General features: G+C 59.0%; 47 protein-coding genes (2 of these 47 running past the window's edge). 24 read left to right on the forward strand and 23 right to left on the reverse strand.

Annotated features, from left to right (window positions below):
• Positions 1–531: the 3' portion of a metallophosphoesterase gene (locus FHW68_RS04820; RefSeq protein ID WP_095634254.1), read on the forward strand. It extends 486 nt beyond the left edge of the window; the window shows 531 of its 1,017 coding nt (coding positions 487–1,017); its start codon lies off the left edge, out of view; its stop codon occupies positions 529–531.
• A gap of 71 nt (positions 532–602) precedes the next feature.
• On the opposite strand, the gene ccoP (FHW68_RS04825) is transcribed toward FHW68_RS04820, so the two are convergent.
• The 8 genes from ccoP (FHW68_RS04825) to ccoN (FHW68_RS04860) all read right to left on the reverse strand — a co-directional run bounded on the left by ccoP (FHW68_RS04825) (position 603) and on the right by ccoN (FHW68_RS04860) (position 7,544).
• Positions 603–1,586 carry a cytochrome-c oxidase, cbb3-type subunit III gene (gene ccoP / locus FHW68_RS04825; protein ID WP_095634253.1) on the reverse strand — a complete coding sequence of 328 codons (984 nt, stop codon included), beginning with the start codon at positions 1,584–1,586 and terminating at the stop codon, positions 603–605.
• Entirely contained in the window at positions 1,583–1,768 is a 186-nt protein-coding gene (locus FHW68_RS04830) for a CcoQ/FixQ family Cbb3-type cytochrome c oxidase assembly chaperone (protein ID WP_003175465.1), read from the reverse strand. Before FHW68_RS04830 ends, ccoP (FHW68_RS04825) begins: the two co-directional genes overlap by 4 nt.
• 5 nt (positions 1,769–1,773) lie before the next feature.
• Positions 1,774–2,382: a cytochrome-c oxidase, cbb3-type subunit II gene (gene ccoO, locus FHW68_RS04835; RefSeq protein ID WP_009042961.1), complete on the reverse strand. Its 609-nt coding sequence runs from the start codon at positions 2,380–2,382 to the stop codon at positions 1,774–1,776.
• Positions 2,382–3,824: a cytochrome-c oxidase, cbb3-type subunit I gene (gene ccoN, locus FHW68_RS04840; RefSeq protein ID WP_095634252.1), complete on the reverse strand. Its 1,443-nt coding sequence runs from the start codon at positions 3,822–3,824 to the stop codon at positions 2,382–2,384. The genes ccoO (FHW68_RS04835) and ccoN (FHW68_RS04840) overlap by 1 nt, the downstream gene beginning before the upstream one ends.
• 495 nt (positions 3,825–4,319) lie before the next feature.
• On the reverse strand, positions 4,320–5,276 hold the full coding sequence (gene ccoP / locus FHW68_RS04845; protein ID WP_095634251.1) for a cytochrome-c oxidase, cbb3-type subunit III: 957 nt from the start codon (positions 5,274–5,276) through the stop codon (positions 4,320–4,322).
• Positions 5,273–5,479: a cbb3-type cytochrome c oxidase subunit 3 gene (locus FHW68_RS04850; protein ID WP_095634311.1), complete on the reverse strand. Its 207-nt coding sequence runs from the start codon at positions 5,477–5,479 to the stop codon at positions 5,273–5,275. Before FHW68_RS04850 ends, ccoP (FHW68_RS04845) begins: the two co-directional genes overlap by 4 nt.
• 21 nt (positions 5,480–5,500) lie before the next feature.
• Positions 5,501–6,109 carry a cytochrome-c oxidase, cbb3-type subunit II gene (gene ccoO, locus FHW68_RS04855; RefSeq protein WP_095634250.1) on the reverse strand — a complete coding sequence of 203 codons (609 nt, stop codon included), beginning with the start codon at positions 6,107–6,109 and terminating at the stop codon, positions 5,501–5,503.
• A gap of 10 nt (positions 6,110–6,119) precedes the next feature.
• Entirely contained in the window at positions 6,120–7,544 is a 1,425-nt protein-coding gene (gene ccoN / locus FHW68_RS04860; RefSeq protein ID WP_095634249.1) for a cytochrome-c oxidase, cbb3-type subunit I, read from the reverse strand.
• Positions 7,545–7,653: 109 nt separating this feature from the next.
• Between ccoN (FHW68_RS04860) and FHW68_RS04865 the strand changes: the two genes are divergently transcribed.
• Complete coding sequence (locus FHW68_RS04865; RefSeq protein WP_260296361.1) at positions 7,654–8,331, forward strand: alpha/beta family hydrolase; 678 nt, start codon at positions 7,654–7,656, stop codon at positions 8,329–8,331.
• Between the two features lie 173 nt (positions 8,332–8,504).
• Here the strand turns inward: FHW68_RS04865 and FHW68_RS04870 are convergent, their stop codons facing one another.
• From FHW68_RS04870 to acnA, 3 genes are all read right to left on the reverse strand, one after another.
• The gene (locus FHW68_RS04870; protein WP_183679114.1) at positions 8,505–10,070 is read right to left on the reverse strand and encodes a PAS domain-containing methyl-accepting chemotaxis protein; all 1,566 of its coding nucleotides are present in this window, start codon (positions 10,068–10,070) and stop codon (positions 8,505–8,507) included.
• 104 nt (positions 10,071–10,174) lie between these two features.
• Positions 10,175–10,966 carry a CPBP family intramembrane glutamic endopeptidase gene (locus tag FHW68_RS04875; protein WP_183679117.1) on the reverse strand — a complete coding sequence of 264 codons (792 nt, stop codon included), beginning with the start codon at positions 10,964–10,966 and terminating at the stop codon, positions 10,175–10,177.
• 423 nt (positions 10,967–11,389) lie between these two features.
• The gene (gene acnA / locus FHW68_RS04880; protein ID WP_095634245.1) at positions 11,390–14,131 is read right to left on the reverse strand and encodes an aconitate hydratase AcnA; all 2,742 of its coding nucleotides are present in this window, start codon (positions 14,129–14,131) and stop codon (positions 11,390–11,392) included.
• Positions 14,132–14,352: 221 nt separating this feature from the next.
• Here acnA and rlmM point away from each other — a divergent pair, with 221 nt between their 5' ends.
• The gene (gene rlmM, locus FHW68_RS04885) at positions 14,353–15,426 is read left to right on the forward strand and encodes a 23S rRNA (cytidine(2498)-2'-O)-methyltransferase RlmM (RefSeq protein ID WP_183679118.1); all 1,074 of its coding nucleotides are present in this window, start codon (positions 14,353–14,355) and stop codon (positions 15,424–15,426) included.
• 113 nt (positions 15,427–15,539) lie between these two features.
• Complete coding sequence (gene tusA / locus FHW68_RS04890) at positions 15,540–15,791, forward strand: sulfurtransferase TusA (RefSeq protein ID WP_095634243.1); 252 nt, start codon at positions 15,540–15,542, stop codon at positions 15,789–15,791.
• On the opposite strand, the gene FHW68_RS04895 is transcribed toward tusA, so the two are convergent.
• Positions 15,788–17,197, reverse strand: a complete 1,410-nt coding sequence (locus FHW68_RS04895) for an MATE family efflux transporter (protein WP_095634242.1) — start codon at positions 17,195–17,197, stop codon at positions 15,788–15,790. The two genes, tusA and FHW68_RS04895, sit on opposite strands and share 4 nt — an antisense overlap.
• 295 nt (positions 17,198–17,492) lie before the next feature.
• On the opposite strand from FHW68_RS04895, the gene pdxB reads away from it, so the two are divergent.
• Positions 17,493–18,635: a 4-phosphoerythronate dehydrogenase PdxB gene (pdxB, locus tag FHW68_RS04900; protein WP_183679120.1), complete on the forward strand. Its 1,143-nt coding sequence runs from the start codon at positions 17,493–17,495 to the stop codon at positions 18,633–18,635.
• A 174-nt stretch (positions 18,636–18,809) separates the two neighbouring features.
• Here pdxB and FHW68_RS04905 read toward each other — a convergent pair whose 3' ends face one another.
• Entirely contained in the window at positions 18,810–18,989 is a 180-nt protein-coding gene (locus FHW68_RS04905) for a PA1571 family protein (RefSeq protein WP_095634240.1), read from the reverse strand.
• A gap of 257 nt (positions 18,990–19,246) precedes the next feature.
• Here FHW68_RS04905 and FHW68_RS04910 point away from each other — a divergent pair, with 257 nt between their 5' ends.
• The gene (locus tag FHW68_RS04910; protein ID WP_183679122.1) at positions 19,247–21,034 is read left to right on the forward strand and encodes an ABC transporter transmembrane domain-containing protein; all 1,788 of its coding nucleotides are present in this window, start codon (positions 19,247–19,249) and stop codon (positions 21,032–21,034) included.
• A 120-nt stretch (positions 21,035–21,154) separates the two neighbouring features.
• The gene (locus tag FHW68_RS04915) at positions 21,155–22,189 is read left to right on the forward strand and encodes a Fic family protein (protein WP_183679124.1); all 1,035 of its coding nucleotides are present in this window, start codon (positions 21,155–21,157) and stop codon (positions 22,187–22,189) included.
• A 40-nt stretch (positions 22,190–22,229) separates the two neighbouring features.
• Here FHW68_RS04915 and FHW68_RS04920 read toward each other — a convergent pair whose 3' ends face one another.
• Positions 22,230–24,158: a transglycosylase SLT domain-containing protein gene (locus FHW68_RS04920; protein ID WP_095634238.1), complete on the reverse strand. Its 1,929-nt coding sequence runs from the start codon at positions 24,156–24,158 to the stop codon at positions 22,230–22,232.
• Between the two features lie 213 nt (positions 24,159–24,371).
• On the opposite strand from FHW68_RS04920, the gene FHW68_RS04925 reads away from it, so the two are divergent.
• Positions 24,372–26,291 (forward strand): ATP-binding cassette domain-containing protein, encoded by a 1,920-nt coding sequence (locus tag FHW68_RS04925; protein WP_095634236.1) that lies wholly within the window; start codon positions 24,372–24,374, stop codon positions 26,289–26,291.
• 96 nt (positions 26,292–26,387) lie between these two features.
• Here the strand turns inward: FHW68_RS04925 and FHW68_RS04930 are convergent, their stop codons facing one another.
• Positions 26,388–26,825, reverse strand: coding sequence for a universal stress protein (locus tag FHW68_RS04930; protein WP_095634235.1), 438 nt, complete (start codon positions 26,823–26,825; stop codon positions 26,388–26,390).
• Positions 26,826–26,929: 104 nt separating this feature from the next.
• Between FHW68_RS04930 and FHW68_RS04935 the strand changes: the two genes are divergently transcribed.
• The 7 genes from FHW68_RS04935 to FHW68_RS04965 all read left to right on the forward strand — a co-directional run bounded on the left by FHW68_RS04935 (position 26,930) and on the right by FHW68_RS04965 (position 35,488).
• A complete protein-coding gene (locus tag FHW68_RS04935; protein ID WP_183679126.1) occupies positions 26,930–27,367 on the forward strand; it encodes a hypothetical protein in 438 nt (145 codons plus the stop codon).
• Between the two features lie 652 nt (positions 27,368–28,019).
• Positions 28,020–30,167, forward strand: a complete 2,148-nt coding sequence (gene fadB, locus FHW68_RS04940; protein WP_095634233.1) for a fatty acid oxidation complex subunit alpha FadB — start codon at positions 28,020–28,022, stop codon at positions 30,165–30,167.
• A gap of 30 nt (positions 30,168–30,197) precedes the next feature.
• The gene (fadA, locus tag FHW68_RS04945; protein WP_095634232.1) at positions 30,198–31,373 is read left to right on the forward strand and encodes an acetyl-CoA C-acyltransferase FadA; all 1,176 of its coding nucleotides are present in this window, start codon (positions 30,198–30,200) and stop codon (positions 31,371–31,373) included.
• Between the two features lie 98 nt (positions 31,374–31,471).
• A complete protein-coding gene (locus FHW68_RS04950; protein ID WP_095634231.1) occupies positions 31,472–31,708 on the forward strand; it encodes a DUF1653 domain-containing protein in 237 nt (78 codons plus the stop codon).
• A 114-nt stretch (positions 31,709–31,822) separates the two neighbouring features.
• On the forward strand, positions 31,823–34,450 hold the full coding sequence (gene topA, locus FHW68_RS04955) for a type I DNA topoisomerase (protein WP_095634230.1): 2,628 nt from the start codon (positions 31,823–31,825) through the stop codon (positions 34,448–34,450).
• A gap of 138 nt (positions 34,451–34,588) precedes the next feature.
• Positions 34,589–35,113, forward strand: a complete 525-nt coding sequence (locus tag FHW68_RS04960; protein WP_095634229.1) for a DUF6586 family protein — start codon at positions 34,589–34,591, stop codon at positions 35,111–35,113.
• 141 nt (positions 35,114–35,254) lie between these two features.
• On the forward strand, positions 35,255–35,488 hold the full coding sequence (locus FHW68_RS04965) for a hypothetical protein (RefSeq protein ID WP_007907774.1): 234 nt from the start codon (positions 35,255–35,257) through the stop codon (positions 35,486–35,488).
• Positions 35,489–35,579: 91 nt separating this feature from the next.
• On the opposite strand, the gene sulA is transcribed toward FHW68_RS04965, so the two are convergent.
• Together sulA and lexA are read right to left on the reverse strand one after the other, a co-directional pair.
• Complete coding sequence (gene sulA, locus FHW68_RS04970; RefSeq protein ID WP_095634228.1) at positions 35,580–36,053, reverse strand: SOS-induced cell division inhibitor SulA; 474 nt, start codon at positions 36,051–36,053, stop codon at positions 35,580–35,582.
• A gap of 10 nt (positions 36,054–36,063) precedes the next feature.
• Complete coding sequence (gene lexA, locus FHW68_RS04975) at positions 36,064–36,672, reverse strand: transcriptional repressor LexA (RefSeq protein WP_095634227.1); 609 nt, start codon at positions 36,670–36,672, stop codon at positions 36,064–36,066.
• 229 nt (positions 36,673–36,901) lie between these two features.
• On the opposite strand from lexA, the gene FHW68_RS04980 reads away from it, so the two are divergent.
• Positions 36,902–37,609, forward strand: coding sequence for a TetR/AcrR family transcriptional regulator (locus tag FHW68_RS04980; protein WP_095634226.1), 708 nt, complete (start codon positions 36,902–36,904; stop codon positions 37,607–37,609).
• Between the two features lie 157 nt (positions 37,610–37,766).
• Entirely contained in the window at positions 37,767–38,777 is a 1,011-nt protein-coding gene (gene nagZ, locus FHW68_RS04985) for a beta-N-acetylhexosaminidase (protein ID WP_260296362.1), read from the forward strand.
• A gap of 110 nt (positions 38,778–38,887) precedes the next feature.
• On the opposite strand, the gene FHW68_RS04990 is transcribed toward nagZ, so the two are convergent.
• From FHW68_RS04990 to mfd, 3 genes are read right to left on the reverse strand one after another with little or no spacing between them, the layout of a single operon-like run.
• Complete coding sequence (locus tag FHW68_RS04990) at positions 38,888–41,578, reverse strand: DEAD/DEAH box helicase (protein ID WP_183679128.1); 2,691 nt, start codon at positions 41,576–41,578, stop codon at positions 38,888–38,890.
• A gap of 1 nt (position 41,579) precedes the next feature.
• Positions 41,580–42,155: a CsiV family protein gene (locus FHW68_RS04995; protein ID WP_183679131.1), complete on the reverse strand. Its 576-nt coding sequence runs from the start codon at positions 42,153–42,155 to the stop codon at positions 41,580–41,582.
• A 10-nt stretch (positions 42,156–42,165) separates the two neighbouring features.
• Positions 42,166–45,615, reverse strand: a complete 3,450-nt coding sequence (mfd, locus tag FHW68_RS05000) for a transcription-repair coupling factor (protein ID WP_183679133.1) — start codon at positions 45,613–45,615, stop codon at positions 42,166–42,168.
• Between the two features lie 353 nt (positions 45,616–45,968).
• Between mfd and FHW68_RS05005 the strand changes: the two genes are divergently transcribed.
• The 3 genes from FHW68_RS05005 to sthA all read left to right on the forward strand — a co-directional run bounded on the left by FHW68_RS05005 (position 45,969) and on the right by sthA (position 50,169).
• Positions 45,969–47,432: a glyceraldehyde-3-phosphate dehydrogenase gene (locus tag FHW68_RS05005; protein ID WP_095634221.1), complete on the forward strand. Its 1,464-nt coding sequence runs from the start codon at positions 45,969–45,971 to the stop codon at positions 47,430–47,432.
• Between the two features lie 191 nt (positions 47,433–47,623).
• Positions 47,624–48,568, forward strand: coding sequence for an FAD:protein FMN transferase (locus tag FHW68_RS05010; RefSeq protein WP_260296363.1), 945 nt, complete (start codon positions 47,624–47,626; stop codon positions 48,566–48,568).
• 206 nt (positions 48,569–48,774) lie between these two features.
• Positions 48,775–50,169, forward strand: a complete 1,395-nt coding sequence (gene sthA, locus FHW68_RS05015; RefSeq protein WP_030128406.1) for a Si-specific NAD(P)(+) transhydrogenase — start codon at positions 48,775–48,777, stop codon at positions 50,167–50,169.
• Positions 50,170–50,211: 42 nt separating this feature from the next.
• Here sthA and FHW68_RS05020 read toward each other — a convergent pair whose 3' ends face one another.
• Together FHW68_RS05020 and FHW68_RS05025 are read right to left on the reverse strand one after the other, a co-directional pair.
• A complete protein-coding gene (locus FHW68_RS05020; protein WP_183679137.1) occupies positions 50,212–50,934 on the reverse strand; it encodes a glycerophosphodiester phosphodiesterase in 723 nt (240 codons plus the stop codon).
• 14 nt (positions 50,935–50,948) lie between these two features.
• A complete protein-coding gene (locus tag FHW68_RS05025) occupies positions 50,949–51,530 on the reverse strand; it encodes a PilZ domain-containing protein (RefSeq protein WP_095634218.1) in 582 nt (193 codons plus the stop codon).
• Between the two features lie 94 nt (positions 51,531–51,624).
• On the opposite strand from FHW68_RS05025, the gene FHW68_RS05030 reads away from it, so the two are divergent.
• From FHW68_RS05030 to FHW68_RS05040, 3 genes are all read left to right on the forward strand, one after another.
• Entirely contained in the window at positions 51,625–52,875 is a 1,251-nt protein-coding gene (locus tag FHW68_RS05030; RefSeq protein ID WP_095633972.1) for a lipoprotein-releasing ABC transporter permease subunit, read from the forward strand.
• Between the two features lie 7 nt (positions 52,876–52,882).
• A complete protein-coding gene (gene lolD / locus FHW68_RS05035; RefSeq protein WP_168185125.1) occupies positions 52,883–53,566 on the forward strand; it encodes a lipoprotein-releasing ABC transporter ATP-binding protein LolD in 684 nt (227 codons plus the stop codon).
• A gap of 64 nt (positions 53,567–53,630) precedes the next feature.
• The gene (locus FHW68_RS05040) at positions 53,631–54,875 is read left to right on the forward strand and encodes a lipoprotein-releasing ABC transporter permease subunit (RefSeq protein ID WP_183679139.1); all 1,245 of its coding nucleotides are present in this window, start codon (positions 53,631–53,633) and stop codon (positions 54,873–54,875) included.
• A 245-nt stretch (positions 54,876–55,120) separates the two neighbouring features.
• On the opposite strand, the gene yegQ is transcribed toward FHW68_RS05040, so the two are convergent.
• Positions 55,121–56,455 carry a tRNA 5-hydroxyuridine modification protein YegQ gene (yegQ, locus tag FHW68_RS05045; RefSeq protein ID WP_183679141.1) on the reverse strand — a complete coding sequence of 445 codons (1,335 nt, stop codon included), beginning with the start codon at positions 56,453–56,455 and terminating at the stop codon, positions 55,121–55,123.
• 176 nt (positions 56,456–56,631) lie between these two features.
• On the opposite strand from yegQ, the gene FHW68_RS05050 reads away from it, so the two are divergent.
• Positions 56,632–57,671 carry the 5' portion of an AI-2E family transporter gene (locus FHW68_RS05050; protein ID WP_095633969.1) on the forward strand. Its footprint extends 22 nt past the window's final position, so only the first 1,040 of its 1,062 coding nucleotides appear in the window; it begins with the start codon at positions 56,632–56,634; its stop codon lies off the right edge, out of view.

The following is a 57,671-nucleotide window of genomic DNA, read 5'->3' on the forward strand; positions in this document are numbered from 1 at the left end:
GTGTCGGGTGAGGGCGCCATTAAAAAAGGTGTCTTCGGTAGCCTGGCTTATTCCAAGGTGTTTGGGGATGTGCACATCGTTCAATTACACAATGAACCTACCTATACCGCCGCATTTACCGCCTGGGATTGGGGAACACCCACCGGTTATCACATTTTCGAATCTCTGGATTGGCTGGAAGAGAATCTGAAACAGGCACGTGAGAGCGGAAAAATCATTCTTCTGAATATGCACAAGCCGGATCATTGGAAGGGCAGTGCCGAACAGATTGCCCGGTTCAAGGCGATGATCGAGCGTTACAACGTGACGGCAGTGTTTGCCGGGCATTTGCACACCGACCCTGGGCGCTACAGCGGATGGAACAGGCAGGAGTACTTCGGTGATGTGCCGGTATTCTTGAGCGGTGGCGCATCCGGCCAGACTTACCTGATTGCTGATATTGCCGCGGATCGAAAAACGTTGAAGGTGTTTCAGGTCAACCAGAACAACTGGACGAGCCGCAAGGAGATCCAGACGGTTCAGGTTAGATAGTCTGTTTTATCGCGGCTGAAACGAAACGGCCCCGTCAGATGACGAGGCCGTTTTTGCATCACGCGTTTACCTTATTTGGTCTTCGCGGCTGCGGTTTTCTCGCCTTGGGAAAGGCTGTAGACGTAAGCGGCCAGCAGGTGAACCTTGTCGTTGCCTTGCAGCTGTTCCTGCGCAGGCATCTGGCCCTGGCGACCGTAACGGATGGTCTGCTGCAGTTGAGCGAAGCTCGAACCGTAGATGAAGCCGCTCGGGTGCGTCAGGTCAGGGGCGCCCATGGCTGGCGTACCTTTGCCGGCAGGACCGTGGCATGCCACGCAGTTGGCGGCGAACAGCTTCTGCCCGGCAACCGGGTCGGCCTTGGCGCCTTCCGGCAGCTTGCGGCCATCGAGGTTGGTCAGCACGAACGCGGCAACGTCGGCAACGCCTTGCTCGCCGATCACTTCAGCCCAGGCCGGCATCACGGCGTGACGACCGCCCATGATGCTGGTCTTGATGGTTTCCGCTTCACCGCCCCAACGCCAGTCAGTGTCGGTCAGGTTAGGGAAGCCATAGGCACCTTTGGCGTCGGAACCGTGGCAAACCGAGCAGTTGGAGGCGAACAGGCGGCCGCCCATCTTCAGGGCTTGCGGATCCTGGGCGACTTCTTCGATCGGCATGGAAGCGAACTTGGCGAAGATCGGACCGAACTTGGCGTCCGACCTGAGCATTTCCTTTTCCCATTCGTGAACGCCGGTCCAGCCAGTCTGGCCGTTGGCGAACGGGGTCTGCTTCTCGTTATCGAGGTAGTTGTAACCCGGCAACAGGCCTTTCCAGTTCCCCAGGCCCGGGTACAGCACCAGGTAACCGAGGGCGAAGATGATGGTGCCCACGAACAGCATGAACCACCATTTCGGCAGGGGGTTGTCATACTCCTCGATCCCGTCGAAGGAGTGGCCGACCGTTTCATCGGTGGATTCGCTGCGCTGGCCCTTGCGGGTCGACAGCAGCAGCCAGGTCAGGGCGAAAATGGTGCCGAGACTGAGGACTGTGACGTACAGACTCCAGAACGTAGTCATTCTTTGTTACTCCTAGAAGCTTGCTCGACGTGCTTGATGGCTTCGGGATCATCCGCGAAAGGCAGCAAGGTCGCGTCTTCAAACTCCGACTTGCGCTTGGGGCTGAACACCCATAGCGCCAGACCGATGAAGGCCACCATCACAACAACGGTGCCCAGGCCACGAATCATCCCGATATCCATCTAAATCACCGTTTGCTTTTGATGATGGTGCCCAGGCCTTGCAGATAGGCCACCAGCGCGTCCATTTCGGTTTTGCCCTTCACGGCATCCTTGGCACCGGCGATGTCTTCGTCGGTGTAAGGGACGCCGAGCGTGCGCAAGACTTCCATTTTCTTGGCGGTGTCTTTGCCGTCGAGCTTGTTTTCCACGAGGAACGGGTAGGCCGGCATTTTCGACTCAGGCACCACGTTGCGCGGGTTGTACAAGTGCGCACGCTGCCAGTCATCGGAATAACGACCGCCGACACGGGCCAGGTCCGGACCGGTACGCTTGGAACCCCACAGGAACGGGTGGTCCCAAACGCTTTCACCGGCGACCGAGTAGTGGCCGTAACGTTCGGTTTCAGCACGGAACGGGCGGATCATCTGCGAGTGGCAGCCGACACAACCGTTGGCGATGTACACGTCGCGGCCTTCCAGTTCAAGGGCGGTGCGAGGCTTCATGCCCTCGACCGGCTTGTTGGTGACGTCCTGGAAAAACAGCGGAACGATTTGGGTCAGGCCGCCGATGCTGACGGCGATAACCATGAAGAAGGCCAGCAGGCCAATATTCTTCTCGACTGCTTCATGCTTCATCAGTGAGCTCCAACTACAGCAATCTGTTCAGCAGCTTTGGCTTCAGCCGGGTTCGAGGCACGTACGGTACGCCATACGTTGTAGGCCATGAACAGCATGCCGCTGGCGAAGAACGCACCGCCCAGGGCGCGGACGATGAAACCAGGGTGACTGGCTTGCAGCGCTTCGACGAACGAGTAGGTGAGGGTGCCGTCGTCGTTGATTGCACGCCACATCAGGCCCTGGGTGATGCCGTTGACCCACATCGAGGCGATGTACAGAACGGTACCGATGGTCGCGAGCCAGAAGTGCGTGTTGATCAGGCCGACGCTGTGCATCTGCGTGCGACCGAACAGTTTCGGGATCATGTGGTAGATCGCGCCGATCGAAATCATCGCTACCCAGCCAAGCGCGCCGGCGTGTACGTGGCCGATGGTCCAGTCGGTGTAGTGCGACAGCGAGTTGACGGTCTTGATGGCCATCATCGGGCCTTCGAAGGTCGACATGCCGTAGAACGCCAGCGATACCACGAGGAAGCGCAGGATCGGGTCGGTGCGCAGCTTATGCCAGGCGCCCGACAGGGTCATCATGCCGTTGATCATGCCGCCCCAGCTAGGTGCCAGCAAAATGATCGACATGGCCATGCCCAGGGATTGAGCCCAGTCCGGCAGTGCGGTGTAGTGCAGGTGGTGCGGACCGGCCCAGATGTACAGGGTAATCAGCGCCCAGAAGTGCACGATCGACAGACGATAGGAGTAGATCGGACGCTCGGCCTGCTTGGGAACGAAGTAGTACATCATCCCCAGGAAGCCGGTGGTCAGGAAGAAACCGACCGCGTTGTGGCCGTACCACCACTGGATCATCGCATCAGTCGCACCCGAGTAAGCCGAGTAGGATTTGAAGAAACTGACCGGCAGGGAGGCGTGGTTGACGATGTGCAGCATCGCGGTCACGACGATGAAGGCACCGTAGAACCAGTTACCGACGTAGATGTGCTTGGTCTTGCGCTTGACGATGGTGCCGAAGAACACCAAAGCGTAGGTGACCCAGACGATGGCCAGCAGAATAGCCAGAGGCCATTCCAGTTCCGCGTATTCCTTGGTGGTAGTGAAACCCATCGGCAAGGTAATGATCGCGCCGACGATCACCGCTTGCCAACCCCAGAAGGTGAAGGCTGCGAGGCTGTCGGAAATCAGTCGCGTTTGGCAGGTTCGCTGCACGACGTAATAGGAAGTGGCAAACAGGGCACAACCACCGAAGGCGAAAATCACCAGGTTGGTGTGCAGCGGGCGCAGGCGTCCAAAGCTCGTCCATGCCAGACCGAAGTTCAACTCCGGCCAGACCAGTTGCGAGGCGATGAAGACACCGAGCCCCATGCCAAGGATCCCCCAGACCACCGTCATGATGGCGAACTGGCGGACTACCTTATAGTTATAAGCAGTCGGACTGATTGCTGTGCTCATTCTAAGGTTCCACGGTTTGGGTGTTTTATTAGGAGTAAAAATCGGCCGCAAGTATGTAGAAAGCGAGGGGTCATTGCAACGCGCCATGACGTAGGTCAATGCTTTCAAAAGCTGATTCTGCGGCCTTTCCATACGCTGCGTAAGGACAAAATTGCCCTCGGGCAAAATGTCGCAACGGATGAAAGAGGCGAGGGGGTCAGGTCAGTTGTAACCGGGTATGTTCAAACACCACGATCGGGTGACAGCGCGCAACGGGAACGCTAGCCGGTGTCTACCAGCCTTTGCGGCCTGTCATCGAGCAAATTCGTTGAACATATCGGGTTGGGATCGACCTGGAACCGGCGCTAACCAGTACGCGTCGCTGGAAAGCTTAGACCTGAATCCGGCGAACGGGAAGGAAGACCAAGGGAGGGTGCGACAAAAGGAAGCAGTGGGGGCTTCAAGCTGCAAGCTTCAAGAGGGATCTTGTCGCTTGCAGCTTTTTTCGCTTTGCTTCTACTTATTGCTTGTTGCTTGAAACTTCTCGGCCAACTGCGCGTCATTTCTCGAAAGATTGAACACATAAGCGGCGAGCAATTGCACCTTGTCGTTGCCGAGCAGTTCGTTCTGCGCCGGCATATGGCCCTGGCGACCATGACGAATGGTTTGTTCAAGCTGCGCCAGGCTTGTTCCGTAGATAAATCCGGCCGGTTGCGTCAGCTTCGGCGCCCCCATGGCTTCAGTGCCTTGGCCGTTTGCTCCGTGACAGGCTACGCAGGTGGTGCTGAACGCTTGCTGTCCGGCGTGCAGATCCGCTGTGCTGCCTTCCGGCAAAGGCAGGCCGGCCAGTTCATGACGCACATATGCGGCGACGTTTTTCACTCCGGCATCGCCTAGGATTTCTCCCCAGGCCGGCATCGCAGCCATGCGACCGCCCATGATGGTCGTTTTGATCATTTCGGCATCACCGCCCCAGCGCCAGTTGCTGTCGGCCAGGTTCGGGAAGCCGAAGGCGCCCTTGGCATCCGATCCGTGGCACACCGAGCAATTGGACGCAAACAGACGACCACCCATTTTCAGCGCTAGCGGATCCTTGGCTACTTCTTCGATGGGCATGGCCGCGAATTTGGCGAAGATCGGCCCGAACTTCGCGTCGGCCTTGTTCATCTCCTTTTCCCATTCGTGAACACCGGTCCAGCCGTCCTCATAACCGGGCAAGATGCCTTTCCAGTTGCCCAGGCCCGGGTAAAGCACCAGATAACCGACGGCAAACACCAAGGTGCCGGCGAACAGCATGAACCACCACTGCGGCAGCGGGTTGTCGTACTCCTCAATGCCGTCGAAGCTGTGGCCCATGGTCTGGTCGACGCTGCCCTTGGTTTCGCCCTTGCGGGTGCCAATCAGCAGCCAGGTCAGGCCGATCAGGCTGCCGATGGTCAGTACGCAGATCCACGTACTCCAGAAGGTGGTCATGGCCGGGTACTCCTTGTTGTTGCAGGTTCTTGAGTGTTGGTGGTGGCGGATGGCGGCTCATCGGCGAACGGCAGCAGGCGTGCTTCGGCGAATTCCCGATTGCGCTTGCCGCTGAACACCCACAGCGTCAGGCCGACGAAGGCCATGAACACCACGACCGTGCCCAGGCCGCGGATCATTCCACTGCTCATTTCGCTCACTATTTCAAAGGGCATGGCCATGGCTCACCTCTTGCTCTTGATGGCAGTGCCGAGCACTTGCAGGTAGGCGACCAGCGCGTCCATTTCGGTTTTGCCCTGGAGCGAGGCGACCGAGCCTGCGATGTCTTCGTCGGTGTACGGCACGCCAAGGGTGCGCATGGCGCGGATCTTGGTTTCGGTGTGGCTGCTATCGACCTTGTTATCCACCAGCCACGGGTAGGCCGGCATCTTCGATTCAGGCACCACGTTGCGCGGGTTGTACAAGTGGGCGCGGTGCCAGTCTTCGGAGTAACGACCGCCGACGCGCGCCAGGTCCGGCCCGGTGCGCTTGGAGCCCCAGAGGAACGGGTGATCCCACACGCTTTCACCGGCGACCGAGTAGTGGCCATAGCGCTCGGTTTCGGCGCGGAACGGGCGGATCATCTGCGAGTGGCAACCGACGCAGCCTTCGCGGATGTAAATGTCGCGACCTTCCAGTTGCAGCGCGGTGTAGGGCTTCATGCCTTCCACCGGTTTATTGGTCACGTCCTGAAAAAACAGGGGGACGATCTGGGTCAGGCCGCCGATGCTCACGGCGAGCACCATCAGCAACATCAGCAGGCCGACGTTTTTCTCGATTGTTTCGTGTTTCATGGCGGACTCCTCAGGCAATCTGCGCGGCAGCGGCGGCTTCGGCAGGCTGCGAGGCCAGCACGGTGCGCCAGGTGTTGTAAGCCATCAGGAACATGCCACTGAGGAAGATCGCACCGCCCACCAGTCGCACGACGAAGCCTGGGTGGCTGGCCACCAGGGTTTCGACGAAGGAGTAGGTCAGCGTGCCGTCCTCGTTGACTGCGCGCCACATCAGGCCTTGGGCGATGCCGTTGACCCACATCGAGGCGATGTACAGCACGGTGCCGATGGTCGCGAGCCAGAAGTGCGCGTTGATCAGGCCGATGCTGTGCATCTGTGTGCGGCCAAAGATTTTCGGGAGCATGTGGTACAGCGCACCGATGGAAATCATCGCCACCCAGCCGAGCGCCCCGGCATGCACGTGACCGATGGTCCAGTCGGTGTAGTGGGAGAGGGCATTCACGGTTTTGATCGCCATCATCGGCCCTTCGAAGGTCGACATGCCGTAGAACGCCAGCGACACCACGAGGAAGCGCAGGATCGGGTCGCTGCGCAACTTATGCCAGGCGCCCGACAGCGTCATCATGCCGTTGATCATCCCGCCCCAGCTCGGAGCCAACAGGATCAGCGACATCACCATGCCCAGCGACTGCGCCCAGTCCGGCAGCGCGGTGTAGTGCAAGTGGTGCGGGCCGGCCCAGATGTACAGGGTGATCAGCGCCCAGAAGTGCACGATCGACAAGCGATAGGAATACACCGGACGCTCGGCTTGTTTCGGCACGAAGTAGTACATCATCCCGAGGAAACCGGCGGTGAGGAAAAAGCCTACGGCGTTGTGCCCGTACCACCACTGCACCATGGCATCGGTCGCACCGGCGTACAGCGAGTAGGACTTGGTGAAACTCACCGGCAATTCCAGGTTGTTGACGATGTGCAGGATCGCCACGGTGATGATGAAGCCACCGAAGAACCAGTTACCGACATAGATGTGTTTGGTCTTGCGCTGCATGATCGTGCCGAAGAACACGACGGCATAGGCCACCCAGACGATGGTGATCAGGATGTCGATCGGCCATTCCAGTTCGGCGTATTCCTTGGAACTGGTGTAACCCAGGGGCAGGCTGATGGCCGCCAAGAGAATCACCAGCTGCCAGCCCCAGAAGCAGAACGCGGCGATCTTCGGCGCGAACAGGCGGGTCTGGCAGGTGCGTTGTACCGAGTAGAACGAACTGGCGAACAGGGCGCAGCCGCCGAAGGCGAAAATCACCGCGTTGGTATGCAGCGGGCGCAAACGGCCGAAACTGGTCCACGGCAGGTTGAAGTTGAGTTCAGGCCAGACCAATTGGGCGGCGAGAAAAACCCCGAGCCCCATGCCGACGATGCCCCACACCACCGTCATAATGGCGAATTGGCGGACCACCTTGTAGTTGTAGGCGGTACTGATAGAAGTGTTCATGGTTCCCCATCCACGGTTCAGCCGAAGTGAGGGCCTGCCTTTGCGAGTAAGCCGCACGGCAGACGCTCCCTTCGCCTGGAGTTATAGGCAGACTAAAAGCGAGGCAAGCATGGACAAAGAGCACAAGGCCAGTATTGACGGGGATCAATGGGCGCAGTGTGTGCGTGATCATGGATGGTTGTGGAATGCCGCCACGGCGCCAGCCTCGGCAACGCTGATTTTTGCCCACGGTGCCGGGGCGCCGATGGACAGTGGCTGGATGAGCGACATGGCTGAGCGCCTTGCCGCGCATGGGATCAACGTGTTGCGTTTCGAGTTTCCCTACATGGCGCAGCGGCGTCTCGATGGCGGTAAACGTCCGCCCAACCCTGCACCCAAATTGCAGGAATGCTGGCGTGAGGTGTATGCCGTGGTGCGACGCCATGTCGCTGGGCGCCTGGCCATTGGCGGCAAATCCATGGGCGGACGAATGGCGAGTTTGTTGGCCGATGAGTTGGGCGCGGATGCGCTGGTGTGCCTGGGGTATCCGTTTTATGCGGTGGGCAAACCGGAGAAACCGCGGGTCGAGCATCTGGCGGGATTAAAGACGCGCACGTTGATTGTGCAGGGTGAGCGGGATGCGCTGGGTAATCGTGAGGCCGTCGAGGCTTACACGTTGGCGCCGGGTATCGAGGTGTTCTGGCTGGCGGTGGCGGACCATGATTTGAAACCGTTGAAGGCTTCGGGGTTTACGCATGAGCAGCATTTGGCGGCTGCGGCGGGGAAGGTGGCTGCGTTTCTTCAGTGAGATTTTCGCCTGCAGTCAGGGCCTCTTCGCGGGCAAGCCTCGCTCCTACAGGTCTGCGTCGACATTCGGGCACTGATTACCTGTAGGAGCGAGGCTTGCCCGCGAAAGCGATCTGCCAGGCAACAAAAAACCCGGAAGTTTTCACCGTCCGGGTTTTTGTCTTCCAGCATAAATCAGCGATTAAACCGCTCCACCAACGAGTACTGGGTATTCGCGGTCTTGGTCAGTTCTTCGCTCAACAGCGCCGAGTGCTGTGCCTGTTCCGAGGTCTGGTCAGCCAGTTGCGAGATGTTGCTGATGTTGCGGCTGATTTCTTCGGCGACGGCGCTTTGCTCTTCGGTGGCGGCAGCGATTTGCGTGGTCATGTCGGTGATGTTGGCCACCGCTTCGCTGATGCCCACCAGCGCCTGATCCGCTTCCAATACCCGCGCCACACCTTCTTCGGCCTGACGGTGTCCGGCTTCCATGGTTTGCACCGCGGTGCTGGCGGTTTGCTGCAGCTTGGCGATCAGGGCGTGGATCTGCCCGGTGGATTCGCTGGTGCGTTGCGCCAGTTGACGCACTTCGTCGGCCACCACCGCAAAACCACGACCCATCTCGCCGGCACGCGCGGCTTCAATCGCCGCGTTCAAGGCCAGCAGATTGGTCTGGTCGGCGATGCCTTTGATCACATCGACCACGCCGCCGATTTCGTCGCTGTCCTTGGCCAGTTGCGTGACCGTCAGGCCGGTTTCACCGACCACCACCGACAAGCGCTGAATGGCTTCGCGGGTTTCCCCGGCGATGTCGCGACCTCGGCCGGTCAGGCGATTGGCTTGCTGGGTGGCGTCGGCGGTGCGCTGCACATGGCTGGCGACTTCCTGAGTGGTGGCCGCCATCTGGTTGACAGCGGTTGCCACTTGCTCGGTTTCGACGCGTTGACGTTCCAGGCCGGTGGAGCTGTTGTGGGCCAGGGTGTCGGACTGTTTCGCTTGCTCAGTCAAGTGTTCGGCGGTGTCCTGAAGACGAGTCAGGCAAGTTTTCAGGCGTGCTTCCTGGCTGAGGATCGACATCTCCAGGCGTGCCTGGGCGCCACGGCTGTCGGTGTACATCTGCGCGATCAGCGGGTCGGAGGTGGTCTGTTCGGCCAGGCGCAGCAAACGCTTGATACCGCGCTGTTGCCAGCTCAAGCCCATCAAGCCCAGCGGCACCGAAAGGCCAGCCGCGAGGGCGAAGCCCCATTGGGACGTCAGGGTAGCGCCGATCATGAAACTCAACTGGCTGACCAGAATGAACGGCAGCCAGTCCTGAAGCACCGGCAGCCATTTATCGGTTTGAGGAACGGCTGACTTACCCTGGTTGATGCGTTGATAGAGCGCTTCGGCGCGGCGGATCTGTTCGGCGGTGGGTTTGACCCGCACCGACTCGTAACCGATCACCTGATTGCCATCAAACACCGGTGTGACATAGGCGTTAACCCAATAGTGGTCACCGGTCTTGCAGCGATTCTTGACAATGCCCATCCATGGCAAGCCTTGTTTCAGTGTGCCCCACATATGCGCGAACACCGCAGACGGGACGTCGGGGTGACGGACCAGGTTATGCGGCGCACGGATCAATTCCTCACGAGAAAACCCGCTGATTTCGACGAAAGCGTCGTTGCAGTAGGTGATCACGCCCTTGGCATCGGTGGTGGAGATCAACCGTTGCTGAGCCGGGAATGTCCGTTCGCGTTGGGTAATGGGCTGGTTGTTACGCATGGCTTTTTCAATCCGCAAGGCTTTGAGAGGTTGTCGGCATCGCCAGGTATTTATTGAGGTGTTTTTTTCAGTTATCAGTGACGCGTCGCAAAATGACCATTGCGTCAGCCAGCGAGCATCGGATAAGTGAACAGCCCGAAATGCAGCAGATTCAAACCGAAGTGGGTAGCGATTGCCGCGCCCAACCCGCCAAAACGATAGGCCAGGCCATAGCCGATCCCCGCCATGCCTGACAGCAACACCCAGTGCCAGCCAGCGCCCAGATGAACGAGGCCGAACACCAGGGAGGCGAGCAACAAGGCAAGATTTTCGCCATAGGGCAGGTGTTTGAACTGCCGGCTCAGACCGCCCTGGATGTAACCGCGAAACAGCGCTTCTTCCACCAGCGTCACCAGCAACAGATTGTTCAGCACCCATAACCAGGCTTGATCCGGCCACTTTGGTGCCCAACTGATCACGCCCAGCAACAACGCGCCGCCCAAGGCCAGCACGGCGCTTACGGTCAGGGCGAGGGCGGTGGCATAAACGGACAGCCGTAACGAGCGCCGACCGACAATCCATGGGCAAACCAGCAATAGCCAGAAACCGATCAGCGGTTTGTCCTGATTCAGGTACATCGCAAACGGCACGGCATCGTCGGTGAAACGCTGGGGATCAATGGCGCGACCGTTGAAGAAACCGGGAAGCCAGTGCATGGCCAGCGCTACCGCCAGGAAGATGAACAGGCCATGGCCGAGGTAGCGGCCAATGGGAATCTGTTGCTGGCGAACGGCGAAACCGGCGAACAGCAGCAATGCGAAAGAGATCGAGGCCAGCCAGCCGAGATGACCATAGATCAACGCCAGGCCATAGCCCATGCAGAGAAGTGCCAGATAGGTCCATGGCAGTGCGATCATGTTAAGTCCTTGTTTCAGAGATTCTGCGGATTGCCTGAGTCCTGTGGGAGCCCTGTGGCGAGGGGGCTTGCCCCCCGTTGGGCTGCGAAGCAGTCCCCAAATCTCTGATAGGCCAAAGATCTTGTGAGCGCTACGCACTCAAACGGGGGCAAGCCCCCTCGCCACAGCCCGCACATTCGATCTGTGATCGACACGACACTAATGGGCGCGCGGCGATTATAGAGACGTACACCGCATAAACAAAAACACCGTCCGAAGGCCAATGCCAGTCAGTTACGCGAGCAAACCGCTTTTCGTAGGAGCCAGGCTTGCCGGCGAAGGCGTCCTTAAGTGCGCTTTCGCCGGCAAGCCTGGCTCCTACAGGTCCGATTTGTCCTTAACTGATTGGCATTAGCCCGAAGGCGGTGTTTTATCAGCAGCCTGTTACGCGGCAATCAATTGCCGCAACACGTAATGCAGAATCCCCCCGGCCTTGAAGTACTCCACCTCGTTGAGGGTATCGATCCGGCACAACACTTCAATCTTTTCCTTACTGGTGTCTTCTCGGGTGACGACGAGCGTCAGGTTCATCCGCGGAGTCAGTTCGACGCCGGTCAGGCCAAGAATGTCCACGGTTTCCTTGCCGGTGAGGTTCAGGCTCTTGCGGTTCTGATCCAGTTTGAACTGCAGCGGCAATACGCCCATGCCCACCAGGTTGGAACGGTGAATTCGCTCGAAGCTCTCGGCGATGACTGCTTTCACGCCCAGCAGATTGGTGCCCTTGGCCGCCCAGTCACGGCTCGAACCGGTGCCATATTCTTGCCCGGCGATCACCACCAGCGGCGTGCCTGAGGCCTGATAACGCATGGCTGCGTCGTAGATCGGCAGCTTTTCTCCGGTCGGAATATAAATCGTATTGCCGCCTTCTTCGCCACCGAGCATCTCGTTGCGAATCCGGATATTGGCGAAGGTACCGCGCATCATCACTTGATGGTTGCCGCGACGCGAGCCGTAAGAGTTGAAGTCCCGCGGCTCCACCCCTTGCTCGCGCAGGTAATGGCCGGCAGGGCTGTCAGCCTTGATGTTACCGGCCGGGGAGATGTGGTCGGTGGTCACCGAATCGCCGAGCAAGGCGAGGACTTTCGCCCCTTCGATGTCCTTGACCACTGGCGCAGGGCCGCCGATGTCATCGAAGAATGGCGGATGCTGGATATACGTCGAATCGTTGTCCCAGACATACGTCGCCGCCTGCGGTACTTCGATCGCCTGCCACTGCTTGTCGCCTGCAAACACTTCGGCGTACTCCTTGTGGAACATCGCGGTATTCACTTGGGTCACCGCATCGGCGATTTCTTTAGTGCTTGGCCAGATGTCTCGCAGGTAAACCGGGTGGCCGTCCTTGTCGTGACCCAATGGCTCGCTGCTGATATCAATGCGCACCGTACCGGCCAATGCATAGGCGACGACCAAGGGAGGGGAGGCCAGCCAGTTGGTTTTTACCAGCGGATGCACGCGCCCTTCAAAGTTGCGATTGCCCGAGAGTACCGAGGCGACGGTCAGGTCGGCTTTCTGAATGGCTTTTTCGATCGGCTCCGGTAACGGCCCGGAGTTGCCGATGCAGGTGGTGCAGCCATAACCGACCAGCGCAAAACCGAGCTCATCAAGGTAATGGGTCAAGCCTGCTGCCTTGTAGTAGTCGGTGACCACTTTCGAACCGGGAGCCAGTGAGCTCTTGACCCACGGCTTGCGTTTCAGGCCTTTCTCCACGGCTTTCTTTGCCACCAGCCCGGCCGCCATCATCACGCTGGGGTTGGAGGTGTTGGTGCAGGAGGTGATCGCGGCAATCACCACCGCGCCGTTTTTCAACCGATACGTGCGGCCTTCATGGTCGTAGTCCGTTTCGCCGACCAGATCGGCGTTGCCCACCGCGACGCCACCGCCACCCTCACTTTCGAGACGACCTTCTTCCTTGCTGGAGGGTTTGAATTGCAGGCCAAGAAAGTCAGTGAACGCTTGCGCGACATTCGGCAACGAAACGCGGTCCTGTGGGCGTTTCGGCCCGGCGAGGCTGGCCTCGACGCTTTCCATGTCCAGGGCCAGGCTGTCGGTGAACGCAGGCTCTTTGCCGGGCAGGCGCCACAGGCCCTGGATCTTGCTGTACGCCTCCACCAGTTTCACGGTTTCCGGTGTGCGACCGGACAGGCGCAAGTACTCCAGCGTCACTTCATCCACCGGGAAGAAGCCGCAGGTGGCGCCATATTCCGGGGCCATGTTGGCGATGGTCGCGCGGTCGGCCAGCGGCAGGTCGGCGAGGCCGTCGCCGTAGAACTCGACGAATTTCCCCACCACACCTTTCTTGCGCAGCATCTGGGTGACGGTCAGCACCAGGTCGGTGGCGGTAATGCCTTCCTTGAGCTTGCCGGTGAGTTTGAAACCGATCACTTCCGGAATCAGCATCGACACCGGCTGGCCGAGCATTGCTGCTTCCGCTTCGATCCCGCCCACGCCCCAGCCGAGCACGCCAAGACCGTTGATCATGGTCGTGTGGGAGTCGGTGCCGACCAACGTGTCCGGGAAGGCATAGGTGCGTCCATCCTCGTCCTTGGTCCAGACCGTGCGGCCCAGGTACTCGAGGTTGACCTGGTGGCAAATGCCGGTGCCCGGTGGCACCACGCTGAAATTGTTAAAGGCGCTCTGTCCCCAGCGCAGGAAGGCATAACGCTCGTGGTTGCGCTGCATTTCGATGTCGACGTTTTGTCCGAAGGCGCTTGAGCTGGCGAACTTATCGACCATCACCGAATGGTCGATCACCAGGTCCACCGGCGACAGCGGATTGATTCGCTGCGGGTCGCCACCGGCCTTGGCCATCGCCGCGCGCATGGCAGCCAGGTCGACCACGGCGGGAACGCCGGTAAAGTCCTGCATCAATACCCGCGCGGGCCGGTACTGGATTTCGCGATCGGAGCGGCGCTCCTTGAGCCAGGCGGCAATCGCCTTGAGGTCGGCGCTGGTAACGGTTTTCTCGTCCTCCCAGCGCAGCAGGTTTTCCAGCAACACTTTCAGCGACATCGGCAGCTTGTCCAGATCACCCAGGCTCTTGGCGGCTTCGGGCAGGCTGAAATAGTGATAGGTCTTGTCGTCGACTTGTAAGGTTTCAAGGGTTTTCAGGCTATCGAGGGATGGCATTGAAATGACTCCTTTAAATCCGCACGGCTACGGATTGAGGGGCGGGCAGAGCTTTTAACCTAGCCCCGTTTAGACATTAAGGCTAATTACTGGACCCTTAGGACAAGTCCAAGGTTCCGATCTCGGCTATCATGCGCCGGTTTTCGTGACAGGCTTTGCTTCAACGCAAGTCGGGGCATCGCGCAGTGGCCGAATTCTTCGCCAACTGCCCAGGAGTAAGAATGAACACCCTTTTTATGCATTGCCGGCCAGGTTTCGAAAGCGAAGTCTGTTCCGAGATCTCCGAACATGCCGCGCGGCTGAACGTGGCCGGTTATGCCAAGGCCAAGACTGCCAGCGCCTATGCCGAATTCATCTGCACCGAAGAAGACGGCGCCGAGCGCCTGATGCAGGGCCAGCGTTTCGCCGATCTGATCTTCCCTCGCCAGTGGGCTCGCGGGATCTTCATTGATCTGCCGGAAACCGACCGCATCAGCGTGATCCTCGCGCACATGGCGGACTTCCCGCTGTGCGGCAGCCTGTGGCTGGAAATGGTCGACACCAACGATGGCAAAGAGCTGTCGAACTTCTGCAAGAAATTCGAAGGCCACCTGCGCAAGGCGCTGATGGCCGCCGGCAAACTGGTGGAAGACGCCAACAAACCGCGGCTGTTGCTGACCTTCAAGAGCGGCCGCGAAGTGTTCATGGGCCTGGCGGAATCGAACAATTCGGCGATGTGGCAAATGGGCATTCCACGCCTGAAATTCCCCCGTGAAGCGCCGAGCCGTTCGACCCTCAAGCTGGAAGAAGCCTGGCACCATTTCATTCCCCGCGACCAGTGGGACGAGCGTCTGCATAGCGACATGACCGGCGTCGATCTCGGTGCCGCACCCGGTGGCTGGACCTGGCAACTGGTCAATCGCGGCATGCTGGTGACCGCCATCGACAACGGCCCGATGGCCGAAAGTTTGATGGACACCGGTCTGGTGCAGCATTTGATGGCTGACGGTTTCACCTTCAAACCCAAGCAACCGGTCGACTGGATGGTCTGTGACATTGTCGAGAAACCGGCACGCAACGCGGCGATGCTGGAAGAATGGATTGGCGAGGGGCATTGCCGCGAAGCGGTGGTCAATCTCAAGCTGCCGATGAAGCAGCGATATGCTGAAGTGAAGCGCTTGCTCGAGCGTATTGCCGACGGGTTCAAGGCGCGCGGCATTCGGGTCGAGATCGGCTGCAAACAGCTGTATCACGATCGCGAAGAAGTGACCTGCCACCTGCGCCGATTGGACGTGAAGAAACCGAAATCCCGCTGATCTTGAACACTGATCGTCCCCACGCAGAGCGTGGGAACGATCAGCGGTGTTAGCCATAGATGACCGAACACCCGGCAATGCGCGACAATGCCGGCAAGTTTGAGGAGTAAACCATGAGTGAAATGATCGATACGCCGGTCGACGGCACCCTCGACGCCACCGGCCTCAATTGCCCGGAACCGGTGATGATGCTGCACCAGCACATCCGTGACCTGGTGCCTGGCGGCCTGCTGAAGGTGATTGCCACCGACCCGTCGACCCGTCGCGACATTCCCAAGTTTTGCGTGTTTCTCGACCACGAACTGGTCGGGCAGCACGAAGAGGCAGGCACCTACCTCTACTGGATCCGCAAGAAACTCGCTTAACCCGCCGAACGACTGATGCGGATCCGCTTGCGTGCACTGCGCGTCAGGCGGATCGACAGCATCAGCGCTGCGCAACTCAAGCCGACGATCAAACCCTGCCACAGCCCGCTCGGGCCACTCGGCGCGCCGAGCCAGTCGGTCAGGCCCAGGGCGTAACCCACCGGCAAACCAATCCCCCAATACGCGAATAGCGTCAGGATCATCGTCACCCGCGTGTCCTGATAACCGCGCAATGCGCCCGCCGCGGTCACCTGGATCGCATCGGAAAACTGGAACAGCGCCGAATACACGATCAGCATCGCGGCCACCTGAATCACCGTTGGGTCGGCGGTGTAAATCGCAGCGATAGGTTCACGCAGCAACAGCATCAGGCTCGCCGACAAGCATGCATAAGCCAGTGCGGTGGCCATGCCGACGCCGGCGGCGAAGCGGGCTTCCCGTGGTTCCTCACGGCCCAGTGCCTGGCCGACACGCACGGTCACGGCCATGCCCAGGGAGTAGGGAATCATGAACACCAGCGAGCTGAAGTTCAGCGCGATCTGATGCCCGGCGACCACGGTGGCACCGAGGCTGCCAATCAGCAGGGCAATCACGGCGAAGATGCTCGATTCGGCGAACACCGCAATGCCGATCGGCAGGCCGATGCCCAGCAAACGCTTGATCACCGACCACTGCGGCCAGTCGAAACGGCTGAACAACTCACTCGATTGATAGGCCGGCGCCCAGCGTTCCCAGCCGGCCATGCCCAGCGCCATCACCCACATCACGATCGCCGTGGCCCAGCCGCAGCCGACACCGCCCATGGCCGGCACACCGAAGTGGCCGTAGATGAAGATGTAATTGAGTGGAATATTCAGCGCCAACCCACAAAGGCCAAGGACCATGGCTGGGCGAGTACGTCCCAGGCCATCACTGAAACAGCGCAGCACGTGATAGAACGCGACGGCAGGCAAGCCGCTGGCGATGCCGTGCAGGTACTGCATGCACGGGCCGATCAACTCGGGGTCGACCTTCATGATGTGCAGGATCGGTTCGGCGCTGAACAGTATGCCGGTCGCCATCAACCCCACCACCAGCGCCAGCCACAAGGCCTGACGCACGATCGGGCCGATCTCGCTGTGGGTGCCGGCGCCGAAGCGTTGGGCGACTTTTGGGGTGGTGGCCAGCAGTGTGCCGGTCATCAGCAGAAACACCGGCACCCAGATTGAGTTGCCCAGCGCGACGGCCGCCAGGTCTCGTGGCCCGACACGCCCTGCCATCACCGCATCGACGAAGCCCATGGCGGTGGTCGCCAGTTGCGCGATCATGATCGGCAGCGCCAGGCCGAGCAGGTTTTTCAGCTCCAGGCGAACCCGGGCCGGGCGGTTGAGGGGAACAGCGGCGGGGCGGTCAGTCACGGAATTCAAGGCGAAACGTCCAGAAGATTTTGATGCGCAAGGCGGCGCATTCTACGCCTTGACGCAGTGGTCAGGAAAAGTCCTGTGTTGCGGATTTGTAATCTCTCAATACCGCGCCCCCTCTGTGTAGGAGCTGCCGAAGGCTGCGATCTTTTGATCTTGTCTTTAAATAAAGCTAACCAAACCCTTCACGCCAAAAGAGAAGATCAAAAGATCGCAGCCTTCGGCAGCTCCTACGGGGGATCGGTGCTAGTCGTTTGGTGTCATCTACGCCTAAACTGCCGATCCGCCAAAGGAGCCTGCCATGCTGATTGTTGCCGACGAAAATATCCCGCTACTCGATGCCTTCTTCGCAGGTTTCGGTGAAATCCGCCGGGTACCGGGACGTGCTATCGACCGCGCCACTGTCGAGCAGGCCGATGTGCTGTTGGTGCGCTCAGTGACCAACGTCAACCGCGCATTGCTCGAAGGCAGCAAGGTGCGCTTCGTCGGCACCTGCACCATCGGCACCGATCACCTGGATCTGGATTACTTTCAACAGGCCGGCATTAGCTGGTCCAGCGCGCCAGGCTGCAATGCCCGGGGTGTGGTCGATTACGTGCTGGGCAGCCTGCTGACCCTGGCTGAAATCGAAGGTGCCGACCTGGCTCAACGCACCTATGGTGTAGTCGGCGCCGGCGAAGTGGGCGGGCGGCTGGTCAAGGTTCTGCAAGGTCTGGGCTGGAACGTGCGGGTCTGCGATCCACCACGGCAAGCCGCCGAAGGGGGCGATTACGTCAGCCTCGAGCAGGTCATCGAGCAATGCGACGTCATCAGTTTGCATACTCCACTGACCAGGCAAGGTCCTCAATCGACCTGGCATCTGTTTGATAAACACCGTTTGAGCCAGCTCAAGCCGGGCACCTGGCTGATCAACGCCAGCCGTGGCCCGGTCATCGACAACGCCGCTCTGCGTCAGGTGTTGTTGGTGCGTGAAGACCTGCAAGCGGTGCTGGATGTCTGGGAGGCTGAGCCCCAGGTCGATGTGGCTCTGGCCGAGTTGTGTGTGCTGGCGACGCCACACATTGCCGGTTACAGCCTCGACGGCAGACAGCGCGGGACGGCGCAGATCTATCAGGCCCTTTGCGCGTTCCTCGGGCAACCGGAACAGATCCACCTGAGCGACTTGCTGCCAGCGCCGTGGTTGTCGGCCGTGTCGCTGAACGGGGACAGCGATGCGGCCTGGGCGCTGGCAATGTTGTGCCGTGGCGTGTACGACCCGCGCCGTGACGATGCGAATTTCCGTCGCAGCCTGGTCGGTAATGTGAATGAGCAGCGTGCAGCGTTTGATGCACTGCGCAAACATTACCCGCTACGGCGTGAGATCGATGGGTTGAAGGTGCGGATCGAGGGGGATTCGCCGGCGTTGCAGCAGATCGTGGCGGCGTTGGGGGCTTCGGCTGTCTGAGTACCGCGTTGGCCTTATCGCGGGCAAGCCACGCTCCCACAGGTCATGCGTCAATTTTGAAATCACGGTAATCCTGTGGGAGCGGGCTTGCCCGCCATAGGGCGCGCAGCACCCTCAAAAGGCACCCATAAAAAACCCGGCTGAACGAGCCGGGTCAAGAAGACGGTGGCTATATCACTCTTGTTCGGCAGGCTTGACCAATCGCTTCTCCAGTTCGCGACAAGCGTCCTGGATCATGTTTTCAGTGATCGGTACTTCGCGCCCATCCTTATCAATAATCGAGCAACCCAAAGACTGGTCTGGCTGCGTGCGGATCACTGGAATCTTGTCATCGCTGCTGTTTTGCAAGGACATGGCCTGTCTCCTCATCAGGTTTGTGCTTACTGTAAAACCGCCAGGTGACCGGGCTATGACAACTTCCTGCGATCTTTCAGGGCGGCATCTTCAGTCCATCAGAAATACCCGGACCTTTCCACCCGGACTTTAGACCAATAATCTCTAGCCACTAGTCTTGGCGGTCATAATTAACCTGACTCATTATGATTTACAGCGTTCAATCCTATTGCTCGGTGTAGGCTGGTCGGGTCAAAGCCTACTGGTCGCACCTTCGGATGATCCTCATGCTTTCTTCCCGTCACCGCCGCGCCATTCGTCTGGCCAGCCGTTTCCTCGTACCTTATCGCTGGCCGGCCTTGGGCGCTTTGCTGGCGTTGATCGTCACTGCCGGCATCACCTTGTCCATGGGGCAGGGGATTCGCCTGCTGGTGGATCAGGGTTTCATGACCCAGTCGCCGCATTTGCTCAACCGCTCCATCGGCGTGTTCATGCTGCTGGTGGTCGGTCTGGCGATGGGCACGTTTGTACGGTTTTACCTGGTGTCCTGGATCGGCGAACGCGTTGTCGCTGACATCCGCCGACGGGTATTCAATCATCTGGTCTACCTGCATCCGGGATTCTATGAAGACAACCGCAGTTCCGAGATCCAGTCACGGCTGACCGCCGATACCACGCTGCTGCAATCGGTCATTGGCTCTTCGCTGTCGTTATTTCTGCGTAACGGGTTGATGGTGATCGGCGGGATTGTCTTGCTGTTCATCACCAACCCCAAACTCACCAGTATCGTGGTGGTCGCGTTGCCGCTGGTGGTCGCACCGATCCTGATTTTTGGTCGACGGGTGCGCACGCTTTCGCGTCAGAGCCAGGACCGGATTGCCGATATCGGCAGCTATGTTTCCGAAACCCTGAGTCAGATCAAAACTGTGCAGGCCTACAACCATCAGGTTCAGGACGAGCAACGTTTTGCCACAACGGTGGAAGAGGCCTTCAACACCGCCCGCAAGCGTATTTTCCAGCGCGCCTGGTTGATTACCCTGGTGATTCTGCTGGTGTTGGGCGCGGTGGGGGTGATGCTCTGGGTCGGCGGCATGGATGTCATCGCCGGGCGGATTTCCGCGGGTGAGCTGGCAGCGTTTGTCTTTTACAGCCTGATCGTCGGCGGTGCCTTTGGCACGCTGAGTGAAGTGATCGGCGAACTGCAGCGTGCAGCAGGGGCGGCGGAACGGATTTCCGAGTTATTGCGTTCGCAAAACATCATCCAGCCACCGACCCAGGGGCTGGTGACGTTGCCCGAACGGGTGAAGGGCAATCTGGTGCTGCAAGATGTGCGCTTTTCCTACCCCTCGCGTCCGGAAAGTTTTGCTGTTGATGGTTTGAATCTGACGATCAACGCCGGCGAAACCCTGGCATTGGTCGGACCGTCCGGCGCTGGCAAGTCGACCGTGTATGACCTGCTATTACGCTTTTACGACCCCGTCGAAGGACGCATCCTGCTGGACGGTGTGCCTCTGCCCCAGCTTGATCCTCTGGACCTGCGTCGCTGCTTCGCCCTCGTCTCGCAAACCCCGGCGCTGTTCTTCGGCAGCATCGAAGAGAACATCCGCTACGGTCGCCCGACGGCGACTTTGGCCCAAGTTCAGGAGGCCGCGAAAATCGCCTACGCCCACGATTTCATCGAGCAAATGCCCAACGGCTACCAGACTCACCTCGGCGACGCGGGGCTCGGTTTATCCGGCGGGCAACGCCAGCGCCTCGCCATCGCCCGAGCGCTGCTGGTAGATGCGCCGATCCTGCTGCTGGACGAAGCCACCAGCGCCCTCGACGCCCAGAGCGAGCACCTGATCCAGCAAGCCCTGCCCAGCCTGATGAAAAATCGCACCACGCTGGTCATCGCCCACCGGCTGGCCACGGTGAAAAACGCTGACAGGATCGCGGTGATGGATCAGGGGAAAGTGGTGGCGGTGGGGACGCATCAAGAGTTGATTGCGAGTAATGCGCTGTATGCACGGCTGGCGGCGTTGCAGTTCAGTGACGGCAAGGTTGAAACCGATCTGCGAGCTTAGGCGCTGCGGGGCCGGACGATCTTTTCGATTCCATCAAAGATCGAAATGGTCAGGAGGTTTAAATAAATATGGTCGCGTTCGGGCATTATGTCGGCCTCAGTTGCGAGCCTGGATGAGGATATGAGCCGTTATCAACCACCGTTGACCCTGACCACAAGAATATTGGCGTTGATCGCCGAAATCAGTGAGCAGATTGGTCAGCTTTCGGCGATGGATGATCGTCGGCAAACGCCTCAACTACGCCGTAGTAATCGAATTCGTACGATTCAGGCTTCTTTGGCGATCGAGAACAACACCCTGAGCATTGAACAGGTGACTGCCGTTCTGGCCGGGCAGCGTGTGCTTGGTCTGCCACGAGAAATCCAGGAAGTACGTAACGCCTTTGCAGCCTATGAATCGATGCTGCAGTGGCAGCCGAGCAGCCGGTCCAACCTGCTCCAGGCGCATCAGATGTTGATGCAGGGATTGATTGACGACTGTGGACGGTTTCGTCAAACCGGGGTCGGCATCTACCGTGGCGAGAAATTGGTTCATATGGCGCCGCCGCCGAGTCGCGTTGGGCTTTTGATGGATGATTTGCTGGCATGGCTCGCAGCTTCGGACTGGCATCCATTGATCGCTAGCTGTGTTTTTCACTACGAGTTTGAGTTCATCCATCCTTTCGCCGACGGTAATGGGCGTATGGGTCGCCTTTGGCAGACCTTGATACTCAGTCAATGGCGACCGGTGCTGGCTTATCTGCCGGTCGAAGCGGTAATTCGAGAGCAGCAGGACGATTATTACGCCGCATTATCGGCAGCCGACCAATTGGCCGAATCAACACCTTTTGTCGAGTTCATGTTGCAAGCGCTGAGTCTTGCACTTGAAGAGGCAGCCCGGAGCGAACCAGTAACCGACCAAGTAACCGACCAAGTAACCGACCAAGTAGCGAAACTCCTTTCGGCTCTCCATGGAACCGGCCCGTTAAAGGTCAATGAGTTGATGCAAGAGGTCGGATTGGCTCACAAGGCGACCTTCCGGGCTAACTATCTTAAACCGGCGTTAGCTGCTGATTTGATAGAAATGACAAACCCCGAGTCGCCCAATAGTCCGGCTCAACGGTATCGCTTGACCGAACTTGGCAAGCAGATCGCGGCACAATCAAGATCTATGTAGGAGCTAGCTCCTACATATCCGGCATATCCGCCATTACCGCTTATTGATCGTCGAAATACCGCTCATGCCAATCCACCAGCGGTTGCGGTGAGTTGAGCTTCTGGCCATAGATCACCGAGTACGACAGCACGTTTTGCACATACTGGCGGGTTTCGTCGAAGGGGATGCTTTCCACCCATACATCGAAGCTCAGGTGATCGGCACCACGCAACCATTGTCGTACGCGGCCGGGACCGGCATTGTAGGCGGCGGAAGCGAGGACGCGGTTGCCGTTGAACTGGCTGTGGACCTGGCTCAGGTAAGCGGCGCCGAGCTGGATGTTCTTGTCTGGATCGAACACTTGCTGCGGCGATGCGAGGGGAATGCTGAACTTGCGTGCGGTTTCCTTGGCGGTGCCGGGCATCAGTTGCATCAGGCCGCTGGCACCGACGCCGGAGCGCGCGTCAGCCATGAAGGCGCTTTCCTGACGAGTGATGGCGAATACCCAGCTCGAGTGCAGGCCACGGACCTTGGCTTCACGGACCAGGGTTTCGCGGTGGGCCATCGGGAAGCGAATATCCAGGTCGTCCCAGTATTTCGCCTGACTGATGGTGCGGATCGCCGGGAAATACCATTTCAGGTCATAAGCCAGTTTCGCCTGGGCGACCATTTCGTCACGGCTGAAGTGCCGGCTGACGTGATACCACTCGCGACGACCGTCGACGATCTGCCCGCGGGCATGGAATTCCAGGGCGCGTCGTATGCCGGGAGTATTGCGCACCTTGTTGATCAGCGCTTGGCTGAGTACCAGCGGTTTGTTATTCAGCGTATAGGATGATTGCGAGCGATCGGCTGCCAGGAAACCGTAGAAATCGCGCTCGCGAGCCAGGTTCTTGTAAAGCGTCTGTACTTCCGGATTCTGTGGCTGGGCCAGTTCCAGACTGCGAGCCTGCCAGTAACGCCAGCGGTTGGTGGTGGCCAGGTCTTGAGGTAAACGGCGGGTCAACTCATACGCATCGTCCCAACGGGCCAGGCGCAATAGCAGGCGCAAGCGCCATTCGGAAACAGTGTTGTCGCGCAGTTCCGGGTCGTATTTGGTCATTACATCCAGTGCGCGGCTGTCGAAACGCCGAGCCAGAGTCAGGCCGATTTCCCGCGCAATCGCGACTTTTTCGTCACGGGAAAAATGCATGCTGTTGGCGTAACCGTCGAGCAGGGCCATGGCCTTGTCCGGATCCTGACGAGCCAGGCGGCGCAGGCCGAGGCTGACGATGTCGGACATCGGTTCATCGGCTGGGGTGAAGCGCGACGGCTGATTGAGCAGCTCAGGTTTCTGCGCCACATCCACCAGCAGGCGACCGCGTGGGGCGAGGGTCGTCAGGCCATTGATCAGTCTGTTGGCCAGCGCATAATTGCGCGCCTGGGCGGCGAGCTTGGCGCGTTCCCAGCGTTTCTGTTCGGTCAGTTGACCCTCGGCGGCCCACATGCCGAACAAACTGTCGCAAGCTTCGGGCTGGGTTTTGCCGCTCAGCCAGAGCTTTTCGGCGTTGGCATAGCCTTCGACCTTGCGGTTATGGCTGATCTGATACTGCGCGTTAAGGCAGTCCAGCTCGGTGAAATTGAGCTTGGGATCGTAATACTTGACGAAAGTCGCCCAATCGCCGCGTTCGGCCAGCCAGCGCAACCAGCGTAATTTCATCCAGTTGGCCTGGGGCAGGTCGCCGTGTTCGGCGAGGAACTTCTCGATTTCAGCATTGCTTGCGGTTTTTAGCCGCGCGGTCAGTTCGTCATAAGCCAGATAGGGCTCCAGCGGATAATCGCTCAGGGCCTGTCTGTAACGGAAATAAGGACTGGAATCGCCTTTGGCCAAGGCGCGCTTGGCTTCATCGTAATACTGGCGTTGGGTAGACAAGTCCACCGCCTGAGCGGATTGAACGGCAGCGGCTGTAAGAAGCAAACATGAAAAAAAACTGAAAAGGCGACTGCGCATGTGACGTCCGGGCAGAGAAATCATGACAAGTGCAGGTAAATTTCTGCACTAATAATCTCTAGCTTAGCCTTTTGCCAGCAAGGGGTGAAAGCTTTGCCGAGCTGTCGGTGCAAGTTCGCAACAATTGTTGTGCAGAGTGCTTCGACATCGAAATTGCCGGCCTTCTGCGTTCTCAAGTCAGGTAGAATGCGCGCCCGGTTTTTGGAGAAGCTCATGACCCTGCTCAAATTCAGCGATGTGTCCCTTGCTTTCGGCGCTACGCCGTTGTTGGACAAGGTGTCCTGGCAGATCGCCCGTGGTGAGCGGGTGTGCATCATTGGCCGCAACGGCACTGGAAAGTCCAGCATGATGAAGCTCGTCAAGGGCGACCAGAGGCCCGATGACGGCTCTGTTTGGCGCGCACCTGGCCTGAAAATTGGCGAATTGCCGCAAGAATTGCCGGTAGCCGACGAGCGGACCGTGTTCGACGTGGTTGCCGAGGGCCTGGACGGCGTCGGCGAGTTGCTCGCCCAGTATCACCACCTGAGCCAGAACATCGTCACCGACGCCGACCTGGACAAACTGATGCACGTCCAGCATGACCTCGAAGCCCGCGACGGCTGGCGTTTGCAGCAATTGGTCGACAGCACCCTGAGCCGCTTGCAATTGCCGGCCGACAAGACCCTCGCCGAACTGTCCGGCGGCTGGCGTCGCCGCGTCCTGCTGGCTCAGGCTCTGGTTTCCGAGCCGGATCTGCTGCTGCTCGACGAACCGACCAACCACCTGGACATCGGTGCGATCGCCTGGCTCGAGGAAGCGCTGAAGGATTTCCAGGGCGCCGTGTTGTTCATCACGCACGACCGTTCATTCCTGCAGAACCTGGCAACCCGCATTCTGGAACTTGATCGCGGTGGCCTGATCGACTGGAACGGCGACTACGCCAGTTTCCTCGTGCACAAAGAGGCGACCCTGGCCGCTGAAGAAACCGCCAACGCGCTGTTCGACAAGAAGCTGGCCCAGGAAGAAGTCTGGATCCGCCAAGGCATCAAGGCTCGTCGTACCCGTAACGAAGGCCGTGTCCGCGCCCTGAAAGCCTTGCGCGTTGAACGTAGCGAACGTCGTGAACGCACCGGCAAGGCCAACATTCAGCTGGATACCGCCGAAAAATCCGGCAAGCAGGTCATGGTCCTCGAGAACGTGAGTTTCGCTCATCCGGGCGGTCCGTTCCTGATCAAGGATTTCTCGATGGTGCTGCAGCGCGGCGACCGTATCGGTCTGCTCGGCGCCAACGGTACCGGCAAGACCACATTGCTGAAACTGATGCTCAGCGGTCTGCAGCCGACCAGCGGCACGGTGGAAGAGGGAACCCGCATCGACGTGGCCTACTTCGACCAGTTGCGCCATCAGCTGGATCTGGAAAAGACCGTGATCGACAACGTGGCCGAAGGTCGCGATTTCATCGATATCGATGGTCAGAGCCGCCATGTGCTGAGCTATCTCGGCGACTTCCTGTTCAGCCCCCAGCGTGCCCGCACGCCAGTCAAGGCGTTGTCCGGTGGTGAGCGTGCCCGCCTGTTGCTGGCCAAACTGTTCAGCAAACCGGCGAACCTGCTGGTCCTCGACGAACCGACCAACGACCTGGACGTGGAAACCCTCGAATTGCTGGAAGAGGTCTTGTTGACCTTCAACGGCACCGTGCTGATGGTCAGCCACGACCGGGCATTCCTCGACAATGTGGTCACCAGCACCCTGGTCTTCGAAGGCGAGGGTAAGGTTCGCGAGTACGTCGGTGGTTATCAGGACTGGCTGCGTCAGGGCGGTTCGCCGCGCCTGCTGGGCGTGACCGAGAGCAAATCCGGCAAGGCCGACCTGAACTCGGCTGTCGTCACTGCTGAACCAGTGCCTGTCGCTGCGGCAGTAGAGGCGCCAGTGGCAAAGAAGAAGCTCAGCTACAAGTTGCAGCGTGAGCTGGAAATGTTGCCGAGTCAGATCGAAGCCATGGAACAGCAGATCGTGGTGGTTGAAGCGCAGATGGCAGATGCCGGTTTCTACCTGCGTCCTGCTGCCGAGACTGCGGCGGTGATCGCTCAACTGGAGCAGTTGCAGGCTGAACTCGACGCGATGGTCGAGCGCTGGGCCGAGCTGGATGCCTGATTGATCCGGTGTTAAAAAAGCCCGGCGTTCAGTGATGAACGCCGGGCTTTTTTTCGTAGGAGCTGCCGAAGCAGCTCCTACAGGGGTGTTGTGTTATCAGCTTTTGATCAGGCGCACCGCCAGCACATCGCAAGGCGCGCCATGCAGTACGTCATTGGCGGTGGAGCCGAGCAACAGCGCCAGACCGTGTCGGCCATGACTGCCCACCACGATCAGGTCGCACGCTTGCTCCTTGGCGAGGTGGTGAATCTCCTGGCGCGGCTGGCCGTAGGTCAAGTGGCTGTATTCCTTGGAGAGTTCCGGGTATTTCACGATCAGCCGATCAAGACGCTCCTTGGCCTGATCGAACTGTTGCTGTTGCAACTGGGAAAGGTCCATCGGCACGTCGCCGCCAAAGGCCATCGCCATCGGTTCGACAATATGCACCAGCGACAGCTTGGCGCCATTGCTCACCGAGAGCTCGCGGGCTCGATGGATGACAGGATCGCACTCTTCGGTCAGGTCTACAGCGACCAGAATATGGTGGTAGGGCATGAGGTGCTCCTCCTGAGGATTGCAATATTGGTAAGTATGGCTGGTTTCAAGCGCATTGGTTTCAAAGTGACCCAATGGGCTCATCAAGAATCGGGAGTACACATATGACGGTCTGGATAGTGGTGTCAATCCTGCTGGTGGTGCTGAGTCCGCTGGTCTGGTTGCGACCCTCTCGTGCTCAGAGCGGGCGCATGGCCCTGCGCATGGAGGCGCGGCGTATTGGCCTGTCCATGCAGCTGGCGCCCCAGCAATGGCCTCACTGGCTGAGCGAGGAGCCGCCGAGCCCTTGCGCCCAATACCATCGGCCGCGCCGTGGCACGCGGCCGGCGTGCTGGAGTTATTGGCAGAAGGCGCCGGGCGTGTGGGTCAATCAGTGGCAAGAAATCTGTGAGGATGGAAGGCTACTGAATCATTTCGAAAAATTGCCTGCCAATGTCTACAAGATCGAAGCGGACAAGCAAATGATTGCCCTGTATTGGGGCGAGAAGGGCGAAGCCGAAATTCTGCAACAGATTGATACCACGCTCAAAGCTCTCGCCTGAAACTCGATCCGTAGCAGCTGTCGAGCCTGCGAGGCTGCGTCCGGCTGCGAAGCAGTCGTCAATCGGGCACCGTGGGTCCATCAGGCTGATCGTGCGCTCAGGGTTTACGACGACTTCGTCGCCGAACGCAGCCTCGCAAGCTCGACAGCTGCTACGGAGGCAATAAAAAGCCCGACATCATCATCGGGCTGAGGTTGGCCAGGCAGGCCGGTAATTCTTTGTGAACTGATCTTACGCTGGGCATTCGTCTAAAGCGTTCAAATTTTTTTCTTCAGGACCCCGCCAGCGTAGCTTGTTAAACACAGGCTGCGCTAATTAGGGCGAATTTTCTAACGATTGATTCTATGAATGGCCTCACATGCGTAAGCGTGTTGCAGGGCTTCGTGGTACGGAAGTGACCGGAAAGTCGCGTTTCAACCAGTATTTTGGGCGATTGACAATTGCCGGAAATTCCGTGAAGGTGACACACCCAAATCAAACGGGCGTATGAATTGAGCGTTTGTATTACAGAGCGCTCCTACAGAATCCCGACTATCGCGTTGGCGGGTGTGCCGGGTGAGTTGGCGTTAGCATCGACGATAAGCGTCCTTGCCGAGCCAGTCGCCTGCGTCCGACGTGTACTGTTCAGCTTCCATATCGTGGAGATCAGTTGATGATTTACGAAGGTAAAGCCATCACGGTTAAGGCTCTTGAAAGTGGCATCGTCGAATTGAAATTCGATCTCAAGGGTGAGTCCGTCAACAAGTTCAACCGTCTTACCCTGAACGAACTGCGTCAGGCTGTAGACACCATCAAGGCAGATGCTTCGATCAAGGGTGTGATCGTCAGCAGTGGCAAGGACGTATTCATCGTCGGCGCCGACATCACCGAATTCGTCGACAACTTCAAGCTGCCGGATGCAGAGCTTGTTGCTGGTAACCTCGAAGCCAACAAGATTTTCAGCGATTTCGAAGACCTCAACGTCCCGACGGTTGCCGCGATCAATGGCATCGCACTGGGTGGTGGTCTGGAGATGTGCCTGGCGGCAGATTTCCGTGTCATGGCCGATACCGCCAAAATCGGTCTGCCGGAAGTCAAGCTGGGCATCTACCCAGGCTTCGGCGGTACTGTGCGTTTGCCGCGCATTATCGGTGCCGACAACGCTATCGAGTGGATTGCCGCCGGCAAGGAAAACCGCGCTGAAGACGCGTTGAAAGTCGGTGCCGTCGACGCCGTGGTCGCCCCGGAAAAATTGCAGGAAGCGGCTCTGAACCTGCTCAAGGGCGCCATCTGTGGCGAATTTGACTACAAGGCCAAGCGTCAGCCGAAACTCGAAAAACTCAAGCTCAACGCCATCGAACAGATGATGTCGTTCGAAACCGCCAAAGGTTTCGTGGCCGGTCAGGCAGGCCCGAACTACCCGGCACCGGTCGAAGCGATCAAGACCATTCAGAAAGCCGCGAACTTCGGTCGCGACAAGGCGCTGGAAGTCGAAGCCGCCGGTTTCGTCAAACTGGCCAAGACTTCTGCCGCGCAGAGCTTGATCGGTCTGTTCCTGAACGATCAGGAGCTGAAGAAAAAGGCCAAGGCCTACGACGAAATCGCTAAGGACGTGAAACAGGCCGCCGTATTGGGCGCTGGCATCATGGGGGGCGGTATCGCTTATCAGTCGGCCTCCAAAGGTACGCCGATCCTGATGAAAGACATCAACGAGCACGGCATCGAGCAAGGTTTGGCCGAAGCCGCCAAGCTGCTGGTGGGGCGCGTTGATAAAGGTCGCATGACACCGGCGAAAATGGCCGAAGTGCTCAATGGCATTCGTCCGACCTTGTCCTACGGCGATTTCGGCCACGTCGACCTGGTCGTCGAAGCCGTTGTCGAGAACCCGAAGGTCAAGCAAGCCGTTCTGGCCGAAGTTGAAGACAAGGTCAAAGAGGACACCATCCTGGCGTCCAACACCTCGACCATTTCCATCACCTTGCTGGCCAAAGCCCTTAAGCGTCCGGAAAACTTCGTTGGCATGCACTTCTTCAACCCGGTGCACATGATGCCGCTGGTTGAAGTAATCCGTGGCGAGAAGTCCAGCGAAGCGGCCGTTGCCACTACCGTTGCCTACGCCAAGAAAATGGGCAAGAACCCGATCGTCGTCAACGACTGCCCAGGCTTCCTGGTCAACCGCGTGCTGTTCCCCTATTTCGGCGGTTTCGCCAAGCTGGTCAGCGCCGGCGTGGACTTCGTGCGCATCGACAAGATCATGGAAAAATTCGGCTGGCCGATGGGCCCGGCCTACCTGATGGACGTGGTCGGCATCGACACCGGTCACCACGGTCGCGACGTCATGGCGGAAGGCTTCCCGGATCGCATGAAGGACGATCGCCGTTCGGCCGTCGACGTGCTCTACGAAGCCAAGCGCCTGGGCCAGAAGAATGGCAAGGGTTTCTACGCCTACGAGACCGACAAGCGCGGCAAGCAAAAGAAAGTCGCCGATCCTTCGGTGCTGGAAGTGCTCAAGCCAATCGTGTTCGAACAGCGCGAGGTCACTGACGAAGACATCATCAACTGGATGATGATTCCGCTGTGCCTGGAAACCGTGCGTTGCCTGGAAGACGGCATCGTCGAAACTGCCGCCGAAGCCGACATGGGTCTGGTCTACGGTATTGGTTTCCCTCCATTCCGTGGCGGTGCGCTGCGCTACATCGACTCGATCGGTGTTGCAGAGTTCGTTGCCCTGGCTGACCAGTACGCTGATTTGGGCGCGCTGTACCACCCGACCGCGAAGCTGCGTGAAATGGCCAAAAACGGTCAGAGCTTCTTCGGTTAAGCGCCCACACTAGAGCGAGAGTGAACGTATATGAGCTTGAATCCTAGAGACGTCGTGATTGTCGACTTCGGTCGTACGCCGATGGGCCGCTCCAAGGGCGGCATGCACCGCAACACCCGCGCCGAAGACATGTCGGCGCACCTGATCAGCAAATTGCTGGAACGCAACGTCAAGGTCGACCCGAGCGAAGTTGAAGACGTGATCTGGGGCTGTGTGAACCAGACCCTGGAGCAGGGCTGGAACATCGCCCGCATGGCGTCCCTGATGACGCAGATCCCGCACACCGCCGCCGGCCAGACCGTCAGCCGTCTGTGTGGCTCGTCCATGAGTGCTCTGCACACCGCTGCACAAGCGATCATGACCGGTAATGGTGACGTGTTCGTGGTGGGTGGCGTCGAGCATATGGGCCATGTGAGCATGATGCACGGTGTCGATCCTAACCCGCATATGTCACTGTACGCGGCGAAAGCCTCGGGCATGATGGGCCTGACCGCAGAAATGCTGGGCAAAATGCACGGCATTACCCGCGAACAACAGGACGTCTTTGGCGTGCGCTCTCACCAGCTCGCCCACAAGGCGACTCTGGAAGGCAAGTTCAAGGACGAAATCATCCCGATGCAGGGCTACGACGAGAACGGTTTCCTGAAACTGTTCGACTACGACGAAACCATTCGTCCGGAAACCACCCTGGAAAGCCTGGCAGCGCTGAAGCCAGCGTTTAATCCGAAGGGCGGCACCGTGACAGCCGGTACTTCGTCGCAGATCACCGACGGTGCTTCGTGCATGATCGTCATGTCGGCGCAGCGTGCCCAAGACCTGGGTATCCAGCCGATGGCAGTGATTCGTTCGATGGCAGTGGCAGGTGTGGATCCGGCGATCATGGGCTATGGTCCAGTACCGGCAACGCAAAAAGCACTGAAGCGCGCGGGTCTTGGTATCAACGATATCGACTTCTTCGAGCTCAACGAAGCTTTCGCCGCACAGGCGCTACCAGTGCTGAAAGATTTGAAAGTGCTCGACAAGATGAACGAGAAGGTTAACCTGCACGGCGGCGCGATCGCCCTGGGTCACCCGTTCGGTTGCTCCGGTGCCCGTATCTCTGGCACCTTGCTGAACGTAATGAAGCAGAATGGCGGCACCTTCGGGGTGGCTACCATGTGCATTGGTCTCGGCCAAGGCATCTCCACCGTCTTCGAACGCGTCTAAGCGTTTCGCTGATGGAAGCCGGGGCCAAGTGCCCCGGTTTTTGTTTTTCCGGATTTATTTTGTTTTTATTTTGAAAAAATTTCAGTGAGGGCCAAAACATGCCGATACAACCTGGGCTCTACGAACATTACAAAGGCCCGCAGTACCGCGTATTCGGTGTTGCGCGGCATTCGGAGACCGAAGAGGAAGTGGTCTTCTACCAAGCCCTGTATGGCGATTATGGCTTTTGGGTGCGCCCCTTGAGCATGTTCCTGGAGTCGGTCGAGGTTGACGGCGAACAGGTGCCACGCTTTGCTTTGGTGCAAGCCGAACCGAGCGTTTTTCCGCAGCCATAAGGAGAGTGCGCGCAGAACCCTGCGCTTGACCTCACCTTGTAGCCACTATATATAGCGGTGCCGCGTCAGGCGCCAACCGCCTTTCACTTCTAGAATTCAGGAATTTTCTGATCCATGGGCAAATCGCTGGTCATTGTGGAATCCCCGGCTAAGGCCAAGACCATCAACAAGTATCTGGGTAACCAATACGTGGTGAAGTCGAGTATCGGCCATATCCGAGACCTGCCCACCAGCGGTTCGGCTAGCGCCAGCAAAGAGCCTGCCGCCAAGCGCGGCAAGGCCGCCGCAGGTGAAGGTCCGGTGCTCACGCCGAAAGAGAAAGCGCGCAAGCAGCTGGTCTCGCGCATGGGCGTCGATCCCGATCATGGCTGGAAAGCCAAGTACGAGATCCTCCCGGGCAAGGAAAAGGTCATCGAAGAGCTGCGCCGGCTCGCCAAAGATGCTGACACCATCTATCTCGCAACCGACTTGGATCGCGAGGGGGAAGCCATTGCCTGGCACCTGCGCGAAGCCATCGGTGGTGATGACAGCCGCTACAAGCGCGTGGTGTTCAACGAAATCACCAAAAAAGCGATCCAGGAAGCCTTTTCCGAACCGGGCGAGCTGGACATCGATCGAGTAAACGCCCAACAGGCGCGTCGCTTCCTCGACCGCGTGGTGGGTTACATGGTTTCGCCGCTGCTGTGGGCCAAGGTCGCCCGTGGCTTGTCTGCCGGTCGCGTGCAATCGGTTGCCGTTAAACTGGTGGTCGAGCGTGAGCGTGAAATCCGCGCGTTCAACCCGGAAGAGTACTGGGAAGTCCATGCTGACCTCGGCACCGCCAAGGGCGCGACCGTGCGTTTCGACGTGGCCCGTGAGAAAGGCGAAGCCTTCAAGCCGCTCAACGAAGCCCAGGCCATGGCCGCACTGGAAAAGCTCAAGGCTTCCAGCTTCAGCATCGTCAAGCGCGAAGACAAACCGACCAGCAGCAAGCCGTCGGCACCGTTCATCACCTCCACCCTGCAACAGGCGGCGAGCAATCGCCTGGGCTTCGGTGTGAAGAAAACCATGATGATGGCCCAGCGTTTGTACGAAGCCGGCTACATCACGTATATGCGTACCGACTCCACCAACCTCTCGGCCGATGCCGTGACGATGGCGCGTACTTATATTGAAGGCGAATTCGGCAAGAAGTACCTGCCGGAGAACCCGAACGTCTACAGCAGCAAGGAAGGCGCACAAGAGGCTCACGAAGCGATTCGTCCGTCCGACGCCAATACCGAGCCAAGCAAGCTGTCGGGCATGGAGCGTGATGCTGAGCGGCTCTACGAGCTGATCTGGCGCCAGTTCCTCGCTTGCCAGATGCTGCCGGCACAATACCTGTCGACCACGGTTACCGTTGGTGCCGGCGACTTCGAGCTGCGCGCCAAGGGCCGCATCCTGAAGTTCGACGGTTACACCCGCGTCATGCCGCAAATTGCCAAACCTGGCGATGATGATGTGCTGCCGGACATGGCCCAAGGCGACGCGATGAAGCTGATCAAGCTTGATCCGACCCAGCACTTCACCAAGCCGCCGGCGCGTTACTCGGAAGCGAGCCTGGTTAAAGAAATGGAAAAGCGCGGCATCGGTCGTCCTTCGACCTATGCGGCGATCATTTCGACCATCCAGGACCGCGGTTACGTGGCGCTGCACAACCGTCGTTTCTATTCGGAAAAGATGGGCGACATCGTCACTGAGCGTCTGGCCGAGAGCTTCTCCAATCTCATGGACTACGGCTTCACCGCCGGCATGGAAGAGAACCTCGATGACGTGGCTCAGGGCGAGCGCGACTGGAAAAACGTGCTCGACGAGTTCTACGGCGACTTCAAGAAGAAACTCGAAGTAGCCGAAAGTGCCGAAGGCGGCATGCGCGCCAACCAGCCGGTGATGACTGACATTCCATGCGTGTTGTGCGGTCGTCCGATGCAGATCCGCACTGCTTCGACGGGCGTGTTCCTCGGTTGCTCGGGCTATAGCCTGCCGCCGAAAGAGCGCTGCAAGGCCACCGTCAATCTGGTGCCGGGCGATGAAATCGCCGCGGACGACGAGGGTGAGTCCGAATCGCTGGTCCTGCGTGGCAAGCATCGCTGCCCGATCTGCAGCACGGCCATGGACGCTTACCTGCTCGACGAGAAGCGCAAGCTGCACATCTGCGGTAACAACCCGGATTGCTCTGGCTATGAAATCGAAGAGGGCACCTATCGCATCAAAGGCTACGAAGGGCCAAGCCTGGAGTGCGACAAGTGCGGTAGCGAGATGCAGCTCAAGACCGGTCGCTTCGGCAAGTTCTTCGGTTGCACCAACGCCACCTGCAAGAACACCCGCAAGCTGCTGAAAAGCGGCGACGCGGCACCGCCGAAGATGGATCCGGTGAAGATGCCTGAACTCAAGTGCGAAAAGGTCAACGACACCTATATCCTGCGCGACGGTGCTTCCGGTTTGTTCCTGGCGGCCAGCCAGTTCCCGAAAAACCGCGAGACCCGTGCCCCGTTGGTGATGGAGATCGTGCCGCACAAGGATGAGATCGATCCGAAGTACCACTTCCTCTGCGAAGCGCCGAAGAAAGACCCGGATGGCCTCCCTTCGGTCATTCGTTACAGCCGCAAGACCAAAGAACAGTACGTGCAGACTGAGGTCGACGGAAAACCGACGGGCTGGAAGGCGTATTACGACGGCGGCAAGTGGACGGTTGAAGACAAGCGTCCATCAGCCAAAGCTTAAAAGCCTGTACGCAAAAGGCCGCATGACAACCCTCGGGTTTTCATGCGGCCTTTTGTTTTGGGCTTGCGGGAAGCTCAGGTGATCCACGACACTGTCTGACCTGCGTGAAGCAATTATTTCGTTGTGGAGGCTGCCGTCATGGCCCACGAACTCTATACCCGTACCAACCAGAAAATTTATTTCGCCGGCTTATCGCTCGAAGCGCTGGCCAAAGCCGAAGAGGGGCGGGCGATGAATTCCCTTGCGCTGATTCAGGCCGGGCGCGAATCGGCGTTGTTTCACTTGTACGGCGCGCTGTTGGGGTTGTGCCATGAAATCGCCGGTTTCTATCGCCTGCCCCAGGCCAATGCGCCGCGGGCAGAGATGCTGCTGACTCGCGAAGTGCTCGAAACCATCGCTATACCGGAAATGGCCGAGATGGTCGAACTGGCGCAAAACCCGGAAACCTGGTTGGCGAAGCTGCTGTCGGCACATGCTGCACTGTTTCAGCCGCCTCGCGCGCCGCATAAGCCCAAGGGCGATGTAACCCAGCCACTTATTCTGGCCGTTAACCTGGATGAAGAAGAGGCGCCGCAAGAGTTGAGTCGGGAAGAGTTGGAGAGCTGGCGTCAGAACCTTAAAGGTCTGGCGATTCGGTTTCGCGAAGGGTTGAACGAGTGCTGAAAGAATGAGTGTTCAAGGATGAGTCTGCTCAAGGAAGAGTGATGTCAGAAATTTCTCTTCATGATGGCATTTGGTCAAGATCCCGAGCGAAGCTTGGCTGATGCCTATATAATCCCCGCCTTTCGTGGAGAACAGACCTTTATGCCAACGTCCTTTCTAGAAATTGTCGAGTTACCAGACGGCCGAATCGAGCTGCGCAGGGCCGAGGACGAAGGTTCTCTGGTTACTTTGGATTTCTCCGAGGATGCCAAGGTTTTCCTGCAAGGCCAGCATGTTGAAGTCGCCAAGGCGATGTTGAGTGTTGGTGTTCAGATGGCAGGTCGCCTGGTTGAAGGCGAATTTGATAAAGAAGAGGGGCCACGGGTTCTCCATTGATCCCGCCCGTCGGATTCTTCGAATACTTCTATAGATCGGCTTCTCTATCCCTGGAGAAGCCCCGCGTTGTTCAGCGCATCGTGTTTGTCAGTTAACCCAATCGAATATTCAGACTTTGCGCATCTCCGATGCGGGCAGCGTTGATCAACTGTTGTCGCGACGTTGTGTTCAGCAGGTTAAGCCAGCTGACGACTGTATGGCTGCGTCCAAGTCGCAAGGCTTCACAGGTCAGTTGCTGAGCGCTCTGCGTGCCACGCGGTTGCAGGAGCAATATGCGCTCACGGTTCAGGCCGGCGTCTCGTAACCAGGCTTGTGTAAGGCTGGCGGGTGGGGCAATCAGTGTCAGCCAGCGTGCATCCTGATCCTGGCTCAGTTCCCGGAGAATGGGCGCCAGAAGGTTCAGGCAGTTCCCGGCCGCGCCGCGCAGTGACAGCTCGCTGAAAACTTCAGGCTCGGCACTCCAGGGCGATTCGACCACGTCTTTCAGGATCGGCGCCAATGGCTGCGCCATGAACGCCTCGAACAACGGCAGTTGGGCTTGCTGTGAAGTATGTGGGAACTGCATAAAGCCTCCTTTAGCGGCGAATCACGCCGACACTCAAGCCTTCGATGACCAGTTCCTGATCTTTCAGGTTGACTTCGATAGGGGCGAATTCAGGGTTTTCAGCAATCAACCAGACCTTGCTGCCGTCTCGCTTGAAACGCTTGACGGTCACTTCGTCACCGATTCGCGCCACAACGATCTGGCCGTTGCGGGCTTCGCGAGTGGTATGGACGGCCAGCAGGTCACCGTCGAAAATGCCGATGTCCTTCATGCTCATGCCATTGACCCGTAGCAGATAGTCAGCGCGGGGATGGAAGAACGAGGGGTTGATGTTGCAGGATTCCTCGATGTGCTGCTGGGCGAGGATCGGCGCACCGGCAGCCACCCGGCCGATAATCGGCAAGCTGGACTCGTCGGCCTTGGCTTCGAAGCCGGGAATGCGGATGCCGCGGGAGGCGCCCGGAGTCATCTCGATCGCCCCCTTACGGGCCAGCGCCTTGAGGTGTTCTTCTGCCGCATTGGGCGACTTGAAACCCAGTTCCTGAGCGATTTCCGCGCGGGTCGGCGGGTAGCCGTTGTCTTCGAGGCAACGTTTGATGAAGGCCAGAATCTCTGCTTGGCGTGGCGTCAGCTTTAGCATATTGATCGCTCTGTCTTTTTATACAGTGACTGGGATTATATACAGTGAACCGGTCTTGGCAATGCCCCTTTTTTTGTCGGCCGCTGGACGGTCATTTCGCTCGCCGATTGAAGCGGCGCTGTTGTATGGTTAAATACCTGACCGACCATTCCCAAAACGAACCGCCATACTTGACAAGGCCAGGGCTGAAACGTATGTTTCAAACAAGTGTTTGTCAGGCGGAGTAGCCATGGCCCAGTCGGAAACCGTTGAACGCATTCTCGATGCTGCCGAGCAGTTGTTCGCGGAAAAAGGTTTTGCTGAAACCTCGTTGCGTCTGATCACCAGCAAGGCCGGTGTCAATCTGGCGGCGGTGAACTATCACTTCGGATCGAAGAAAGCGCTGATTCAGGCCGTCTTCTCGCGTTTTCTCGGGCCATTCTGCCTCAGTCTCGATAAAGAGCTGGAGCGCCGTCAGGCCAAGCCAGAGAACAAGCCGTCCCTTGAAGAGTTGCTGGAGATTCTTGTCGAGCAAGCGCTGGTGGTGCAGCCACGCAGCGGCAACGACCTGTCTATCTTCATGCGTTTGCTGGGGCTGGCTTTCAGCCAGAGCCAAGGGCACTTGCGTCGTTATCTGGAAGACATGTACGGCAAAGTGTTCCGCCGCTACATGATGCTGGTCAATGAGGCAGCGCCACGCATTCCCCCGATCGAGCTGTTCTGGCGCGTGCACTTCATGCTGGGTGCCGCGGCGTTCAGCATGTCGGGGATCAAGGCTTTGCGTGCGATTGCCGAGACCGATTTCGGCGTCAACACTTCCATCGAACAAGTCATGCGTCTGATGGTGCCGTTCCTGGCCGCTGGCATGCGGGCTGAAACCGGCGTCACCGACATTGCCATGGCCACCGCGCAGTTGCGTCCACGCAGCAAATCGACTCCGGCCGCCGCCAAGGTTTAACCGCACACGGGTGGGCGCGGCAGCTGACATCCGCTAAGCTAGCCGCCCATGACGACTCTCGTTCTGAACCCGCTCCTCATTGATATCGCCGACCTGCCGGGCGCAGCCCATGGCGGCGAATGCGTGGAGCCGGGTTTATCGTAATCAAGGAATCTCTATGACTGCTGGCCTGCAAGGCTCGTTGATGGTGGACGTCGCCGGTACCTGGCTGACGGCTGAAGATCGCCAATTGTTGCGCCAACCCGAAGTGGGTGGCCTGATCATTTTTGCCCGCAACATCGAACACCCGCGCCAGGTGCGCGAGTTGAGCGCTTCGATCCGCGCCATTCGCCCCGATCTTTTGCTGGCGGTGGATCAAGAGGGCGGTCGGGTTCAGCGGCTGCGTCAGGGCTTCGTGCGGTTGCCAGCCATGCGTGCAATTGCCGATAACCCGAATGCCGAAGACCTGGCCGAGCAGTGCGGCTGGATCATGGCCACCGAAGTGCTGGCGGTCGGTCTCGACCTGAGTTTTGCCCCGGTCCTGGACCTGGATTACCAGCGCAGTGCAGTGGTCGGCACCCGTTCGTTCGAAGGCAATCCCGAGCGCGCTGCTTTGCTCGCCGGTGCATTTATCCGCGGCATGAACAGCGCCGGAATGGCCGCCACGGGCAAGCATTTCCCTGGGCATGGCTGGGCCGAAGCCGATTCCCACGTCGCGATTCCCAGCGACGAGCGCAGCCTCGAGGAAATCCGCGCCAACGACCTGGTGCCGTTCGCGCGATTGAGCAAGCAACTGGCCGCCGTCATGCCGGCCCACGTTATTTATCCACAAGTCGATTCCCAGCCTGCAGGTTTCTCCCGTCGCTGGTTGCAGGACATCCTGCGTGGCGAGTTGCAGTTCGATGGCGTGATCTTCAGTGACGACCTGTCGATGGCCGGCGCCCACGTGGTCGGCGATGCCGCCAGTCGCATCGAAGCGGCGCTGACTGCCGGTTGCGACATGGGCCTGGTGTGCAACGATCGCGCCGCTGCCGAGCTGGCCTTGAGCGCCGCCCAGCGCTTGAAGGTCAAACCGTCGGCGCGTATTGCGCGGATGCGCGGGCAGGCGTACGCCAGCACCGAATACCGTCAAGACCCACGCTGGCTGGCGGCCATCGGCGCGCTCAAAGAAGCTCAATTGATTGATTAAGGGCTTTTCGTCGTGACGGTTTACCTTCGCGGGTAAGCCTGATCTCCTACGGATACCGTAATTTCCTGTAGGAGCGAGGCTTGCCCGCAAAGGCAATCTACCGATCACCGCTACTTATCAATTTTCTCCGGCAACGGCGCAAACAGCGCCTCGATATCATCGCTCTGCAACTTCCAGTCGCCGGTTTTGCGCCCATCCAGTACACCTGCGGCCAGATCGGATTTTTCTTTCTGCAGATGCTGAATCTTCTCTTCCACCGTGCCCCTGGCGATCATCTTGTAAACGAAGACAGGTTTCTCCTGACCAATGCGATACGCACGATCCGTCGCCTGGTTTTCCGTCGCCGGGTTCCACCAGGGATCGTAGTGGATCACCGTATCGGCTTCGGTCAGGTTCAACCCCACACCGCCGGCCTTCAAGCTGATCAGAAAGATCTGACGCTTGCCGCTCTGGAATTCCTTCACTGGCGTGCGTCGGTCGCGGGTCTGGCCGGTCAGGATCGCATACCCTACGTCACGTCTTTTCAGCTCATCCTCGATCAGCGACAGCATGGAGGTGAACTGTGAAAACAGCAGAATCCGTCGCCCCTCCTCGAACAATTCCTCAAGCATTTCCATCAGGCTATCAAGCTTGCCGGAAGTACTGCCGCGCGCGGGCAGGGTTGCATCGTTGACCAGGCGTAAATCGCAGCACACCTGACGCAGTTTCAGCAACGCCTCAAGAATGATGATCTGGCTGCGCGCCACGCCTTTGCGAGTGATCTCGTCGCGGACTTTCTTGTCCATGGCCAGGCGCATGGTTTCGTACACGTCGCGCTGCGCTTCGTTGAGCTCGACCCAATGGACGATCTCGGTCTTCGGCGGCAGTTCGGTGGCTACCTGTTCCTTGGTTCTGCGCAGCAGGAACGGTTTTATCCGGCCGTTGAGGTGCTGAAGTCTTACCTCGCTGGCACGCTTTTCTATCGGTACACGGTAATCGCGGTTGAAGCTTTTCACGTCGCCGAGCCAGCCGGGCAGCAAGAAGTGAAACAGCGACCACAGCTCGCCCAGATGATTTTCCAGCGGCGTGCCACTCAGGCACAGGCGCTGGCGAGCATTCAGCTCGCGAGCCGCATGGGCAGCCTTGCTGTTGGGGTTCTTAATGTACTGCGCTTCATCGAGCACCAAGACGTGCAACGGCTGTGCGGCGAGGCGTTCGACGTCCTTGGGCAGCAGTGCATAAGTGGTCAGAATCAGATCATAGTCGGCCAGATCGCCGAAATGCTTCTTGCGATTGGCGCCGTACAGCGCCAGTACTTTGAGCTGAGGCGTGAAGTGCGCGGCTTCGTCGAGCCAGTTGGGAATCAGGCTGGTGGGCATGACTACCATGCACGGTCGATCGAGGCGCCCGGCATTCTTTTCGCTCAGAATATGCGCCAAGGTCTGTAGGGTTTTGCCCAGGCCCATGTCGTCCGCGAGAATCCCGCCGACTTCCAGTTGCCTTAACGACTGCATCCAGCTCAGACCTTCCAGCTGATACGGGCGCAAAGTGGCATTCAACCCTTCGGGCGCCACTGCGGTGTGGTCCTTGATGTCACGCAGGCGCTGGGCAAAGGTGCGGATCTGTTCGCCACCTTCCCAAAGTAACGGCAGGCCTTCCAGCGGGTTCAGCCGCGTGGCGTCGGCCTTGCTCAGGCGTAGCGTGGTGTCGCCGGGCTCTTGCAGATAAAACTCGCCGAGTGTCGCCAGCACCGGTTTTAGGCGGCCGAAGGGCAGGGCGACCTGCAGTGGGCCTTGGTCGGTGCTGCGACGCTGCGGGATGTTCACCAGAATCAATTCGTCGTCGCGGCGTCGGGCGAGGCGTTCCGGGTTGAGAAGCTCGGTATGAGAGCGCATCAGGTTCAACAGGATCGGTAACAGGCTCAGCCGTTCGCCATTGACGATGATCCCCAGTTCCAGATCAAACCAGTCACGCTCCGGAGCCTCCTCGACGGTGGCATACCAGTCATCCACGGCGGTCAGGTCGAAGCCGAAATCTTCGTCGATCTGCAGCTCCCACCCTTGGGTGCGCAGCTTGGGCAGCTCGTTGAGGGTGAAAGTCAGCCAGGCGCTGTCGTTGACCATCTCGTAGAGTTCGCCGGCACTTTCCGGCAAAGCCTTGCTTTGTCGGGTGGCGACCTTGAAGCCGAGAATTCGCAGCTGTTCCCTGTAGGCTTGTTCGACTTCCGGGTGACGTTTTATCCGCAGCGTCTGCGTCTCCTGACGAATCAGAATGTCAGTGTTTTTCTGTCCGCTGACGTATTCGTCCAGATAACTGAAAGACAGCGCCGCACGATGCTGGATGTAACGCTGCATTTTGCCGTTGCGCGGTTCAAAGGCGCTGAATTCGATGCTCGCCAGCCACAGGCGCGGTACCGGTTGCACGTTGTCCACCAATACTTGCGGCGGCGCTTTCGGGCTACGGTTTTCCAGTACAGCCTGAAGTTTTTCCAGCAATTCGGCGTCTTTCGCCGCCGCCGGGTACGCAAGGGTTTCCTGCACTTGCAGCAACACCGCCGCGCAATGTTTGCAGTTGCTGTGGACCGGACAGGTGCAGGTGGCGTCGATCATCAGCAACGTGCCTTTGGCCGACTCGCGCAGGCGAATGATCTGACGGTAAACGTTACCGCCAGAGCCTTCGCAACTGGCGGTGATGGTGGCATCGCCGACCTGGACGATCCTGACGCGGTTTTCCAGTGCGTAGCGGCGGCCACGCTCCAGGCTTTGTTCCTTGAATCGGCTGACCCAGGATGTTGCCAGGGGTTTGCTCAGGGGCGGGGGCATATCAGTCCGGAATTACATCGGGGACTGGCCGAGGCGCAGGGGCTGTCAGCGAGGTGATCTTGATCAGCAGGCCCAGGTGGCCATTGTCGAGGAAGTTCAGCTGGCCGTTCTTGGTGTGGCTTTCCTGCTTCAGGCGTTCGCTGGCGGTGACCAGGCCGTTGGCATCGATCTGGTTGACCCAGAAGTCTGCATCGACGTCAGTGAAGCGCCCCAGTTTCAGGTTCAACGTGCCCTCGATCGGGAACTGGCCAAACTGTTCCTTGCCCTCGCTGATCGCCACTTTGCTGGCTTCTTCGCCCAGGTTCTGTTGCCAGGCCTTGTGCAGCAACACCGTGTAGTTGTTGCTGGCGCTGAGCTTTTCCACTTCGGCGTTCAGGCTGGGTGTGCGAAAGCTTTCGGGGCTGATGCGTTGAGCACCGGCAGCCCAGTCTTCCGGTGCGGCGTGGCTGACGATGGCGGGCACGGCGTTTTGCCGCACCAGAATCATTTCAACCTGATACAGATCATCGGCAAATGCCGTCGAGGCGAACGGCGAAAACAACGATATCAACAAGGTCAGTGAGCGAAACAGGCGCATACGGCGTCCTTCAAGCAGTGGTCGGAATGAGGCGCTCGAATAGCGCCTCTACAGTATTGAAACGTTCTTCCGGGCGCTCCATGGGGACCTGGAATTTGAACATCGTGGCGCCTTCGAATCTGTAGCGTTTGGGTTGGCCCTGGATCAGTTTGATCAGCGTCAGTGGGTCGACCGGAGTCTGTGCCGCGAACTCGATTCGGCCGCCTTGCGGGCCGCCGTCGACTTTCTTGATGCCCAACTTTTCAGCCTGCAATTTCAACGCCGTGATCCGCACCAGGTTCTTGGTCGGTTCCGGCAGCAGGCCGAAACGGTCGATCATCTCCACTTGCAGATCCTTGAGGCCTTCCTCATCGGTGGCCGAGGCGATGCGTTTGTAGAGGATCAGTCGCGCGTGAACATCCGGCAGGTAATCCTCGGGAATCAGCGCCGGTACACGCAGATTGACTTCCGGACCGCCACCCAGCGGTTGATCGAGGTTCGGCTGTTCGCCCTTGCGGATCGACTTCACGGCGCGCTCGAGCATTTCCATGTACAGCGTGAAACCGACGGCCTGGATCTGCCCGCTCTGGCCATCGCCCAACAGTTCGCCGGCACCACGGATCTCCAGGTCGTTGGTCGCGAGCACGAAGCCCGCGCCGAGATCCTGGGTGTTGGCGATCGCTTCCAGGCGCTTTTCCGCGTCGGGAGTGATTTGCTGGCGCGGCGGTGTCAGCAGATAAGCATACGCCTGGTGGTGGCTGCGACCGACCCGGCCGCGCAATTGGTGCAGCTGCGCCAGGCCGAACTTGTCGGCGCGCTCGATGATAATGGTGTTGGCGCTCGGCACGTCAATGCCGGTCTCGATGATAGTCGAGGCGATCAGCACGTTGAAGCGCTTGTGGTAGAAGTCGCTCATCACTTGTTCTAGATCGCGTTCACGCATCTGCCCGTGGCCGATGCCGATCCGTGCTTCCGGCACCAGTTCGGCGAGGTCGGCGGCGCATTTCTCGATGGTTTTCACGTCGTTGTGCAGGTAGTAAACCTGACCGCCACGCAGCAGCTCACGCAGCAGGGCTTCTTTTACCGTGCTCTTGTTCTGCTCCATGACGAACGTGCGTACCGACAGGCGACGGGCCGGTGGCGTGGCGATGATCGACAGGTCGCGCATGCCCGACACCGCCATGTTCAGCGTGCGTGGAATCGGCGTGGCGGTCAGCGTCAGGATATCGACTTCGCTGCGCAGCGCTTTGAGCTGTTCTTTCTGACGGACACCGAAACGGTGCTCTTCGTCGATGATCACCAGGCCGAGGTTTTTGATTTTGACGTCGTCCTGCAGCAGCTTGTGTGTGCCGATGACGATGTCGATCTTGCCTTCGGCCAGGTCCGCGACCGCGGCGTTGACTTCCTTGGCCGATTTGAAGCGGCTCATCACTTCCACGCTCACCGGCCAGTCGGCGAAGCGGTCGCGGAAGCTGTTGTAGTGTTGCTGGGCGAGCAGGGTGGTCGGCACCAGAATCGCCACCTGACGACCGCCATGCACGGCGATGAACGCTGCGCGCATCGCCACTTCGGTCTTGCCGAAACCGACGTCGCCGCAGACCAGGCGATCCATCGGCTTCGGCGCGAGCATGTCGGCGCGCACCGCTTCGATAGTGGTTTGCTGGTCCGGGGTTTCTTCGAACGGGAAGCCGGCGCTGAAGGTCGCGTAATCGGCTTTCGGGTCGGCGAAGGCATAACCTTCGCGAGCGGCGCGGCGGGCATAGATATCGAGCAACTCGGCGGCCACGTCGCGCACCTGTTCGGCGGCTTTGCGCTTGGCTTTCTGCCAGGTCTCGGAGCCAAGGCGGTGCAGCGGCGCCAGGGCATCGTCGCTGCCAGTGTAACGGGCGATCAGATGCAGGTTGGCTACCGGGACGTACAGCTTGGCGTTCTCGGCATATTCAAGGGTCAGGAATTCGGCGGCTTGATGGTCGATTTCCAGGATCGTCAGCCCCAGATAACGGCCGACACCATGATCGATGTGCACCACCGGCGCGCCTTCGCGCAGTTCGGTGAGGTTTTTGATCACTGCATCGTTGTTGGCGTCAGCGCGTTTCTCGCGACGGCGACGCTGCATCACGCGCTGACCGAATAACGGGCTTTCAGCGACCAGGGCCAGGGCTGGATCGTCCAGCAACAGACCTTCGTCGAGCGGTGCGATGGTGATCGCCAAGCGCTCCTTGCTCGCAACAAAGTCTGGCCAGCTGTCGACGGTTTTCGGCCGCAGCTTCAGGCGTTCCAGCAGTTCCAGCAGCACTTCACGACGGCCCGCAGACTCGGCGGTAAACAGCACGCGGCCAGGGAACTCGTCGAGGAAACCGGCCAGCGCCGCCAATGGCTGAGTGGCCTTGGCTTCGATGGCCAGGTTCGGCAGTGGTTGAGCCGGGAAGCGCTCGCGACCGACACCGGGTTCTACGTCCTGTTGACTGGCAACCACCCGGGGCCAGCTCTTCAGACGGGCAAAGCAATCTTCCACGGGCAAAAACAGCTCGGCCGGTGGCAGCAAAGGACGGGATGGGTCGACGCGGCGCTCTTCGTAACGATTGCGCACGTCGTTCCAGAAATTCTCCGCCGCCTGTTCGATGCCAGGCAAAGAAAACACTTGCGTGTCCTGGGGCAGATAGTCGAACAGGGTGGAGGTTTCGTCGAAGAACAGTGGCAAGTAGTACTCGATACCCGCCGGTGTAATCCCGCTGCTCAAATCCTGAAAGATCGGGCAGCGACGGAAGTCGACATCGAAACGTTCGCGAAAGCGCGCCTTGAAGCGGGTGACCGCGTCCTTTTGCAGCGGGAACTCTCGCGCCGGCAGCAGGCGAACGGTGTCCACCTTGTCGATGGAGCGCTGGTTTTCCGGATCGAAGGTACGCAGGGTTTCGATTTCGTCGTCGAACAGATCGATGCGGAAGGGCAGTTTGCTGCCCATTGGGAACAGGTCGATCAGCGAGCCGCGCACGGCGAACTCGCCGTGCTCATAAACTGTATCGACGTAACGATAACCGCTGGCCTCAAGCCGGGTGCGCATTTGCTCGACATCGAGTTTCTGGCCGACATCCAGTACCAGGCTGCTGCCAAGCAGGAATCTGGTCGGCGCCAAACGGTGCAGGGCCGTGGTGATCGGCACGACCAGCACGCCATGCACCAGTTCCGGCAACCGATACAGGCTGGAAATGCGCTGAGAGATGATGTCCTGATGTGGCGAGAACAGGTCGTAGGGCAGGGTTTCCCAGTCGGGGAAGTGCAGTACAGGCAAATCCGGGGCGAAGAAACTCAGCTCCTGTTCCAGCCGTTCGGCACTCTGGCTGTCGGCGGTCAGTAGCAGGGTAAAGCGCTTGGCAGCGCTGGCAGCCTCGGCGATGGCCAGGCTCAGGGCGGCACCGGGCAGGTTGCCCCAATGCTGTTTACCTGCCGCGGCAGGGAGAAGCGGTAGACGCAGAACGGGCACGGAAGGTTGAGCTCCAGCGTTGCGACAAAGTCGACAATTGTAACGGCCTCAGGTGCCGGCTGTCAGTTGCAGACTGTGTCTATATGCTCAGGTTGGGTGAAATGTAGTGGTAATGACAAAAACTGGCGCTTCGATACGGAAAATGTAGTGCCAAAACCACGGTGTGTTACGGAGGGTTACGGACACGGCAATAGTATCGTCGAAAAATTGACAGCGCTGAAAGCCCCGGTTTTACTGGGCTGGCGCGGGGCGTGATTTTTTTGAACAGGATTTTGTTACCGCCTGTGCGACAGGCGCGCATTGCTACCGGAGACACTCGGCGGCATAATGTAGCCCCTTTTTTCTGCCCCTACATGTGGAAGGTTACCGTGACTCAGAAGCCCGACCAGTGTCTTGGTGAATGGATCGACCGTGAAGCACTCGCAGAAGCGATGATTCCGCTTATCGGTCAGCTCTACCGCAATAACAACGTGGTGAGCTCGATCTATGGCCGCAGTCTGATCAACCAGTCTGTCATCGCGATTCTCAAAGCTCACCGCTTTGCTCGCCATCGCCAGTCCGATGACAGCGAATTGTCCGTCCACGAAACATTCCCGCTGCTCAAGGCAATGAGCGAGCTCAAGCTCGGCGCTGCTTCGGTAGACCTGGGCAAGCTGGCTGTCAAATTCAAAACCGAAGGTAATGGCCGTAGCGCCGAAGCGTTCGTCCGTGACGAGCTGGCCGATGTGGTCGGCAAGCAGAATGGTTCCGGTCGCACCGGCACCGACGTTGTCCTGTACGGCTTCGGTCGTATCGGTCGTCTGCTGGCGCGCATCCTGATCGAGAAAACCGGTGGTGGCGACGGCTTGCGTCTGCGTGCCATCGTTGTCCGCAAGGGCGCCGAGAACGATCTGGTCAAACGCGCCAGCCTGCTGCGCCGCGATTCGGTACATGGTTCGTTCAATGGCACCATCACCATTGATGAAGCCAATAACACCATCACCGCCAACGGCAACCTGATCCAGGTTATCTACGCGAAGAACCCGACCGAAGTGGACTACACACAGTACGGCATCAAAGATGCGCTGCTGGTGGACAACACGGGTGTATGGCGTGACGCCGACGGCCTGGGCCAGCACCTGGCCTGCCCGGGTATCGATCGTGTTGTTCTGACCGCGCCGGGTAAAGGCAAGCTGAAGAACATCGTTCACGGCATCAACCACGGTGAAATCACCGCTGACGACAAGATCGTGTCCGCCGCTTCCTGCACCACCAACGCCATCGTGCCGGTGCTGAAGGCTGTGAATGACAAGTTCGGCATCATCAACGGTCACGTCGAAACCGTTCACTCGTACACCAACGACCAGAACCTGATCGACAACTTCCACAAGGGTGATCGCCGTGGCCGTAGCGCCGCGTTGAACATGGTCATCACCGAGACTGGTGCTGCCACCGCCGCCGCCAAGGCGCTGCCTGAACTGGCCGGCAAACTGACCGGTAACGCGATCCGTGTTCCGACGCCGAACGTATCGATGGCCATTCTCAACCTGAACCTTGAGAAAGCCGCTACCCGTGAAGAGATGAACGAGTACCTGCGCTACATGGCGCTGCACTCCGATCTGCACAAGCAAATCGACTACGTCAATTCGCAGGAAGTGGTTTCCACCGACTTCGTTGGCTCGCGCCACGCAGGCGTGGTGGACGCCGAAGCGACCATCGTTCAGGACAACCGCGTTGTTCTGTACGTCTGGTACGACAACGAGTTCGGTTACAGCTGCCAGGTCGTTCGCGTGATGGAAGACATGGCCGGTGTAAACCCGCCAGCATTCCCGCGCTAAGCCTTAGCCGCACATGAAAACGCCCCGACTTTGATCGGGGCGTTTTTGTTTGGGTGATCGCGCAGGAGCGAGGGGTGCATAATGGCCGGTCTTGGCGTGGTTTCAGGGAGGGGCAGGGTTTGTTGAAATGGCGATGGTGCAGTGTTGTTGTCCTGATAAGTACCTTAACCGGCTGCGGCGATGGCGATTCGATGGAAAGTTTCGGCGGCCCGACCATGGGCAGCAGCTATTCGATCAAGTACGTGCGCTATGCCCATCTTCCCGCTCCGGCAGAAGTCCGCATCCAGGTCGAAAAAATCCTCGCTGAAATCGATCAGCAAATGTCGACCTATCGCAGCGACTCCGACATTGAACGCTTCAATAATTTGCCCGCTAACCGCTGCCAGACAATGCCCGCGCCGATCCTCGAACTGGTCCGCGTCGGCGAGCGACTGTCTTCGCTAAGCGAAGGCTCCTTCGACCTGACGGTGGAGCCGCTGCTCAACCTATGGGGGTTCGGGCCGCAAGCGCGAGAAGAAAAAGTGCCGAGTGCCGAGGCGCTCGCCCAGGTGCGGCAACGCGTCGGCCATAGCCACTTGCGCATCGACGGTGATCAGTTGTGCAAGGACGAGGCAGTCGAGCTCGACTTCAACAGCATCGCGGCCGGTTACGCGGTCGATACGATTGCCGCAAAGCTTGAAGAGCAGGGCATCCACAATTACCTGGCGGAGGTCACTGGTGAACTCAAGGCCGCGGGCAAAAAACTCGACGGCTCAGCGTGGCACATTGCGTTGGAAGAGCCCCGCGACGATCAGCAGGTCGCACAAAAAGTCATCACTATCGACGGCTACGGCGTGTCGACCTCCGGTGACTACCGTCATTATTTCGAGCAGAGCGGACGGCGCTATTCCCACACCTTCGATGCCCGCAGTGGTGCACCCGTCCTGCATACCCTGGCGTCAGTCACGGTCATTCATCCTTCAGCATTAATGGCCGATGGCCTATCGACGCTGTTGATGATTCTCGGTCCTGAACGGGGTTGGGACTATGCCGAAACCCATGATGTTGGTGCATTTTTTGTGATTCGTGCCGATACAGGTTTCGTCACGCGCACCAATCAGGCATTTGAGCGCCTGGCGGGTGAGAAAACCAAGTGATTGCGGCATCAAAAGCGTTTTTGATGACGTTGTAGTGCAGGCAAAACTAGCCTACGACGCGACCAAGGGGTAATGTGCCCGGCGTTGACGCTTCTATAGACTGTGTCCGGGTTCTGCACTGGCCCCAAATTGTTCCTTCACGCCGCAGATCGGCGTGATTTAGCCGCAGGTGCCGAGGGTGCCGCGGCCTGTTCTGAGGAGTATGCATGGCTGTCTACAACTACGACGTGGTGGTGTTGGGTTCCGGCCCGGCCGGAGAAGGCGCGGCAATGAATGCCGCCAAAGCAGGACGCAAGGTGGCGATGGTCGATAGCCGTCGCCAGGTCGGCGGCAACTGCACCCACCTGGGCACCATCCCGTCCAAGGCCTTGCGTCACTCGGTCCGGCAGATCATGCAGTTCAACACCAACCCGATGTTCCGGGCCATTGGTGAGCCGCGCTGGTTCTCGTTCCCGGACGTTTTGAAAAGCGCCGAAAAAGTCATCTCCAAACAAGTCGCCTCGCGCACCGGTTACTACGCCCGTAACCGTGTCGACGTGTTCTTCGGTACCGGCAGCTTTGCTGACGAGCAAACCATCGAAGTGGTCTGCGCCAACGGCGTGGTCGAAAAACTGGTGGCCAAGCACATCATCATCGCCACCGGTTCGCGCCCGTATCGCCCGGCCGACATCGATTTCCATCACCCGCGTATCTACGATAGCGACACCATCCTCAGCCTCGGCCATACCCCGCGCAAACTCATCGTTTACGGCGCTGGCGTGATCGGTTGCGAATACGCCTCGATCTTCAGTGGCCTGGGTGTGCTGGTCGAGCTGGTGGACAACCGGGGTCAGTTGCTGAGCTTCCTCGACTCGGAAATTTCCCAGGCGCTGAGCTATCACTTCAGCAACAACAACATCACAGTCCGTCACAACGAAGACTACGACCGCGTCGAAGGCGTGGACAACGGCGTGATCCTGCACCTGAAGTCCGGCAAAAAGATCAAGGCCGATGCCTTGCTCTGGTGCAACGGCCGTACCGGCAATACCGATCAGTTGGGGCTGGAAAATATCGGCGTGAAGGTCAACAGCCGTGGCCAGATCGAAGTCGACGAAAACTACCGCACCTGCGTGCCGAATATTTATGGCGCCGGTGACGTGATCGGTTGGCCGAGCCTGGCCAGTGCCGCCCACGACCAGGGCCGTTCGGCCGCTGGCAGCATCGTCGACAATGGCAGCTGGCGCTTCGTCAACGATGTGCCCACCGGCATCTACACCATTCCGGAGATCAGCTCGATCGGCAAGAACGAGCAGGAGCTGACTCAGGCCAAGGTGCCGTACGAAGTGGGCAAGGCGTTCTTCAAGGGTATGGCGCGTGCGCAGATTGCCGGCGAGCCGCAAGGCATGCTGAAGATCCTGTTCCACCGCGATACCCTGGAAGTGCTGGGCGTACACTGCTTCGGTTATCAGGCGTCGGAGATCGTGCACATCGGCCAGGCGATCATGAGTCAGCCGGGTGAGCTGAACACCCTGAAGTACTTCGTCAACACGACGTTCAACTACCCGACCATGGCTGAAGCCTATCGGGTAGCGGCGTACGATGGCCTCAACCGGCTTTTTTGAGCGGCTCCGGCCGGTGGCCTGAGCCGGCCGGGGAGACCGATTTCAGCAATTCTCGAGCGTGGCAGTGGCCAAACCGGGAAAGTCTGTAATCAGGCTGTCAACGCCGAAGTCGGCGAGTCTGCGCATCAGCGCGGGCTCGTTGACTGTCCACACCGACACATGCAGCCCCTGGCGCTGCGCCTTCTGCAGGCGTTCCGGCGTACACAGGGTCCAGTTCAGCGCCAGAATCTCACAGCCATAGTTTTGCGCGACCTTCAACGGGTCGAGCCAGGCGTATTCGGCCACCAGGCCGCGAGAGATGTCCGGCACCAGGTCCACCGCGGCTTTCAATACTTCGCGTGAACTCGAGGTAATCGTGACCTTGTCCAGGATGCCGAAACGCTGCGCCATTTCGCGAATCGCCAGCACGGTGGTCGCGGCACGGGTGCGTGATGCGCTTTTGACTTCCAGTTGCCAGTGCTCGAAGTCGCATTTCTCGAACAGTTCTTCCAGCTTTGGGATCGGGCAAGGTTTGATCCAGCCCGGGCCGCCCTTGCGTGCGTCGTAAGTCACCAGCTCCGCGGCGGTATGCTCGACTACTTTGCCGCGGCGCTCGGTGGTGCGTTTGAGGGTCGGGTCGTGGATCACCATCAACTCGCCGTCCTTGGACAGATGCAAGTCCAGCTCACAACGGCGCACGCCGTGCTTGAGGCATTGCTGAAAGCTGGTCAGGGTGTTTTCCGGTGCTTCGCCCTTGGCGCCGCGGTGGCCGTAGATAAGGGTCACGGTTATTCCTTAAATTAAATGCCTGATTCGTTTTGTTCACGAGCCAGGCGTCGTTCTTGTGCCTGTCGCTGCAAGATATAACGGGCCAGCAATTGTCGTTGGGCATCGGACAGGTATTCGAACTCGGTGCCGACATCGTAGCCTTCGCCCTTGCGGTCGCAATGGGTGACGCGGGCACGCAGCAGCAGGCCAAGGGCTTGCGGCATCAGCACCAGTTTGATCGACAGATGCGCGCCGGTGGCGATGGGCGTCGGATGCTGAAAGTCGATGCCTCCCTCGGATAGGGTCACTGGCTGCGGTTCGCCGATCTGCCCGAGCACGGTCAGGGCGACTACCTGGCTCAGCAGATCGATGCGTTTGTTCTGGGATTTCAGGAATGCGGCGATGGTCCGGTCGCGTTCGCTGATCTGTCGCAACAGGTGTTGCGATTCGAATTCGCTGAGGTGCAGCTCGCTGAGCAGGTTGAATAGAGGGGAAGCATCCTGCAACACTTCCTGGCCTGCGGCTTCGGGAGCAGACAGGGGCTGAATTTCCAGTGCGATCGTGTCCTCGATACGGTAGTATTCGCGGCGATCTTCTTCATCTAATGTCGACATGGCGAACCCATGGTAGCGGCGGTGGTCTGAGTGTAAAGCTGGTTATCGACCCCCGCCACAAGGACGTTCCTTTTCCCTCCGAACAAGCCCCGACATGTTCAGACCTCTCTTCGTATTTATTGGCACGCGTTATACCCGTGCAAAGCGTCGCAATCATTTTGTGTCATTCATTTCCCTGACCTCGATGATCGGACTCGCCCTCGGCGTGGTCGTGATGATCGTCGTGCTGTCGGTGATGAACGGCTTCGATCATGAAATGCGCACCCGCGTGCTGGGCATGGTGCCCCACGCGACCATCGAGTCCGGTGAGCCGATCAGCGACTGGCAAAGCCTGGCCGCCCAGGTCAAGCAGAATCCACAGGTGGCGGCGGTCGCGCCCTTCGTCCAGATGCAGGGATTGCTGACCAACAACGGCAAGGTTTCCAAAGTGCTGCTCAATGCCATCGACCCTGTGCAGGAACGGCAGGTGTCGATCATTGATAACTTCATGCAGCAGGGCAAACTCGATGACCTGGCGCCGGGCAGTTTCGGCATCGTCATCGGCGACAAGGCCGCGGCCAAGCTCGGCGTGGCGGTAGGCGACAAACTCACGTTTGTCGCGCCGGAAGTCACCGTGACCCCGGCCGGGATGTTCCCGCGCATGAAGCGCTTTACCGTGGTCGGCATCTTTCATGTCGGCGCCGGCGAGATCGACGGCTATCTGGGCATCACCCATCTGCAGGATCTGGCGAAGCTGCACCGCTGGAAGCCGGATCAGGTGCAGGGCCTGCGCTTGAAGTTCGATGACCTGTTCCAGGCACCACGCGTGGCGTGGACCATCGCTCAGCAACTTGGCGAAGATCAGTATTACGCTCGCGACTGGACCCGAACCCACGGCAACCTGTATCAAGCAATCCGCATGGAAAAAGCCATGATCGGCCTGCTCTTGCTGCTGATCGTCGCCGTGGCGGCGTTCAATATCATTTCCACGCTGGTGATGGTGGTGAACGACAAGAAGGGCGACATCGCGATCCTGCGCACCCTCGGCTCTACGCCAGGGCAGATCATGGCTATCTTCATGGTCCAGGGTACGGTCATTGGTGTGGTGGGTACGCTGATCGGCGCGGTGGTCGGGATCTTCGCCGCACTGAACGTCAGCGCCGCGATCTCTGCCCTTGAAGGGCTGATCGGCCATAAATTCCTGAACGCTGACGTGTATTTCATCGATTACCTGCCGTCGCAAGTGCAGAGCCAGGACGTGTTGATGGTCTGCGCCGCCGCGTTGGTTCTGAGTTTCCTCGCCACCCTGTATCCAGCCTGGCGTGCCGCGCGCACCCAGCCTGCGGAGGCGCTACGTTATGAGTGAGTCGGGCATGAGTGATAAAGCAATCTTGAGCTGCCGCAACCTGGGCAAATCCTACGTGGAAGGTCCGGAATCGGTAGAGGTTCTGGCGGGTCTGCAACTGGAATTGCACCCCGGTGAGCGCGTGGCGATCGTCGGCACCTCGGGTTCGGGCAAAAGTACCTTGCTCAACCTGCTGGGCGGCCTCGATACGCCGACCAAGGGCAGCGTCTGGCTGGCCGGTGAAGAACTCTCGGCACTGAACGAAAAGGCCCGTGGCCTGCTGCGCAACCGGTCGCTGGGTTTCGTTTACCAGTTCCACCACTTGCTGCCTGAGTTCACCGCGCTGGAAAACGTCTGCATGCCGTTGCTGATCGGTAGAACCGCGATCCCCGAAGCGCGTCAGCGTGCGACGGCGTTGCTGGAGCGGGTAGGGCTGGGCCATCGTCTGGAGCACAAGCCGGCAGAATTGTCCGGTGGCGAACGCCAGCGTGTGGCCATCGCCCGCGCCCTGGTGAACAAGCCAGGCTTGGTGATGCTCGACGAGCCAACCGGCAACCTCGACTCCCACACCGCCCAGGGCATTCAGGATTTGATGCTCGAACTCAGCACCTCGATGCGCACCGCGTTCCTGGTGGTGACCCACGACATGAACCTGGCTCGCCAGATGGATCGCGTCCTGCATTTGCAGGAAGGTTACCTGACCCCCATCTGATTGACCGAAACCCGGCGTACTGAACAGTACGTCGGGTCTTTTATTTTTATACGGTGCCCAGCGAATGTTCAGACCGTTATCGATCTTTATCGGCGCGCGCTATACCCGCGCCAAGCGCCGCAATCGCTTTGTTTCCTTCATCTCGATGACCTCGATGATCGGCCTCGCCCTGGGCGTGCTGGCGATGATCGTGGTGTTGTCGGTAATGAATGGCTTCCAGCGCGAAATGAGCTCGCGCATTCTCGGCATGGTGCCCCACGCGACCATCGTCGGTGTGAACCCTATCGACGATTGGCAGCCGGTGGCCGCCGCGGCGATGAAGAATCCTGAAGTGATGGCGGCGGTGCCGTTCACCGAGATGGAAGGCATGCTGTCCTACAAGGGCACGATGCAGCCGATCCAGGTCAGTGGTGTCGACCCGGCGCTGGAAGGCCAGGTGTCGATCGTTGCCAAGCACATTGTTCAGGGGCGTCTGGATGCCTTGAAGCCCGGCGAGTTCGGCGTGGTGATCGGTGAGATCACCGCACGACGCTTTCGCTTGAGCGTTGGCGACAGGATCACCCTGATCGTGCCGGAAATCAGCACCGCACCGGGCGGCATCACCCCGCGCATGCAACGACTGAATGTGGTCGGCGTGTTCAAGGTTGGCGCCGAGCTGGACGGCTCCATGGCGCTGATCCACCTCGCTGATGCCGCGCAGATGCAACACTGGCAACCGAATCAGGTGCAGAGCGTGCGCCTGGCGGTGAAGGACCTGTACGCCGCCCCACAAGTGTCGAGCGACATCGCGACAGGCCTCGGCGCTGCCTACAAGGCTGACGACTGGACCCACACCCAAGGCAGTCTGTTCAGCGCGATGAAGATGGAAAAAACCATGATCGGCTTGCTGCTGCTGATGATCGTTGCAGTGGCGGCATTCAACATCATCGCCACCCTGATCATGGTGGTGAACGACAAGGGCGCGGACATCGCGATACTTCGCACCATCGGCGCGACACCTCGGCAGATCATGGCGATCTTCATGGTGCAGGGCACGGTGATCGGAGTCGTCGGCACTTTGATTGGCGGCGTGCTGGGCGTGATTGCAGCGCTGAACGTCAGTGAACTGGTGGGCTGGATGGAGCGGGTCAGCGGGCAACACATCTTCAGTTCCGACGTGTACTTTGTCAGTAACTTGCCGTCGGAACTGCAGGGCGCGGATGTGTTGTTGATCTGTTCCGCCGGTTTCATCATGAGCTTTTTGGCGACGGTGTATCCGGCTTGGCGGGCAGCGAAAGTGGAGCCGGCTACTGCGTTGCGGTATTCGTGAGTCGTTCAGTCGTTTTCGCGGGCAAGCCTCGCTCCTACAGGCGCGACTCTCTGTCATGCCAACCTTTGTGGCGAGCGTGCTTGCTCGCATTGGGCTGCGTAGCGGCCCCAAAAATCTGATAACAATCACTGATTTTTGTGAGTGCTACGCACTCAAGCGGGAGCAAGCTCCCTCGCCACAGGTTACTCACTGACTCAAGACTCTTAAGTGAACAGAATTGCGTTCCTGCACGAAGGGCTTGTCGCTCAGGTTCCCTGGTTCATGTTGACATCGCGCATCAATAACCCAAAGCGCAGATCCACCGCATCCGGTATCGGCAAATACACCGTGTGCCCGTCCCCCGGTGCCACGTCAACCGCCTCGCCTTTGGCGTTCTGCAACTGGTGCAAATCGAAGTGGAAATTGCCCTTGGGCGTCATCAGTTCCATGTGATCGCCCAGACCAAAGCGATTCTTTACCCGCACTTCCGCCAGCCGATCCCGGCGTTCGCCGGTCAACTCGCCCACGAACTGCTGGCGCTCTGAAACCGAACTGCCATTCTGGTAGTTCTGATATTCATCATGCACATGTCGACGCAGAAAACCTTCGGTGTAACCACGTTGGGCCAGGGATTCAAGGTCGGTCATCAAGCTGCGATCAAACGTTCGGCCTGCCACTGCATCATCGATTGCGCGGCGATACACCTGAGTCGTGCGCGCGCAATAGAAATGCGATTTGGTCCGGCCTTCGATCTTCAATGAATGCACACCCATTTGCGTCAGACGCTCCACATGCTGCACGGCGCGCAAGTCCTTGGCGTTCATGATGTAGGTGCCGTGTTCGTCCTCGAATGCCGGCATCAGGTCGTCAGGGCGATTGGCTTCTTGTAGCAAGAACACTTGATCGGTCGGCGCGCCGATGCCCAGGGTTGGTTCGGGGCGGAACTGCTGGACGATTTCACCGAGCTGATTTTCGCTGGCCGGTGTCGCCGAGTACTTCCAGCGACAGGCGTTGGTGCAACTGCCCTGATTGGCGTCGCGCTTGTTCATATAGCCCGACAACAGACAGCGCCCGGAATAGGCCATGCACAACGCGCCGTGGACGAACACTTCCAGCTCCATCGCCGGGACCTGCTGACGGATTTCGGCGATTTCTTCCAGCGACAGTTCGCGGGACAAAATGATCCGGTTCAAGCCCTGTTGCTGCCAGAACTCGACGCTGGCCCAGTTCACGGTGTTGGCCTGTACTGAGAGATGGATCGGCATCTGCGGGAAGTGCCGACGTACCAGCATGATCAAACCGGGGTCGGACATGATCAGCGCATCCGGCGCCATGGCGATTACCGGTTCAAGGTCCTTCAAGAATGTTTTGAGCTTGGCGTTGTGCGGGGCGATGTTCACCACCACGTAAAAGCGTTTGCCCTGAGCCTGGGCTTCGGTAATGCCGAGGGCGAGGTTGGCATGGTCGAATTCGTTGTTACGCACCCGCAGGCTGTAGCGCGGCTGGCCGGCATATACCGCGTCGGCGCCGTAGGCGAAGGCATAACGCATGTTTTTCAGGGTGCCGGCAGGTGCAAGCAATTCCGGGGGCGTGAGCGTCATGGCGCAGGTCATGGCAGTATCGATCGCAAAAGCCGGCAAGGGTAAATGGCTTATCCGTGGGGTTTATTGATCTGGATCTATGCTTGATGAATAAACGGATGGCACTCGTGCGAGCCGTGGCGGACTAAATACCAGAACGCGCAAACGGCGCCCCTGCGCACTGACATGGATCGGACATGAACGAAACGAAGCTGCAAAACACCTCGCTGATGGTCTTGCTGACGCTGGTGAGCATCGCCTTCATCTGGATTCTGCTGCCGTTTTACGGTGCGGTGTTCTGGGCGGTCATTCTCGGTATTCTGTTTGCGCCGTTGCAGCACCAACTGCAACGCAGGTTCGGCTTGCCCCACAATCTCACGGCCCTGTGCACCTTGATTCTCTGTGTACTGATTGCGATCTTGCCGGTAATCACCATCAGTACCTTGTTGGTTCAAGAAGGTGCGGCGCTCTACAACAAAATCGAAAGCGGCGAACTGGACATTGCCGGGTATGTGTCACAGTTCAAGCAAAGCCTGCCGCCGTATTTTCAGTACGTGCTCGATCGTTTCGGCATGGGCGAGCTGAGCGGGTTACGGGAAAAAATCATCAAGAGCACGATGCAGGGCAGCCAGTTTGTCGCGACCAAGGCGTTCAGTTTTGGTCAGGGCACATTCGAGTTCGTGGTGGGTTTTTTTGTCATGCTCTATCTGCTGTTTTTCTTCCTGCGGGACGGGTCCGAACTGGCGCGCAAAGTACGTGCGGCGATACCCCTGGAAGATACCCAGAAGCGCCGTTTGCAACTCAAGTTCAATCGTGTGGTGCGAGCCACGGTGAAGGGCAACGTGGTGGTGGCGATCACGCAAGGGGCATTGGGTGGTTTTATTTTCTGGTTTCTGGACATCCCGAGCGTACTGCTCTGGGCGGTGTTGATGGCGTTTCTGTCGCTGTTGCCAGCGGTGGGCGCGGGGATCGTCTGGATACCGGTTGCAGCGTATTTCCTGTTCACTGGCGCGATGTGGCAGGCCACGGTGCTCACGTTGTTTGGCGTATTCGTGATCGGCCTGGTGGACAACGTCCTGCGACCGATCCTGGTGGGCAAGGACACCAAAATGCCAGACTACCTGATCCTGATCTCGACCTTGGGCGGCCTGGCGCTTTTTGGCTTGAACGGTTTTGTCATCGGCCCGTTGATCGCGGCATTGTTCGTATCGAGCTGGGCGATTTTCATCGATTCCAA

Source organism: Pseudomonas sp. Tn43 (genome assembly GCF_014192635.1).
GTDB lineage: Bacteria > Pseudomonadota > Gammaproteobacteria > Pseudomonadales > Pseudomonadaceae > Aquipseudomonas.

What these genes read in the sequence shown, in the direction of transcription:
- ccoP (WP_095634253.1), bottom strand. Translation starts at nt 1,586, where the DNA reads ATGACTACGTTCTGGAGTCTGTACGTCACAGTCCTCAGTCTCGGCACC.
- FHW68_RS04830 (WP_003175465.1), bottom strand. Translation starts at nt 1,768, where the DNA reads ATGGATATCGGGATGATTCGTGGCCTGGGCACCGTTGTTGTGATGGTG.
- ccoO (WP_009042961.1), bottom strand. Translation starts at nt 2,382, where the DNA reads ATGAAGCATGAAGCAGTCGAGAAGAATATTGGCCTGCTGGCCTTCTTC.
- ccoN (WP_095634252.1), bottom strand. Translation starts at nt 3,824, where the DNA reads ATGAGCACAGCAATCAGTCCGACTGCTTATAACTATAAGGTAGTCCGC.
- ccoP (WP_095634251.1), bottom strand. Translation starts at nt 5,276, where the DNA reads ATGACCACCTTCTGGAGTACGTGGATCTGCGTACTGACCATCGGCAGC.
- ccoO (WP_095634250.1), bottom strand. Translation starts at nt 6,109, where the DNA reads ATGAAACACGAAACAATCGAGAAAAACGTCGGCCTGCTGATGTTGCTG.
- ccoN (WP_095634249.1), bottom strand. Translation starts at nt 7,544, where the DNA reads ATGAACACTTCTATCAGTACCGCCTACAACTACAAGGTGGTCCGCCAA.
- FHW68_RS04865 (WP_260296361.1), top strand. Translation starts at nt 7,654, where the DNA reads ATGGACAAAGAGCACAAGGCCAGTATTGACGGGGATCAATGGGCGCAG.
- FHW68_RS04870 (WP_183679114.1), bottom strand. Translation starts at nt 10,070, where the DNA reads ATGCGTAACAACCAGCCCATTACCCAACGCGAACGGACATTCCCGGCT.
- FHW68_RS04875 (WP_183679117.1), bottom strand. Translation starts at nt 10,966, where the DNA reads ATGATCGCACTGCCATGGACCTATCTGGCACTTCTCTGCATGGGCTAT.
- acnA (WP_095634245.1), bottom strand. Translation starts at nt 14,131, where the DNA reads ATGCCATCCCTCGATAGCCTGAAAACCCTTGAAACCTTACAAGTCGAC.
- rlmM (WP_183679118.1), top strand. Translation starts at nt 14,353, where the DNA reads ATGAACACCCTTTTTATGCATTGCCGGCCAGGTTTCGAAAGCGAAGTC.
- tusA (WP_095634243.1), top strand. Translation starts at nt 15,540, where the DNA reads ATGAGTGAAATGATCGATACGCCGGTCGACGGCACCCTCGACGCCACC.
- pdxB (WP_183679120.1), top strand. Translation starts at nt 17,493, where the DNA reads ATGCTGATTGTTGCCGACGAAAATATCCCGCTACTCGATGCCTTCTTC.
- FHW68_RS04905 (WP_095634240.1), bottom strand. Translation starts at nt 18,989, where the DNA reads ATGTCCTTGCAAAACAGCAGCGATGACAAGATTCCAGTGATCCGCACG.
- FHW68_RS04910 (WP_183679122.1), top strand. Translation starts at nt 19,247, where the DNA reads ATGATCCTCATGCTTTCTTCCCGTCACCGCCGCGCCATTCGTCTGGCC.
- FHW68_RS04915 (WP_183679124.1), top strand. Translation starts at nt 21,155, where the DNA reads ATGAGCCGTTATCAACCACCGTTGACCCTGACCACAAGAATATTGGCG.
- FHW68_RS04920 (WP_095634238.1), bottom strand. Translation starts at nt 24,158, where the DNA reads ATGCGCAGTCGCCTTTTCAGTTTTTTTTCATGTTTGCTTCTTACAGCC.
- FHW68_RS04925 (WP_095634236.1), top strand. Translation starts at nt 24,372, where the DNA reads ATGACCCTGCTCAAATTCAGCGATGTGTCCCTTGCTTTCGGCGCTACG.
- FHW68_RS04930 (WP_095634235.1), bottom strand. Translation starts at nt 26,825, where the DNA reads ATGCCCTACCACCATATTCTGGTCGCTGTAGACCTGACCGAAGAGTGC.
- FHW68_RS04935 (WP_183679126.1), top strand. Translation starts at nt 26,930, where the DNA reads ATGACGGTCTGGATAGTGGTGTCAATCCTGCTGGTGGTGCTGAGTCCG.
- fadB (WP_095634233.1), top strand. Translation starts at nt 28,020, where the DNA reads ATGATTTACGAAGGTAAAGCCATCACGGTTAAGGCTCTTGAAAGTGGC.
- fadA (WP_095634232.1), top strand. Translation starts at nt 30,198, where the DNA reads ATGAGCTTGAATCCTAGAGACGTCGTGATTGTCGACTTCGGTCGTACG.
- FHW68_RS04950 (WP_095634231.1), top strand. Translation starts at nt 31,472, where the DNA reads ATGCCGATACAACCTGGGCTCTACGAACATTACAAAGGCCCGCAGTAC.
- topA (WP_095634230.1), top strand. Translation starts at nt 31,823, where the DNA reads ATGGGCAAATCGCTGGTCATTGTGGAATCCCCGGCTAAGGCCAAGACC.
- FHW68_RS04960 (WP_095634229.1), top strand. Translation starts at nt 34,589, where the DNA reads ATGGCCCACGAACTCTATACCCGTACCAACCAGAAAATTTATTTCGCC.
- FHW68_RS04965 (WP_007907774.1), top strand. Translation starts at nt 35,255, where the DNA reads ATGCCAACGTCCTTTCTAGAAATTGTCGAGTTACCAGACGGCCGAATC.
- sulA (WP_095634228.1), bottom strand. Translation starts at nt 36,053, where the DNA reads ATGCAGTTCCCACATACTTCACAGCAAGCCCAACTGCCGTTGTTCGAG.
- lexA (WP_095634227.1), bottom strand. Translation starts at nt 36,672, where the DNA reads ATGCTAAAGCTGACGCCACGCCAAGCAGAGATTCTGGCCTTCATCAAA.
- FHW68_RS04980 (WP_095634226.1), top strand. Translation starts at nt 36,902, where the DNA reads ATGGCCCAGTCGGAAACCGTTGAACGCATTCTCGATGCTGCCGAGCAG.
- nagZ (WP_260296362.1), top strand. Translation starts at nt 37,767, where the DNA reads ATGACTGCTGGCCTGCAAGGCTCGTTGATGGTGGACGTCGCCGGTACC.
- FHW68_RS04990 (WP_183679128.1), bottom strand. Translation starts at nt 41,578, where the DNA reads ATGCCCCCGCCCCTGAGCAAACCCCTGGCAACATCCTGGGTCAGCCGA.
- FHW68_RS04995 (WP_183679131.1), bottom strand. Translation starts at nt 42,155, where the DNA reads ATGCGCCTGTTTCGCTCACTGACCTTGTTGATATCGTTGTTTTCGCCG.
- FHW68_RS05005 (WP_095634221.1), top strand. Translation starts at nt 45,969, where the DNA reads ATGTGGAAGGTTACCGTGACTCAGAAGCCCGACCAGTGTCTTGGTGAA.
- FHW68_RS05010 (WP_260296363.1), top strand. Translation starts at nt 47,624, where the DNA reads ATGGAAAGTTTCGGCGGCCCGACCATGGGCAGCAGCTATTCGATCAAG.
- sthA (WP_030128406.1), top strand. Translation starts at nt 48,775, where the DNA reads ATGGCTGTCTACAACTACGACGTGGTGGTGTTGGGTTCCGGCCCGGCC.
- FHW68_RS05025 (WP_095634218.1), bottom strand. Translation starts at nt 51,530, where the DNA reads ATGTCGACATTAGATGAAGAAGATCGCCGCGAATACTACCGTATCGAG.
- FHW68_RS05030 (WP_095633972.1), top strand. Translation starts at nt 51,625, where the DNA reads ATGTTCAGACCTCTCTTCGTATTTATTGGCACGCGTTATACCCGTGCA.
- lolD (WP_168185125.1), top strand. Translation starts at nt 52,883, where the DNA reads ATGAGTGATAAAGCAATCTTGAGCTGCCGCAACCTGGGCAAATCCTAC.
- FHW68_RS05040 (WP_183679139.1), top strand. Translation starts at nt 53,631, where the DNA reads ATGTTCAGACCGTTATCGATCTTTATCGGCGCGCGCTATACCCGCGCC.
- yegQ (WP_183679141.1), bottom strand. Translation starts at nt 56,455, where the DNA reads ATGACGCTCACGCCCCCGGAATTGCTTGCACCTGCCGGCACCCTGAAA.